Raw genomic sequence first — 57,671 nt, 5'->3', positions numbered from 1 at the left:
GACGGCGCCATCCGCATGGCCCCGAAATGATCGACTGACGCCCTCGCCGAGGATGCCCACCCCGAGGAATTCCTCGCCGAGGATCGCCTGACCGTCAGAGCCGCCCGTTTCCGCAGTCGCCGACGGGCGGCTCTGTCGCCTGATGGGAGGCTCAGCGGTGTGCGTTGACGAGCAGCGCCAGCTGCACCCGCGAGGTCACCTCGAGCTTGTCGAAGATGCGCGCCAAGTGGGTCTTCACCGTCGCCGTCGAGACGAACAGTGACCGTGCCACCTGCGCGTTCGTCAAACCCTTAGCGACCGCCTCGGCGATCTCCCGTTCCCGGGTCGACAGCGATGCGAGCGGATCCTGACCCGCCGTCGAGGCGGCCGGCCGAGACGACATCAGCGTGGCCAGGGCGGTCGCCGACAGAGTCCGGGTGCCGTCGGCGGCTGCCCGGACGGCATTGATGAGCTCTTCCGGCGGGGTGTCCTTGAGGATGTAGCCTGCGGCCCCGGACTGCAGGGCGCGGTGGATGAAATCGTCGGTGCCGAAGGCGGTGAGCATGAGCACCTGCGGGTGTTCGGGACCGCTCAGCAACGTCTGTGCCGCCTCGAGCCCGTCGAGACGGGGCATCCGGATATCCATGAGGACGAGGTCGGGGCTCAGCCGGCGAGCGAGCTCGATGGCTTCGACTCCATCGACCGCCTCGGCGATGACGTCGATGTCGTCGGCAGCGCCGAGGAGGAGCTTGAGGCCCGAGCGCATGAGCGATTCGTCGTCGGCGATGAGGACGCGGATGCTCATGCCTTCTCCTGTTCGTCCGGGGAACCGACCGTGCCGCCAGTGCCCGCTGAGTCGTCTTCTGTGAGGATGGCGGCGTCGATGGGGATGCGGGCGCGCAGGGTGAACTCCGGGGTCGTCGTCACCGTGAGATCGCCGCCCATGGCCTCCATTCTCTCCCGCAGTCCGAGCAGTCCCAGCCCGGATCCGGTGACGAGCTGCTGCGCTCCGGCGCGGAACGCCGGGGCCAGCCCAGTGTGAGGATTGCTCGCGACGAGGTCGAGGTGGCCGTCCGCCTCGTCGAACCCGACCTTGATCGTCACTCTTTGGCCCGGGGCGTGCTTGACTGCATTCGTGATCGCCTCCTGGACGAAACGGTAGATCGTCGTCTGCTCGAGTGCCCCGCACCGGTGGAGGACTTCGGCGGTCACCGGTTCGAGGTAGCGCAGCTCGGCGGTGTCGCCCCTGGCCGCGACGAGGCGGTCGATATCGGGGTCGATGACCGTGCCCTCGTCATCGCTGCGCAGCATCGTCAGCACCTCTCGGAGTTCGACACCGGAGCGGCGGGCCGCATCGGCGATGAGGCGGGCGCTTTCGCGGACCTCATCGGGGTCGAGATCCTGCCGCACGGACAGGGCGCCGGAGTACATGGCGATGACGGACAGGTGATGGGACAGGGAATCGTGCATGTCACGGGCGATGCCGCGGCGCACCTCAGCGATGGCGCGGTCCTGCCGAGAGCGTTCGCGCAGCAGGGTCTGCGCGGCGGAGTCGATGAACCCCTGCTCGCGGGCGCCGCGGATGACGCCGACGATGACGATGACGGCGTACATCGTGCCGCCGAAGACGAACACGGGAAGATCGAAGGCTCCCGCCGCCTGCGGGGTGAGGACGTAGGTCGCCGAGAAGGCTGCCAGTGTGGCGGCGAGTGCGACGAAGTCGAGGGCCCAACTGCGACGGGCCGACAGCGAGATGAGGATGATCGAAGCGGCGAAGGCGCCGAGGATGCTGACCGTGCCCAGGAGGAGTCCGATGATCCCGACGGTGACGGGAACCCAGCCGCCCGGACGGCGCTGGAGAGACTCGACGGATCCGTCGGAGGCGAGGAACTCATCACCGCCGTGGCCGGAGACAGTGAGGAACTCGCGCAGCTTCTCCGCGGCCAGCACCTTCGGACGCAGCTGTTTGCGCGGAACCCGGCGTCCGTCGAAGACGAGGACGATAGGCAGACAGACGAAGGAAACGAGCCCGAAAACGATGTGTACGAAGATCTCTGCACTGAGAGCATCCGCCTCGGCACCGGTGGACTCTGGGTTCGGCCATTTGTCTCCGATGACGATGAAGAGCAGGAGCACGCCGACGACCGCGGAGATGCCGGTCCAGAGGAGGGCATGCGCGAGCGGGCGGCGGGCGGGGCGAGGTGTCACTCTTCGACCCTACCGGTGCGAGGGCCGAAGGAGTGTCGTCCGAAAGGATGAGATCTGGATGGTCGCGCGGAGACCGTCGCCCGGCCAGAGGCCGTCTGACGTGCGCATTCACCCGTTCGGATGACATGAATCATGCCCTTGGCCGATGGTCAGCGGCCACGGTGTCCGAAAGGGTGGAGACATGAGAAATCAACTCCACTTTCCCGCCTCCGCCGAGTCGCCTCGGGGCTATCACCGTCAGTTCGCCGCATTGCCGGGCAACCGGTGGTACAAACCGATCCTCGTGGTCGTCCTGGCCGCGGTGTTCTACCTGGTTGGGATGATCGCCCAATTCGTGGGCTTCTTCATCTGGGCCCTGTTCGCCCTCGGCGGCGACGGCGACTTCAACGCCTGGTCGGAACGTCTCATCGATATGAACACCATCACAGGGATCCTCTTCGGACTCGTCAACGTCATCCTCATGTGGCCGGCCGTCGAGCTCGCGAGCCTCTGCGTCTATCGGCGCTGGTTCACCACGATGATCTCGCTTCGCGGCGGACTGCGCCTGCGTCGGCTCGGGCGGTACATGCTGTACGGGTCGGCCGTGTGGGTGGTCTGCGCGATCGTCATGGTCCTGTTCTCCGACGGGTCGATGGGCGATCTGACCTCGGGAATCGTGTGGAACCAGCACGTGCTCGCCATGCTCATCGCGTTCGTCCTCCTCGTCCCGTTCCAGGCGACGGCCGAAGAGATCGTCTTCCGCGGCCTGGCCATGAACGTCATCGGCGCCTGGCTGCGCCACCCCGCGTGGGCCGTGCTCATCCCCGTGCCGTTGTTCGTCTTCGGCCATGTCTACGACCTGCCGGGACTCATCGACGTCGGCATCTTCGCCGTCATCGTCGGCACCTTGACCATCATCACCGGCGGCCTCGAAGCGGGGATCGCGTTCCACATCATCAACAATCTCTTCGCGTTCGTCCTCGGTGTGCTCTCCGGAGCCGACCTCAATGCGACGAGCTCACCGACGATCGAGGTCGTCATGTCGATCGCGGCTCCGATCATCTTCGGCATCATCGTCCTCCTCGATCATCGCCGCCGAGGTGGATCGACCTTTCGCCGAGGCGGCCCGACCGACCGCGAACCGCTGCGTCCCCGCGGGGACGGACCCGAGACTGCGGGAGCCGACGAGGACCGCGAGGCAATCACCGACACCGAATCGAAAGCGAGCCTCTGATGAGCTACTTCAGCGAATTGGCCCAGAACCTGCGTCGGCGCGGATGTGAGGAAGACCAGGCGGCATCATCGCGCTCATCGTCCTGCTCATCATCGGTGCCTTCGTAGCAGGGTTCATCGACACTCGCCTGCCGAGGGGGTTCGAGGCTCCGCGGTCAGAAGTCGATCGATGAGCTCGTCGGCAGTGAGGCCCTCGGCTCGGGCGGCGGCCTCGAGGCGGTCAAGACTCGAGGGTGACAGCGTCGAAGCAGGCGGGGTCGCACGAGGCCGCGTCGACCCGGCTGACGTCTCATGCTCGTCCGCAGCCCCAGCGCTGCCTGCGCCCGCAGGCTTCGCCCCGGCCTTGAGCAGCAGCGACGTCAGGGGTACGACGACCACGCCGAGCGCGGCGAGGATCCACACGATGCCGTTGAGGCGGGTCAGCCAGTCGTGCTCCCACGCTCCGTCCATCCAGATCGTGACGAGAACCAGGCATGAGCCGAGCGCGAGGAGGCAGAGCGTGATCGGCAACCCGATCCGCACCACCCGAGACCGGGGCACCAGCAGCAGAATGAGCGAACTGACCGAAGCGACGGCGGTGACGAGCACGATCGACGCGAGCACCTGGTAGAGGATGTCGCCGATGGTCAGGCCGGTGGAGCCGGGGATGGGGTCATCCCACATGTACGGATCGCCCCAGATGAACAGAATACTCACCAGCAGGGTGATGAACGCCAGCAGGATCGTGGCGCTGCCGAACCATTGGGCTCGCCGCCCGATGAGCGTCGCCCCGCAGAAGGCGGCGACGCTGCAGGCGCCGGTCACCGCCGTCGTGGCGATGACCTGGAACGTCGGTTCGGACTCGATATCGCCGAGCATGACGATGATCCCGCCGATCGCCGCCACGCTGAAGGCCACGACGATGATGACGGCGATCGTGCGCCGCAGGTCCCGGACGAACCGGGACTGCTCTCGCGCCGCGGGTTCGGGCGCCGGCGTCGAGGGGTCAGCTGGCGTCGATGGGGATGAGTGGTTCACTGTTTCTGCACCTTTCGGAGGGGATTTCAGACAGCAGGGATCCCTGATCGATTATGTCATCGATCCGCTCGCACTCAGTCCGTCGGCAGCGACGCTCTGACCTCGAAACCGCGGCGCTCGGTCGGCCCCACCTGCAGGTTCCCGCCCAATGCTTCGACACGTTCGCGCATTCCCCTGATGCCGAAACCCCCGCCGAGGTGGCTGTGCCCGCCCGCATCCGACCCGTCGGGCTCGCCGTTGAGAACGGAGATCTCGAGTCGGGTCCCGATTGCTGTGACGGTGACCGCCACCGGGGCGCCTGCGGCATGCCGCAGTGCATTCGACAGGCTCTCCTGCACCACGCGGAACGCCGTGAGGCTCGTCGTCGGCGGCAGCGACAGAGGCTCGGCGGGGAAGTCGAGATCGACGACGGCACCGGAGCCGCGCGTGACATCGACGAGAGCGGGAATGTCCTCGACGGTCGGCTGCGGAGCCAGGTCCGCGTCCCGGCCCCCGCGAAGGATCGCGAGCAGTCCGCGCATCTCCGTCAAGGCCTGCCTGGCCGATGAGGCCATCGAATCGAACTCACCGAGGCTGCGCTCATCGAGTCCGGGCAGCCGATACTTCGCTGTGGTCGCCTGCACGCTGATGACCGACATGCTGTGGGCGACGACATCATGGAGTTCCTGAGCGATCCGGTTGCGCTCTTCCAGCTCCTGCCGCTTCGCCAGTTCCGCGGCACTGAGTTCGCGTTCGGATTCGAGCTGCCGGCGACCTCTGATGAGCAGGTTGCCGATGACACCGATGGCTCCGGCACCGGCGGCGACGGCTGCGGTGGTGATGACATTCGCGAAGGCACCGGCTGGCCCGCCGGCATGCGGCAGGACCAGGGCGAGCACGCCGATGAGCGCACTGCCCGCCCACAGCGCGACGAGGTGGACCCAACTGTGACGCAGACCGATGATGAGGTGGAGGAACACGAGAGCCAGCAGCGAGGTGACCGTGAACGGTCGGACTGCTCCCGAGACGTCCGCGGTGAGCAGAATGCTCGCCACCTGAGCGACGAGTCCGAGGCCGATCGCTGGGATCGGCCAGCGCACGGCAAGGACGAGGGCGGCACTCAGAGCGAGGGAGATGAGCATCGCGAAGACCGTCGGGACGTCGTAGAGGACCGTCGTGACCGGCCACGAGATCGCCGACAGCGCGACTCCGACGAATACGGAGATCAGCCAGAGCCACCCTTCGCCGCCGGCGATCTGCGAGAGGGTCGTCGGATTCGGTGAGGCCGCGGGATTCGCCGACGGCGCGGTTTCCGCGCCGGTCGGTCGTGATGGCGAATCGGGTACCGGCAGTGCGGTGGCCGGAGAGTTTCTGCGATCGACCGGAGTCTGCGCAGCTCCTGCTCTCTCGACGTCGTGGGACAGGGCAGCGCGGATCGCGACGATCTCGAGCAGCGCCATGGCGTGGAGGACAAAAGGGAACGTCAGCAGCAGGATGATCCCGAGGATGAATTGGAAGGTCGCCTCGGCGGCGAACCCGAGATCGGTGACCGGGGAGTTCGTCACCCACGCGACGACCCAGTCGACGGTGTTTCCGCCTCCGTCCGGGACGAACGCGCCCCAGAAGAAGTGCGTGATCCCGCCCAGACCGCCTGCGACCCAGGCAACGGAGACTGAGAACGTGAGGAGCCGGACCGGCAGTGCGAATACGGTTTCGAAGAGCAGATCCAACCACGCCCGGGCATCGGACAGCGGAGCCAGCCACCAGTGGAGTCCGCGTCCACGGGGACGGGGAGCCGCCTCGGTGATGGGCACACCCCAGGCGCGGGCACGGGCCCGGGAGAGGTTGCCGAACGCGCGGGCGACGGTCAGCGTCAGCGGCAGGAGGAGCACACCGACCCAGACGATGACCGTGGCGATCGCGACGGAGAACAGGGTGATGAGCACCGGGAACGCGATGAGCGAGATGAGCAGGCTCGGGGCGACGAGACCGGAATCGCGGCCGAGATTGCGCCAAAGCCTGGCCCACCACGAACGCGGCGCGGTCGCGGCCGGAGAATCGGCGGTCGTCGCGGCGTTCGGGCCGATCTGCGGAGGCTCTGCTGGGCGGGGCACGTCTCCAGCGTACGTGTCGGCGGGTGCGGGGGAGGTGAGATCGGGGGAGTGGTTCACAGTGTGATTCCTTCTTGTGCTGTCTGCGAGGTGGCCACCGCCGAGGCGGTGTGGGCAGTGCCGCGAGATTCGAGGACCTTCGGGTGGAAGCGCGAGAGCATCCACACGCCGCCTATGCCGACGGCCGCGGAGACGAGCAGACCGATGGTCGCCGGCGGCGTCAGTCCCGTGTATTCGCCGAAGAACGCGGCACCGATGATGACGGCGACGATCGGGTCGATGACCGTGAGACCGGCCAGAACCGTCTCGGCGGGGCCGCAGGCATACGCGGTCTGGACGAGCCAGAACCCCGCCGCCGAGGCCAGACCGACCGCAGCCAGCAGCGCCCACCAGCGCAGACCGAATGTATCGAGTCCGGGCAGACCCGACATGACGACCGACCGAGCCAGGACGTGCGTGGCCGCGGCGACCGTGCCGAAGACGATCCCGGTCATGACGACCCGGGGGATGTGGCCGGCGGCGCTGAACGAGAACACCCCGGCGAAGAGGGTGAGGGCGATGAGCACGGCGAGCAGCCAGGTCACCGACTGTGCGTTCACGGAGATATCGTGGGCGAACCTCGCCGAGGTGGCCACGAAGGAGAAGATCCCGAAGAGCGTGACCGCGATGCTGATGAGCAGCGGTGCTCCGAGGCGGAGCCCGAAGTACCGCCGGCCGATGAGGACGGCGAAGACGAGGGAGACCGCGCCGATGGGTTGGACGATGGCGACCGGGCCGAGCCCGAGGGCGACGACGTTGAGCACCATGACCAGGCCCATGAGGCCGAGACCGGTGACCCAGATGGCCTTGCGGCGCAGGCCGGGAGCCACGGTGGCCACGGCATGCTGCTGGAAGTGGGTGCCCAGGGCCAGGCAGAACGCTGCGGCGATGGCGAGGATGACGGCTGTGGTGATCATGGCCGTCACGCTAAGGAGGAGGTCGGCCGGAGCACATCATACGAACGGGTGAACCTCCGTCCGCCGAGGTGATACCTGAGAGTGAATATCGCGGATCAGGGGGTATCGGCGGCATGTTCTCGGGGTTCTTCGCGGTTACCGACCGTGAACGTCGGGTAGCGTGGAGCCATGCCGGAAGCAGAAGGAACGGGTGGCGGGAATGGCGGCGCCTCCTCGGCGAGTGTGCCCCCACCGTCGTCGACGACGATTCGGGTGGCCATCGTCGACGATCAGGCGATGGTCCGGCAGGGGTTCGGAGCGCTGCTCGACGCGCAGACGGACATGCAGGTCGTCGGCAGCGCGGAGGACGGATCGGCCGTCGTCGACCTCGTGCGGCGGACGGACCCCGACGTCATCCTCATGGACATCCGGATGCCCAAGCTCAACGGCCTCGATGCCACCCGCGCGATCTTCAATATGCCCGGCGACCACCCTCGGGTCGTCATGCTCACCACGTTCGATGCCGATGAGTACGTGTTCTCGGCGCTGCGGGCAGGAGCCAGCGGATTCCTCCTCAAGGACGCCACCGCCGAGGACATGATCACCGCCGTGCGTGTCGTCGCCGGTGGGGAATCGCTGCTCGCACCATCGGTGACCAGGCGACTCATCGCCGAATACGTCGCGGGGCCCACCGTGGCCAAGGACACCGCGGTGCTCGGGCAGCTGACCGACCGTGAGATCGAGGTGATGACCCTGGTCGCGAAGGGCCACCCGAACTCCGAGGTCGCCGAGCAGCTCTTCCTCGCCGAGCAGACCGTGAAGACCCACGTCTCTCGAATCCTGTCGAAGCTCGGGCTGCGCGACCGCACCCAGATCGTGGTCGCCGCATACGAGTCCGGGCTGGTCGTCGCCGGGAGCTGAGGGCTCTCTGGCAGTGCGGGGGCGTGAGCGGGGCACACCTTCTCAGGTGGTACTGACGGCCAGACTCTGCAGAGCTGGTGCTCGTCGGAGAATGTCGCGCATACTTGAAGGATGGCGAAGACATGGCTGTCCATCGATGTGGAACTGCTCAGCGGCAAGGGAACCGCAGTGTGGCCGCGGCCGGGACGGACGTTTGCCGTGGGCCCGGCGCACACGTTCGCCGACTTCGCTGATGCCATCAACTCAGCCTTTGCTCGCTGGGACCTCGCACATCTCTCGGTCTTCACCCTGGCCGACGGGCGAGTCATCACTGATGAGTTCAGCGCTGAGGAATTCAGCACTTCTGAGTTCGGGCCGGTCCAGGAGACCCTCGATTTCACACGCGTGAAAGTCGTCCGCGAGACGAAGTCCGGTGATGAGTTCCGGTTCACCTTCGACCTCGGCGACAATTGGACTCATCGGTGTGTGGTCAGTGAGAGGAAGCTCGACCCGAATGCGATGTTCGACGACCCGCCCGACCGTCCAGTCGCAATCTGGGGCTGGGGTGAGATGCCCGATCAGTACGGCAGGCGGTGGGCGACCGATGATGGTACGGAACCGATTCCACCTGAACCGGACGCCGCCGACCCGATGGCCGACGGAAACTGGCCGAGCGAGGACGATCGGCCTTTCATCGATGCCAGAGAGATTCGAGCCGCCACCGTTGCGAAAGACGCCGACCGGCTCATCACAGCAGTTCTGGGGAGCCACATAGACGAGGCGCTCCAACTGCTCGGTGAGGGTCTGCTGATGGCGCTTCGGCAGGGCCGGGCGAAAGCTCAGCCGATCGTGCTCTCTGCCATCAACCGGTTGACCTTCCGCGGCTTCCCCGGTGATCGCGAACTGTCCGAGGCGCTGCTGGCTGGGCTTCGGAACGAGCCGGTGCCCGGCCTCGACTTGGCAGTCGACCTTGAAATGCTCTCAATTATCCACGAAGGATCGTTCGAAGAGTCGGACAGAGGCTATCTCGACCTTCAGACCGGCGACGTCTACGACGCCTGGGCGGCGGAATACGGCGATGAGAACATCGACTTCAACGACGACCCGGACCGGTGGGTGAGGTTCGACCGCGCTGACACCGAAGACGCCTGGAATGACATGCAGGCCTTCGTGTCAGGGTTGCGGAACCCGGAGATCCGAGACCGCGGTCTATCGGCGATCGAAGGGACGGGCGCCTTCCGCCGTTTCCGCCGATTCACCGACGATCATGACCTCGGTGACCGGTGGGTGCAGTTCTCCGAGGACCGGAAGTACGGACGAGCACGACTGATCCTCGCCGAAAACGGGATCAGAGTCGTCTGACCGGCAGATCCGCGGTGCGGTTTGTCGGCATGCCCGCTGACTACTTGCGGGCGAAGCGGGCGCCGAGGTCCTTGACGATCGTCTCGGCCGATCCGTCCTGGGCGCTGCGGTAACCGGTGCCTGCCCACAGGTGCAGTCCGTGCGGGTCGTCGGCCTTCTTCGCCGCGGCCCGGAACTCCTTCGTCAGGTGGTGCACCGCCGGGTAGGCATCCACGGCGATCCCGTCGAACTTCCGGACGAAGTCATTGACCAGCGCTCGTGCCGGCCGTCCCGTGAATGCCCTGGTCAGCTGGGTTTCCGTGAACTCTCTTGAAGCCAAAGCGGCACGGTGCGTGGGTGCGGTGCCCGCCTCGTCGGAGCGCAGCAGCAGGGTCCCGACGACGACGGCACTCGCCCCCGCGCCGAGGAGATCGCCCACCATGGCTTCACCGTCGACTCCGCCTCCGGCCGCCACGGGCAGGGCCACCTCGGCGAGGATGTCGCGGGCGAGGTCGACGGTGGCGCGGTCCTCGACGGTCCGCGTCGGATCGGCCGTGCCCGAATGTCCGCCGGCGCGCGGTCCCTGGACGATGAGCCCGTCGACCCCGATTTCGGCGGCCGCATGGGCCTCGGGCACCGAGGTGACGGTGGCGACGACCTGGGTGCCGACGGCGTGGAGACGGTCGACCGCCTCGGCGGTGGGCAGGTTGAACGTCATCGAGACCAGGGGGACGGGGTGCTCGGTGAGCCAATCGAGTTTGTCGTCGAAGTGGTCGTCGTCCTCGACCGGTTCCGGGTTGAGCGCAATACCGCGGGCGGCGGCGGTCGGTTCGAAGGCGGTGACGAAGTCGTCGAAGGCATCGCGGTCGACGGGGACGGGGTTCGGGGCGAAGAGGTTGACGCCGAAGTTCGAGCTCGTCTCACGCATGCGCTCGACGAGCGGAGCGAGGGCCTCAGCGGTGAGATAGCCGCCCGCGACGAAAGGGAATCCGCCGGCCCGGGCGACGGCCTCGGTGAGCTCGGGCGTCGTCGTCCCACCGGCCATGGGTGCGCCGATGATGGGCAGTGCGGTCTTCGCGAAGGCGATCGTCACGGTTCTCTCCTTTTATCGGCCGGGCCCGGACCGGTGCGAGCCGCCGAGCGGGACGGCTGCGTGGTCGGGCGTGCTCACCGCCATTCTCACACGGCGGGTGCGGTGAGTATGAGGCGATCGGTGTGCGGTATCCCTCGGAAGTATCGGGCGGCGGGGCAGAGGTCGGCTCTCCGGCGTGATGTGCCGAGGCAGAAGCGGTCCCTAACTTCGGTGTCATCGCACCTCGACGACCCGGAAAAGGGAACCGACATGACACTGACACTCAACGACCCGCTGCCGTCCGATGACCACTATGAGAAGACGCAGCTCGCTGCGAGAACCACCCCGAACGCAGCGCCCGCACCGCTTCGCAACCGAACGAAGTCCCACCGTGACCAGGCCATCGACCTCATCCGCTTCGGCTGCCTCGTCGTCGTGGTCATCCTCCACTCGATGATGAGCGCGGCGGTGCTCGGACCCGACGGTGCTGTGGAGCCGACCGTCGCACTGTCCGGCACTCAAGGATTCACCGCTGCGTCCTGGCTCTTCCAGATCATGCCCCTGTTCTTCATCATCGGCGGGTACGCGGGCATCACCGGCTGGCGTCGTATGCGTGCCCGAGGCGGCACCTGGGCCGACTATCTGCGAGCTCGACTGCGCCGGCTCGTCGGGCCCGTCACCGTGCTCATCGGCCTCGCCGGCCTCGGGCTGTCAGCGGCCGGTGAACTCGGGGTTTCGGCCGACCTCCTCGCCGAGGCCAGCCTGCGCATCGGCCAGCCGCTGTGGTTCCTCGCCGTCTACGTCGGCCTCACCGCTGTCGTGCCGGTTGCCGTGCATTTCCACGAAACCGCGCCGAGGCGGTCACTCGCAGCCCTCGCCGGTGCCGTCATCGTCGTCGACAGTCTGGTCGCGGTCACGGGCTTGACCGGGCTCGGCTGCCTGAACTTCCTGCTTGTGTGGCCCTTGGTCCAGCAGCTCGGGTTCTTCTACGCCGATGCGCTCGATCGTCCCGTGCGCAGGCCCATCACCTGGTCGGTGCTGGTGGTCGCGTTGCTGGCCCTGGTCGGGCTCGTCGCGACTGGTGTGTACAGCCCGAACATGCTCGTCAATCTCAATCCGCCGACAGGCGCTCTGGTCCTGCTCGGAGTGGTCCAGATGAGCGGATTGCGCCTCGGTCACGCTCGGCTGGGCCGAATGCTCAACGCCGCGCACGAGACCAAGAGCACCTCCACCGGCGAGGCGGCTCTCGATCCTCGAGTCCTCCGCGCGCAGATCTGGGGCCGGGTCATCGCCTGGGGCAATCGGTACGGGATGCATGTCTACCTGTGGCATATGAGCATCGTCATCGTCCTCATCGGCGGGCTGGGCACGCTCGCTCAGGCGGTGTCCCTCGTGCCGGGTGCCTCCGAGCTCGTCCTCCCGGAGATCGAATCGTCATGGTGGTGGGCCACGCGTCTGCCCTGGTTGATTGTCGTGATGGTGCTGTCCGGCCTGGTGGCCATGGCTGCCGAGCGAGTTCCGTTTCCGTCGGAACAGCGGCTTGCCTCGGTCGGGCGAACGATCGCCGAGCTCGCTCGTGAGATGCGTGGGCAGGGTTCGGCTGCCTCCCGTGCAGGAGCCGACGACGTCACCCCGACTGTCGACCGCCCCCAGCTGCGGGCTGCCATCGCCGTCGGCGCCGCCACTGCCGGCATCGCCGTTGCACTGCTTGTCGGGATCGCCCCGTTGATCTGGACGTTTGTCGCGTTCGGTATGCTCATCGTCTCGCTCACCGTTTCCGCCGGGCTGACCTCGCAGGGCTGATTCTGCAAATGGCCGGGCCCGCGTGAGGGGCCGGGCACAGCTGGGCCACGGGGCGCACGAGTCACTCAACCGAAGCGGCCAATTGGTCGGTGACGGTTCCCCACCCGCCGAAGAACCCGAGTTCTTCGTGGCGGGCCCGCTGTTCGGGGCTGCCGTGCCGGACGATGGCTTGGTAGTCGGTGCCGTCGGGATGGTCGCCGAGGATGATCTCCGTGGTCATCGCCACCGGGTCGGGCAGAGCCGGGTGCCAGGAGCTGTTGACGGCATTCGTGAACACGAGCCGGCTGCCCTCCTCGATGACGAGGAACACCGCGTCGACATGCGGATGCCATTCGGTGCCGTCATCGCTCATCCGGGTGACGAAGGCACCGCCGGGCGTGAGCTCGAGCGAATCCACGCGCAGGCTCAGCGGTGCCGGTATCCACCACTGAGCCAGCTGGTCCGGCGTGGTCCAGGCGTCCCAGATCGTCTGCGTCGGAGCGCGGATGATGCGGCGGATGCTCAGGTCGAGGTCCGGGTCCTGGTTCCGGGTGCGAGAGAGTGGAGTGGTCATGATTCCTCCTTGGTGACGAACTGTTCGAGTCGATCGGTGCTCTCTTCCCAGATCCGACGCTGTTCCTCCAGCCAGCCCGTGAGCAGGTGGAAGCGATTCTGAGCGAGCACGCAGGTGCGCACCCGCCCGGACTTCTCGGTCCGGATGAGGCCGCTCGATTCGAGGCTGCGCACATGTTTCATCAGCGATGGCAGCGAGATCGACAGCGGTCGGGCGAGCTCGCCGACGCTGGCTGGCCCCTGTCCGAGTCGAGCGATGACTCTGCGCCGCGTGGGGTCGGCCAATGCGGAGAACAGCGCATCGAGCTCATCCGAATACTTAACCATGCGGCTAAGTATTACACCCGCAAGCAGTCCGGGGGAAGAGGACGATGGCAGAGATCGAGACGAAAGATGACATTTCTCGGTGACATATGACGCGAAGTGACCGTGTGCGTCAGCAGGTTCGCGTGGGCCCTCCTGTTCCACTCACACTGAAGCACACCGCAGATGCAGCGGTGCCCATCAGTGAAGGAAGGATCCGCCGTGAGTTCACACATCTCAGAACCCACCACACCCGCCGGAATCTCGACCCGATCGGTGCACTCGGGAGCCATGCCCGAGGCGCACACCGGTTCGGTCGTGGCCCCGATCTTCCAGACCTCCACCTTTATGATGGACACCCCGGGTGAGACCCGCGCAGGATTCGACTATGCGCGCACGGGCACCCCGAACCGCAGCGACCTCGAACAGGCGCTGTGCGAATTGGAGGGTGCGTCTTTCGCGGCCGCGGTGAACTCGGGAACCTCGGCCGAGGCGGCGGTGTTCTCCGCGCTGCTGCGTCCCGGGGACGAGGTCATCCTGCCCCGCGACGTCTACGGCGGGACCTTCCGACTGCTGCAGAACGAGTACGTGCGCTGGGGCGTGGTCATCCGCACCGTCGACCTCACCGACTCAGCGGCGCTCGCCGCCGCCATCAATGACAACACCGCTATCGTCTGGGTCGAGACCCCGAGCAACCCCGGACTCGACATCATCGATATCGCCGAGGCGGCCCGCCTCGCCCATTCCGCGAACGCGCTCCTGGCCGTGGATTCGACCTTCGCGACCCCGGTGCTGCAGCGTCCGCTGGAGCTCGGGGCCGATATCGTCGTCCACTCGACGACGAAGTTCATCAACGGCCACTCCGATGTCATCGGCGGTGCCGTCCTCGCCGGTGATGGAACGAGCTGTCCGCGCGCCGCCGAGGTGGTCGACCGTCTGGAGGGCCACCTCGCGTCCGTCGGGCTGGGCATCTCCCCGTTCGACGCGTGGCTGACCAGGCGCGGGATCAAGACTCTGCCGGTGCGCATGAAGGCCCATTGTGAGAATGCGCAGACGGTGGCCGAATGGCTCGAGACCCGCGACGAGGTGGCCGACGTGATCTATCCGGGTCTGCCTTCGCACCCCGGGCATGAGGTCGCGAAGCGGCAGATGAGCGGGTTCGGGGGAGTGGTGTCCCTGCGTACCGACACCGAGGAGCGGGCGCTGGCGCTGGTGGCGAACACGAAGCTCATCACTCTGGCCGAGTCGCTCGGCGGAGTCGAGTCCCTCATCGACCACCCGGCGACGATGACGCATCTGTCCGTGGCCGGCAGCGAGGTCAGCGTCTCGGGCAGGTTCATCCGCCTGTCCGTCGGCATCGAGGACATCGACGACATCCTCGCCGACCTCGCCCAGGCCCTCGACGCCACGGCGGAGGGCGCTGGTTCGCCGCAGACTGACGAGACCCCAGTCCGTGTTGCGGCTTCGGGGCAGGCTGCTCCGGTCGGCGTGCCCGTATAGCCTCCACCGTCATCGACCACAACCAGCCCGCACCGGGAGCGGCACGTCCTACGCCGAGTGGCATGTCCTCGCGGTGCTTCGGCATCCCTCACCCCTAGCGGCAGAACACCGCGTTGCAGCGGAGCGAATTGCTGCTACGGGTGAGGGATGCTCTGAAACGTCGCAGGCAGCAGGATGGATGCTCGGGGTGTGCGGCCGAAGGCAGTCGGATGTAGAGGCGTTGTGCGACGCGTCTGGGGACGCAGCGGCGTGGTGCGCGTCTGTGGTTCCAGTCTCCACCGGAGATCCGGTGTCCGCGGTCACAGTGTGTCGGGAAAACCCGACGCGGAGTCGGAGGTCTTCGTGCTGTTGGCGAGCCCGCGGCTCCCGTAGCGTATCTGGTATGAGTGAGAAGACCCCCGAGAACCCGCAGGATCAGGAGCCCGACGGCACCGATCCGCTGGAGACTCAGACCCCCGAGGCTGAAACGTCGTCAGGCGAGTCCGCCGGAGCATCCCTGGCTGATTCGGCTTCCGACGAGTCGCCTGAATCAGCGCGCGAAGAGTCCATCAGCGCCGCAGCGATCGTCAACGCACCGCCGACCACCGAGGTCGACGCAGCAGCAGTCGACGAACCGACCGCCAGTCGTGCCGGAGAGTTCCGGACGAAGCCCCTTGACCTCGACGTGCCCTCTGCAACGGGCTCGACTCGGGTGATGGGAGTCGGCGACCCGACTCACCACTTGGACCACCCGCCGACGGGTCCGTCCCGTCCGGTCACCCACACTCGTCCCTCGGCTCAAGCCACACCACCCGGGTACGTGCCTTCGACCAACCCGAGCTATCCCGCTCCACCCGGCCACGCCCCTCAGCCCGGCTACGCCCCACATGCCGCCCCTCAGCCCGGCCACGCCCCTCAACCCGGCCCACCCCCGCAGTTCGGTCAGCAGATGCCGACCGCGCAGTACGCACCGACCACGCACCGGGCTCCACCCCCCGGGCCCCCGCGACCCGCCTCGAACGCACAGCCGGTGCCACGCCCGCGGCCGCCTCGGCGGATGAAGCCGCAACGCGAACCCCTGGCCTTCGCACCGGTCACCGGATCGCTGCCGCTGAGCCGAGACGACGTCACGGAGATCCCCGCGGACGGCCCCATCACCTGGCCCAAGCGCCCCACCGGAGTCATCGGCGTCGCGAACCTCGTGCTCTCCGCCGTCCTCGCCGTGATCTGGGCATGGATCCCGCTGGGGCTGCTGTTCACCGGCATCGGCGGAATCTTCGCCCTCGGCCTCGGCGTCCTCGCCCTCCTCGTCTGGGTCCTCGTCCAGCAGGTGGCGAACAACGCCGAACGCTATAGGGCCGAACTCATCTACTCCGATAAGATCCCCGTCCCGAAGATCGAAAGCAGCAACCGCGAACCCGGCCTCGGCCGTTTCCTCCACAACCGCTGGCTGCAGGTGAAATCCGGTGCCTTCTGGCGCTCGACGGCGCATCACTACATCAAGATGCTCCTCGGCGCGATCGTCGTCGCCGGCACCCTCGCCGGCATCTGCGGATCCATCTTCGGCATCTTCGCGGCCATCAACCCCCATGGAGTCAACACCTTCTTCGTCGGCGAATCCATCGACGGACCGGCCCGCATCGGTGTGGCCATCGGCTCCGTCATCGTCCTCGCCAGCTCCCTGGCCATCCTGTGGTTCGCCCCGCTGCTCGACCGCGCCCTCGATCGGGCTCTGCTCGCACCGGCTCGCACCGTCGCACTGCAGGCCGAAGTCACCGAACTCGACCGGGCCCGCATGGCCGGCCTCGAGGCGGCCGCCGCCGAACGTCTGCGCATCGAACGCGATCTCCACGACGGAGCCCAGCCCCGCCTCGTCGCACTGACCATGACCCTGGGAATGGCGAAGACGAAGATCGACTCCGATCCGGACCGGGCGAAGGAACTCGTCTCCGAGGCCCACACCGAAGCCAAGGGCATCGTCAACGAACTCCGCCAGCTCGCCCGCGGAATCCACCCCGCCGTCCTCACCGACCGCGGACTCGACGCCGCCGTCTCCGCCCTGGCAGGTCGTTCGACGATTCCCGTCGACGTCGATGTCCGGCTCGAGGGTCGGATCGGGCGCGAAGCCGAAGCCGTGTCCTACTTCGTCGTCGCCGAATGCCTGACGAACATCGCCAAGCACTCCGGCGCAACTCGCGCCAGCGTGTTCATCGCCCCGATCGAGACCGGTGTGCAGATCGTCGTCACCGACAACGGCCACGGCGGCGCACGCGTCGACCGCTCCGGCCGTCACACCGGCATCGCCGGTCTCATCGACCGGGTCGAAGCCGCTCGTGGCACACTGAACCTGACCAGCCCCGCAGGTGGGCCAACGACTGTAGTTGTGGAGGTGCCATGCGCATCGTAATCGCTGAAGACTCTGCCGTCCTGCGGGCCGGACTCGAAAGACTGCTCGCGGACGCCGGACACGAGGTCATCGCCGCCGTGCCCGACGCCAGCGAACTCCTGGCCGTCGTCCACAACGATCCGCCGGACCTCGCCGTCATCGATGTGCGCATGCCCCCGACGTTCACCGATGAAGGCATCCGCGCCGCCGTCCTCATCCGCAAGCAGAACCCGGATGTCAAGGTCCTCGTGTTCAGCCAGTATGTCGAAGAGCAGTACGCTTCCGAACTCATCGCCGAGAACACCGGCGGCTTCGGCTACCTGCTCAAAGACCGTGTCGCCGATGTCGAAGACTTCCTGACAGCGGTCGACGAGGTCGCAGGCGGCGGCACCGTCCTCGACCCGGAGGTCGTGTCTCAGATCCTCGTGCGCACGCGCAAGAAGGACGGACTGTCGACCCTGAGCCCACGCGAAATCGAAGTCCTCCAGCTCATGGCCGAAGGCAAATCCAATGCCGCGATCGCCCGCACCCTGTACCTCAGTGCCGGTGCCGTAGAAAAGCACATCTCCTCGGTGTTCACGAAGTTCGGCCTCACCGCCGACACCTCGGAGAACCGCCGAGTCCTCGCCGTCCTCACATTCCTCGGAGCCTAGAATGCCTGCCACAGTGCGCATCAGCGAATCCGCCCGCGTCGGTCTGCGCGCGGTCCTGATCATCCTCGCCGCCGTCGTCCTCCTCGTCCCCGTCATCGTCAGCACCGCCCATGGTGCCTCCCGCCTCGACTACGGGCGGATCGAATCGACCGAACCGCTGCCGAAGGCGATGAAGGAACTCAAGGTCGGTCTCGACTCCGGCGGGGCCGTCGACATCAAGACCGCCGACGTCGCGAAGGCGACCGTGAAGCTCACCGGCACCGGTCCCCGCGACAGCTCCGCGAACCTCGAGGTCGACAGCAGAGCCGATACCGCCGAGGTGGCCCTGAGCAACGCTCGGAACCTGGAGAACACACGGTTGACAGTCACCATCCCGACCAGCACGGCGAAGGATCTCACCCTCGACTTCGACGGCAACTACGGCCGGTTCGACGTCACCGGTGACTTCGCCGAGATCAGCGCCGACACCGGCGGCGGAGCCGTGAGCGTGACCGGCTCGGCTGACAAGGTGCGGACCTCGAGCGACTGGGGCGCCACCTACTTGGACGGAGACTTCGGAACGGTGTCGGCCAAGACCGGAGTCGGAGCCGTCGAAGGCGAGAACCTCACCGTCAGCGATCGCCTCGACGTGGTCAGCTCGACGGGAACCGTCGACCTCGACTTCACCAACCAGGCGATGCCCACCGGCGGAATCATCGCGAAGACCGAGGAAGGCTCGATCGATATGCGGGTGCCGAACCTCAAGCTCACCGGTGAAGAGCTGGGCAAGGACTTCTTCTACCGGATCAACGCGCAGTCCAATGACGGCACCGTCGACCTCGCCTCCGATCTGGAGAAGTTCGATGTGGCGAAGGACCCGAAGGAAGCCGACGACAAGATCCTCGTTCCGATCTCGGCCACAGCCGACACTGGTAGGGTCACGGTCAACCAGAACTGAGATACGACCGGCGCACGGGCGGGCTCGACTTCGGGCCCGCCCGCGTGGCGTCTGAGGGGCCGACGATCATGCAGATCACCGTCTATGGAGCCACCGGAACCTTCGGCAGGCAGCTGGTGCCCCAGCTGCGCGAACGCGGACACACGGTCATCGCCGCCCACCGCGGAAGCGGGGTCGACACGGTGACCGGGCAGGGAGTCGCCGAGGCGGCCGACGGCAGCGATGTCCTCGTCGACTGCGTCAACCAGCTGACGATCAACGCCCACAAGGCCATCGACTTCTTCTCCCGCAGCTCCCGCTCGATCGCCGAAGCCGCGGCCGACCAGCCCGGCACTTCCGTGGTCGTCCTGTCGATCGCCTTCCGTCCCGAGGCCGCCGAGTCGCGGCTGCAGGGCTATTACCAGGGAAAGGCGATGCAGGAGCGCATCTTTCGCCGGCTCACCCCGGATGAGCAGCTGCTGATTTTCCGGTCCGCCCAATGGTTCGAGCTCGTCGACACGATGACGATCAAGGCCGGTCCGCTGCGCTTCGTGCCGAAGATGCGCGTGCAGCCCCTGGCCGCCACCGAGGCGGCACGCATGATGGCCGAGGCCATCGACGCACGCGAGCGCGGCACCATCGAGGTCGCCGGTCCCGAGATCAGCGACTTCGCTGAGATCGCCCGCAGACTCGCCGCCACGCGAGCCGGGAAGGCTGGGATGAAGCCGCCGAAGGTCGTCGGAATTCCCCTGCTCGGTGCGATGGCCCGCGACGGTCTCATCCCACCGGTACCGAGGATGTCCGACGTGACCGTCGACGAATGGCTGCGCTCGGTCTGAGCCCTGAACTGCAGAGCCCCGAACTCGTGGCAGGCGTATCATCCGTTCCGGAGGTTCTCATGGATTGGATGGAATACGGGCTCAACGGGGTCGACGCGATCAGGATCGTCGTCTCGTGCGTGGCCTTCTACTTCGGGATCATTCTGCTCCTGCGCATCTTCGGCCAGCGCACACTGGCGAGCCTGTCGAGCTTCGACGTGGCCGCGATCATCGCCATGGGTGCGATCATCGGGCGGTCCATCCTCGGCGATACCCCGACCCTGGCAGCCGGCATCCTGGGTCTGGCCACCCTGCTGATCCTGCAGGCGCTGAGCGGAATCGGACGGCGCTTCGGATTCGTCCGCAGCGTCGTCAACTCCCCGGCGGTGGTACTCATGGCCGGTCGTGAGATCCTCACGGACAACCTCTCGAAGAGCCACGTCGACCATGATGAACTCGTCGCAAAGCTCCGCTCGGCCGGTATCCGCAACCGGGACGAGGTGGCGTGCGTGATCCTCGAATCGACCGGTCAGATCAGCGTCATCCGGCGCGGTGCCCCGATCTCCGAGGAGATGCTCACCGGTGTCGTCGGCGCCGACCGGGTGCCCCGCGACGGCTGAGACTCAGTCGAGACCGAGCACCCTCGCGCCGTTGGTCCACAGCACCGAGCGCATCCACTCATCGCCGAGGCCCAGGGCGGCCAGTCCGGAGATCTGGTCGACATACGGGTAGGGGATGTTCGGGAAATCCGAGCCGAGGATGATCTTGTCCTCCAGCCCGGCCAGGCGTTCGCGGTAGGCGGGGGCCACCTCGGCGGGGGAGGAGAAGTATCCGGAGGCGAACATCGTCGTATCGAGGAAGACGTTGTCGTATCTCTCGGCGAGGTCGGCGAATTCGTCGTATTCGGGCATGCCCATATGGGCGATGACGAACTTCAGCTGCGGGAACCGGGCGAGGACGTTCGCCACTGCCTGCGGGCCGGTGTACTTGCCGGTCAGGGGTGCGGATCCGGCGTGGATGACGATGGGCACCTGGGCCTCTTCGAGGGCCTTCCACGCGGGGTCGAGGACCCCGTCGTCGGGGGAGAACACGCCGACCTGGACGTGGACCTTGAACAGCTTCGCGCCGGCTGCGAGCGCCGCCGGCACGTAGTCGGCGCATTCGGGTTCGGCAAAGAGGGTGCCGCAGTGGATGACGTCGTCGTGGGCGGCGGCGAACTCGGCGTTCCACTTATTCAGCCACGCGGCCATCCCGGGTTTGTGCGGGTAGGTCAGGGCCGGGATCGCGCGCAGGCCGAGTTCGCGGACGATGTTCAGGCGGGTGTCATCGTCAAAGCGGTAGTTGATCGGCCAGTCGCGGCCGTAGTTCGCGGCGGCGTTGTCGAAGTACTCCCACACCTTGTCGAGCACGTTCTGCGGGAGGAAGTGGACGTGGATGTCGGCGAGGCCGGGCAGGCCGAGGGCGCGGACGTAGTCGGGGACTTCGGCGTCGGTGCGCGGGGGAGCGGTCATCGTGTCGGGGACCTCGACGACGCGACCGATCGTCGTCTCCGGGGCGGGGTTCGCTTGCGGGATCGGCGCATCGTGTGAGGCCGGGGCCGCGTGAGTGGCTGCATCATCGGAGTCGTTCATGGCCCCACTCTATGACCTCGCCGCCGGGGCTTCCGCGGGTGGTCCGGAGTCCGGCTCACTGGTCGCACAGCACGGCTGCGCGGATGCCGGCCCCGTCCTCAGCGCTCGTCCATGCCCGGCGCATAGACTGCCCGCATGAGCCTGCGCGATCCGTTTACGATCCCCACTCCGCCCCAGGACAGAGCCGTGGGGCAGGCGCCGTTCTGGGATCCGGGGCAGACCGTGACCTGGACGTTCCGGCGTTTCGACTTCGACCGGGACCTCGCCGAGGCGGCCCGACCGATGCGTGTCATCGCCGACGGTCCCGATGGCGCCGTCCTGTGGTTGGCCGGGGGCACGCCGACGCAGGAGACCCGCATCGTCGGGTGGGAGGAGACGAATGCGCACGATGTGCCGTTGAAGGCACGGTTCCGTCCTCTCGCCGAGGCGCCGACCAGGATCAATGTCGACGGCACCTGGCGAGGGCGCGGAGTGCTCAAGATCGTCCCGCCCGAGGTTCCGTTCTCCGTGTGGGTGCTGCTCAAGGACGACGAGGCGGCTGCTCCCGATGACACTGTTTCCGGCGACGCCGTTGACGCGCCGGGCCGGGTTCGTGCCGAGTGGTACATCAATCTCGAGGCCACGCATGCGCGAACCGATGACGCACTGTTCACCAGCGACCACATCCTCGACATCACCTTCCCGCTTGCCTCGCTGCCGCTGCACACCGGTGACAGTCGGCTCGATCCTGCCGGTGCCGTGTTCAAGGACGTCGACGAACTCGCCGCGGCCGCGAACTTCGGGGCGTGGCCGGCCGAGTGGTCGGAGCTCATCCGCGCCAACGGCACGGAGCTGCTCGACCGCCTCGGCGATTTCCGTTGGGCCTTCGATCCGGAATGGGAGACCGTTGCCCGCAGGCTCGCGGGCGAATCGGCGGGCTCGGTCGGCGACGATGATGCCACGGTCGGAGCGGATGGGCGGGTGAGAGCGGAACTCGGGGCCGCCTCGGCGAGAGAAAAATCGTTCGATCAGGAACATCGATCGATCCCGAACGGTTGCTATGACAGACAGTTCCGATGACACGGACGTGTCGATGACACGGACCATCCGATGAAAGGAAACAGCCAGATGACGACCAACCACCGGATTCGCCTGAACTCGCGCCCCGTGGGCGCTCCCACTGCGGAGAACTACCTGCTTGATGAGGTGCCCGTTCCCACCCCGGGTGAGGGTCAGGTGCTGCTGCGCACTCTGTACCTCTCGCTCGACCCGTACATGCGGGGGCGGATGTCGGACGCGAAGTCCTATGCCAAGCCCGTCGAGGTCGGCGATGTCATGGTCGGTGCGACCGTCGCCGAGGTGGTCGAATCGAATTCTGACGACTTCGCTGTCGGCGACATCGTCCTCGGCTACGGAGGGTGGCAGGAATACTCGGTGGAGAACACCGGGCACCTGCGCAAGATCGACCCGGAGCTCGCACCGATCTCCACCCACCTCGGCGTGCTCGGCATGCCCGGGTTCACCGCGTATGCGGGACTGCTCGAGATCGGCCAGCCCAAGGAGGGCGAGACCGTGGCCGTGGCCGCAGCAACCGGGCCCGTCGGCTCTGTCGTCGGCCAGATCGCGAAGATCAAGGGTGCGACCGCGGTCGGCATCGCCGGCGGGCCCGACAAGGTCGCTCACCTGAAGGAGCTCGGCTTCGATGTTGCCCTCGACCACCGGACGGGGAACCTGCGGCAGGAGCTGAAAGAGGCTGTCCCGCAGGGAATCGACGTCTATTACGAGAACGTCGGCGGGGACGTGTTCAACGCCGTGCTGCCACGGCTGAACACCTTCGGACGCGTTCCGGTCTGCGGCCTCGTCGCCAATTACAACCTCACATCGCTGCCGGAGGGCCCGGATCGTTCGGGTGCGCTGATGGGACAGATCCTGACGAAGTCGCTGCTGGTCCGCGGCTTCATCCAGACCGAGTTCGCCGAACGGCTCACCGGTCAGTTCCTCGAGGACATGAGCGGCTGGCTCAAGGACGGCAAGGTCCGTTTCCGCGAGGACATCCGTCCCGGTCTCGAGAAGGCGCCTGAGTACTTCAACGATCTGCTCACCGGCGGAAACTTCGGCAAGATGGTTGTCGCCGTGGGCGCAGAGAGCTGAACTCTCAGGCAATAGGTGACGCCGGATGAGGAGGAGGCGCTGACCAGAACTGGTCAGCGCCGCCTCCTCTGAGCGATTCAGTCCGGCAGGTACGCGGTGACGGGGAACGAGTTCTTCACGACCTGACGCAGATCGTCCAACCTGCTGGTCGGATCGACCTGTCCGGCGGCCCGCGCCTGAATGAGCAGATTGCCGATCGCCGTGGCCTCGACGGGACCGGCGAGCACTCTCCGGCCGGAGCGATTCGCGGTGAGCTGACACAACAGTGTGTTCTGCGAACCGCCCCCGACGATGTGGACCGTCTCGACGATCCTCCCGGTCAGCTGCTCGGCCGTCGCAATGGTCTCGGCATAAGCGCCTGCGAGTGATTCGAGGATGGACCGGACCACCTCAGCGCGGGAGTGGGGTGGTTCGACGCCGTGTTCAATGCACCAATCGCGGATCCGGGTAGGCATATCCCCGGGCGGGGTGAACCGGTTATCGGACGGGTCGAACACGGCGACGGGAGCCTCGATCGCCGCCGCCTCGGCGAGCAGGGTCTCGAGATCCGAACTGCGCTGAGCGTCGGTGGCGTCGTGTTCCCACTGCCGCATCGATTCGCTCAGCAGCCACAGACCCGAGACGTTCTTGAGGAACCGAATCGTCCCGTCGACTCCGCCCTCGTTTGTGAAGTTCGCCAGGCGCGCTTCCTCGGTCACGACCGGCTCGTCGATCTCGAGCCCGACCAAGGACCAGGTTCCGCTGGAGATATATGCGCAGTTCTGCCCTTCCATCGGCACGGCCACCACCGCCGAGGCGGTGTCATGGCTGCCCACGGCCGTGACCTGGATCGGGTCGGCCGCTCCGAGACGCTGAGTGACCGGTGCGCTGAGTTCCCCGATGCGTTCGCCGGGGGAGACGAGTTCAGGCAGCATATCGCTCGGCAGTCCGAGTCGCTCCATGAGGACGACGTCCCAGCCTCCATCGTTGATCGACAGCAGCCCGGTCGTCGAGGCATTCGTCAGTTCGGTGCGCATCTGCCCGGTGAGCCAGAAGGCGATGAGGTCGGGGATGAGCAGCGCACTGTCGGCCAGGTGGAGGAACCCGGACTCGGATTCGACCGCGAACTGAAAGACGGTGTTGAAGTCGAGGTGCTGCAGACCATTGCGGGCGTAGAGCTCATCCGGGGCGACGCGTTCGTGGACGAGTTCGACACCGCGCAGATTCCGTCCGTCCCGGTAATGATGGGGGATGCCGAGCAACGCTCCGTCCAGCAGCAGCCCGTAATCGACTGCCCACGAATCGATGCCGATGCTGGTCAGGTTCGGGCTCATTCCGATCGCGTCCCGAAGGCCGTCACTCACCGCGGCGAACAGCGACTGGATGTTCCAGTGAAGGTCTTCACTCAGGTGCTGCGGGACGTTGGGGAACCGAGCAACATGCTTCATCTGCAGCACGCCGCTGGCCACCCCGCCGAGGATGACGCGTCCGCTCGTGGCGCCGAGGTCCACGGCCGCGAGCGTGAGGTCGGTGGTGTTCCTGGTGGTCATCGTTGCTGTGGTCTCCTGCCCGGCCGAGGTCACCGCAGGAAGGCCGCCGCGACGCCCGCGTCGACGGGCACATGCAGACCGGTCGTGTGTGAAAAGTCGGAAGTGCACAGTGCGTAGACGGCGTTGGCCACATTCTCCGGAACGACCTCACGGCCGAGGATGGTCCGCTGAGCGTAGAACTTGCCCAGATCCTTCTCCTCCACCCCGTAGGTCTTCGCTCGTTGAGCACCCCAACCGCCGGCGAAGATGCCCGAACCGCGCACGACGCCGTCCGGGTTGATGCCGTTGACGCGGATACCGTATTCGCCGAGTTCGGCGGCGAGCAGACGGACCTGGTGGGCCTGATCGGCCTTCGTCGCCGAGTAGGCGATGTTGTTCGGTCCCGCGAAGACGGAGTTCTTCGAGGAGATGTAGATGATGTCTCCGCCGATGCCCTGGTCGACAAGGATGCGGGCGGCATTCTTCGACACGAGGAACGACCCCTTGGCCATGACGTTGTGCTGGAGGTCCCAATCGGCCTCGGTCGTGTCGAACAGCGACTTCGACAGTGACAGTCCGGCGTTGTTGACGATGAGATCGAGACCGCCGAAAGCGAGCACCGCCTCGTTCAGGGCCGCCTGCACCTCGTCCTCATCGGAGACATCGGCAGAGACGCCGACGGCGACATCGGGCGAACCGAGTTCGGCCGCGACCGACTGCGCCTTCTCCCGATCGAGGTCGGCGATGACGACGCATGCGCCTTCGGCCACGAGCCGGGTGGCGATGGCTTTGCCGATGCCCGAGGCGGCACCGGTGACGAAGGCGATGCGCGAGGCAAGCGGCTTCGGTGCGGGCTTGCGTTTGAGCTTCGCCTCCTCGAGCGCCCAGTACTCGATGCGGAACTTCTCCGACTCGGAGATGGGCGCGTAGGTCGACAGTGCCTCGGCGCCGCGCATGACGTTGATGGCGTTGACATAGAACTCGCCGGCTACGCGCGCCGTCTGCTTGTCTGCGCCGTAGGAGAACATGCCCACTCCCGGGATGAGGATGATCGCCGGATCCGCACCGCGCATAGCGGGCGAGTCGGCATCGGCATGCCGGTCGTAATAGGCCGCGTAGTCGGTCCGGTACGTCTCGTGCAGCGTCGGGAGTGTGGCGATGATGTCCTCGACCGAGGTGGCCGCCGGCAGGTCGATGACCAGCGGCTTGACCTTCGTGCGCAGGAAATGGTCGGGGCAGCTCGTGCCGAGTTCGGCCAGAGCATTGAGTTTCTCTCCGGCAAGGAACTCGAGCACCGCGTCGTTGTCGGTGAAGTGACCGACCATCGCCTTGTCGGTTGAGGCGAGGCCGCGCAGGTGCGGGGCCAGGGCCGCGGCCTTGGCCCGGCGCTGATCCGCGGACAGGGCAGAGTAGTCGGCGCGTGCCGGGCCGAAGGGCTCGGGGCGGCCGTGCTCGTCGATGTAGCTGGCCGCGGTGTCGATGATCCATCGGGAGTTGGCTTCGGATTCCGCCGAGGTGGTTCCCCACGCGGTGATCCCGTGTCCTCCGAGGACGGTGCCGACGGCCTGTGGGTTCTTCCGTCGGATGGCGGCGATGTCGAGGCCGAGTTGGAAGCCTGGTCGACGCCACGGTACCCAGACGACCTTGTCGCCGAAGATCGTCTGCGTCAGCGTCTCACCGTCGGCTGCAGTAGCGATGGCGATGCCCGAATCGGGATGGAGATGGTCGACGTGAGCGGCGTCGACGAGCCCGTGCATGGCAGTGTCGATCGACGGTGCGGCTCCGCCCTTGCCGTGCAGGGTGTAGTCGAAGGCTGCGACCATCTGATCTTCGCGTTCGACGCCCGGATAGGTGTTCTCCATCGCCCGCAGACGGTCGAGACGGAGCACGGCGAGTCCCTCGGCAGTGAGTGTGCCGAGGTCCCCTCCGGAGCCCTTCACCCACATGAGTTCGACTTCTTCCCCGGTCACCGGGTCGATATCGGTGCCTTTGGTCGAGGTGTTGCCGCCGGCATAGTTCGTATTGCGACGGTCGGCCCCCAGCGAATTCGAGCGGGAGATGAGCTCGTTCACTGTCGGATTGGTCGATGTCATGGTTCTCCTCTGTGGGTGGTGCGAGTGACGAAGTGGGCGGGGTCGGTGTCTGAGCTTCAGGCGCCCCAGCCGGCTTGGGTGCCGCCGACGCGTTCATCGGCGATCTGCTCCTGGTAGCCGGATTCGCGGAAGGCGCGGATGGGGTCGGCCGGCAGTCCGCGGGAGACCCGCCACTCGGCCAGATCGCCGCGCACATCGGTGTAGAACGCATCCATGAAGATGTCGTTGGCGGTGATGACATCGCCTGACCGCTGGGCTTCGGTGAGTGTGTCTGAGTCGATGAGGAGGGCGCGCGCGGTCATCTCCTGAACATTGAGCACCGAACGAATCTGACCTTCGATCTTGTTCTCCACGTTGTGGCACTGATCGAGCATGAACGCAATATCCGGACTGTTGAGACCGCCTCCGCGGATCACCTCGTGGAGGATGCGGAAGAGCTGGAACGGGTCGGCGGCGCCGACCATGAGGTCGTCATCGGCGTAGAACCGTGAGTTGAAGTCGAAGGATCCGAGCTTGCCCAGCCGCAGCAGCTGCATGACGATGAACTCGATGTTCGTTCCCGGCGCGTGATGCCCGGTGTCGAGGCAGACCATCGCCTTGTCGCCCAGTGCTGCGACCTGCGTGTAGCTCGTGCCCCAGTCGGGGACGTCCGTGTGGTAGAACGAGGGCTCGAAGAACTTGTATTCGAGCACCATCCGCTGCTCCTCGCCGAGGCGGTCGTAGATGCGGCTGAGCGAATCGTGGAGGCGGTCCTGACGGCCCCGCATATCCGCCTGACCTGGGTAGTTCGACCCTTCGGCCAGCCAGATCTTGAGGTCCCTCGACCCCGTGCGATCCATGACGTCGATGCATTGGAAATGGGCGTCGACGGCCTTGTTGCGGATGCGCTCGTCCTCGTGAGTCAGCGCACCGAATTTATAGTCGTCGTCTTGGAACGTGTTCGAGTTGACGGTGCCCAAGCGCACTCCGAGGTCCGCAGCATGGGTAGCCAACTTATCGAAATCGCAGAGGTCCCACGGAATGTGCAGTGCCACCTGCGGGGCGAGCCCGGTGAGTTCGTGGACCTTAGCCGCATCGCCGATCTTCTCGAACGGGTCACGCGGAGTGCCCGGGGTGCCGAAGACCTTGAAGCGGGTGCCGGAGTTGCCGAATGCCCAGGACGGCAGTTCGATCTCCTGTGCGGCGAGTTGGTCGGAGATGTCGGCGAAGCTGGGCTGAGTGCTCATGAGAGTGGCTGTTCCTTACTGTTGCTGTGGTGCTGAGTCAGACATGGTGGCGTGCTGCGGATAGGGCTGTGGTGAGCGCCGGAGTCATCCAGGTCCGTCGGCTGCTCGGACGGCGGCGAGCTGGTCTTCGAGGTGGAAGACCTCCCGCAGCCGTTCGGGGCCGGCGTCGAAGGAGCCCCCGGCGGCGAAGAGCGGTGACATCGATTCCTGCCAGGCCGCATTGATCTCGGTCAGCTCCATTCCGTTCTGTGCGGCCTCGTAGTCCTCGGTCTCGAGATAGCCGATGACCATGCCCGCAGGATCGGCGAACAGAGAGTAGTTGCGCCACCCTGTCTCTTCGAGGGCCTCGAGCATCTGCGGCCACACCGCACGGTGGGCGGCGATGTATTCGTCGAGACGGGCCGGGTCGACCTGCATGCGAAAGCACACGCGCTCCACTTCAGGACTCCCGGTCGGGAGTGGTGCCCGCGGTGTCGACTGCAGGGGAACCGTCGACGCGCAGGTTGCCGACGGCCACTTCGGTGGAGTGATCGGCGTCGAGGAGACGTCCGTAGCGTTCGATCTCGATCTCCTCGAGTGTCTTGTTCTGCGTCTTCGGGGCCCAGATCATGCCGATGAGCAGGGCTGCGACGAGGAGCCCGAGGATGAGGAATCCGACTCCGTGGATGCCGGTCTTCTCGAGCATGAGCGGGAACCATAGGGAGAGGACGCCGACCATGACGCGCACGATCATGAACATGAAGCCCTGCGCAGATGCGCGGTAGCGGGTGGCGAAGAGCTCGGCCGCCCACAGGCCGTAGAACGCCTGCGCTCCGATGCCCGAGGAGATGCCCCAGCCGATGGCGAAGGTCAGCAGTGAGAACCAGCCGGCCGGTCCGTAGATGAGCACGGCCCATGCGATGACGCCGAGGCCGGCACCTGAACCGTAGAGCCACCTGCGGGAAACCTTGTCGCCATAGCGCATGAAGCCGAAGAAGGTGGCGGCGCTGGTCAGGCCCCAGACGAGGACCTGCAGCAGGTACTGGGAGCGGGCGTCGGTGAGTCCGGTGGCTTCGTAGATGCGGGGCTGGAAGATTCCGGCCTGCCCGGCCACGGTGTTCCAGAGTCCGTAGACGCCGATGAGGAAGAGGAGCGCGGTGATGTTCTTCTTCTTGGTGAACATCTCGAAGATGCCGCGGTAGGTGCCGACGGTGTTCGGGTTTGCCTGCTTCTCGGTCCAGCGGCGTGATTCGCTCAGTCCGCGGCGGACCCACCAGGTGATGAAGGCGATGACGAAGAGGTGGGCGAAGATGATCCTCGAGCCGAGCAGACCCATCGGTTCGAGCAGAGCCGCCAGCAGGAAGCCGATCATCGGGCCGATCGACCAGGCCAGCTGGGCGACTCCGACATGGCCGGCCCGGCGACCGTCGGGGGCCTCCTCCGCGATGTAGGTCCAGGCAGCGGTGACGCCGGCACCGACGGCGATGCCGGTGAGGACGAAGCCGATGAGCAGCGATCCGAAGTTGAACGCGAAGATTGCGAAAAGCGTGCCGAACATGTACAGCAGCAGGTCGTAGGTGTAGATGAACTTGCGGCCGTAGCGGTCGCAGAGCGGGCCGCCGATAGCGGCTCCGATCGCGGCACCGAAAGCGTTGGCACTCAGAGCGCTGAGCAGACCGACGGCCATGCTGTCGAGGCCGAACTCGGTCTGCCACAGGCTGATGCTCGTGGCGATCGCGATGATCGAACCGGCCTCGATGTAGTTCGACATGGCCACGGCGACCGTGGCCTTCCATTTGGACGACGTCGTTGTGTCCTGCATAGATTCCTCCGGGATGGATCATTGGCCGCGGCTCCGCGACTGCGATAGTAGATTGAAACGTTTCAATATTGTTGCTGGGAACACTAGCATGTCATCGAGGTCACATCAAGACAGTTCTGGATTGCGCACCATTCGACGCCGGCCTGAGCGGACCGAGCCGATCTGCGTCAGGCACAATGAGACATGCCCCCGGCCGCGGCGGCGGTGGGCTCGGACTGCAGATCACAGAGGGAGACTCATGGCCAAGGTGAGCATGCGCGAGGTCGCCGACCGTGCCGGAGTCTCGGTCGGAACCGTGTCTCATGTCGTCAACGGATCGTCGAAGGTCGCCGACGCGACCGCGCAGAAGGTCAATGCCGCCATCGAGGAGCTCGGCTTCGTCCGCAATGCCGCGGCCAGACAGCTGCGTTCCGGTCACAGCAGCAGTCTCGGACTCGTCGTGCTCGATACCTCGAACCCGTTCTTCGCCTCGGTCGCCCACGGTGCCAGACAGGCCTGCGATGAGGCGGGGCTGGCGCTGCTCATCGGGGATTCGGGAACTGATGAGGTACGAGAGTCGAAATATGTCGACCTCTTCGCCGAACAGCGGGTCAACGGTCTGCTCGTGACCCCTGCAGGGGCGGATCTGTCCCAACTCGAATCCATCGCCGGTCGGGGAACGCCTGTCATGCTCGTCGACCGCGCCTCGAACGGCTACGCCCTGTCCTCGGTGACGGTGGACAATATCGCCGGGGGACGGATGGCGCTGGATCACATCATTGCCGGAGGCTGCAGGCGTCCGGCTTTCATCGGGGGACCGCAGTCGCTGCCGCAGGTGGCCGATCGGCTCGCCGGAGCACGGGAGCGGGTCGCGGAGTCAGGGCTTGCACTGCCGGTGTTCGGCACCGAAGAGCTGACGATCCTGGCCGGACGCGATGCAGGCGAGAAGGTCGTCGATCTGCCTGCCGACCAGCGACCCGATGCGGTCTTCTGTGCCAACGACCTGCTCGCCGTCGGATTCATGCAGGCGGTGATCATGTTCAGCGACCTGAGGATCCCCGAAGACATTGCGATCGTCGGCTACGACGACATCGACTATGCGTTCTCGACGATCGTGCCGCTGACCTCGATTCGCCAGCCGGCCGCCCTGCTCGGGCGCACCGCGGTGGAAACGCTTCTGCAGGAGAATGCCTCGGCCTCGGACGATCATCACGATCGTCGGTTCACACCCGAACTCGTGGTGCGCGGATCCACTCGGCGGGCGTGAGTGGTGTCAGCGGTGTGAGCCGGGGCTGCTCGAAGTGAGCGTCGCAGGTTTGGGCTATGAGAAGTGAGCGAACACCTCGGCTGGGGAGAGCCCGAAGCTCAGCGTCAGGGTGAGCACGATACGGGCCTTGCGGGCGTCGAGGATCCCGGCGGGGATGAGCCCGGCCTCGAGCAGGCCGATCTCCCCACCCGGATAGCCGTAGGTGCGGCGCAGGCTCACGCCGGCTCCTGTGCGCGAGGCGAGGACCACCGGCATGGCATCTGCCAGGCGGGTCACCGCGGGCACGAGGTCCTCGGGGACGTGCCCTCCGCCGACTCCGGAGATCACGGCGCCGTCGAATCCGGACCCGGCGATGAGATCAAAGGTCTCTTCCGGTTCACCCAGCCCCACCTCGGCGAGGGCGATCTTGCTCAGCCGAGACGGACGGGACAGCCCGGCAAAGGGCGACTTCGGGGTGCGCGGTGCGTGCGGGAGGTGGAGGTCGTCCTCGCTCAGCCACCCGATCGCACCGAGGACGGGACCGGAGGAGAACGCGGCCGTCGAGGTCGCGTGCGACTTCCTCACGAACCTCGGATCGTGGACTTCGTCATCGAACACAAGAGACGCCGGCAGGTCGCTGACCTGGTCGGACAGAGTAGTGAGCGCGGCGGCGCGGACGTTGGCCGGTCCGTCGGCACCCGGCAGGGTCGGGTTGCGCATAGCCCCGGTGGCGGCGATGTGAGTGCCCGAGTCATTGAGCAGCCAGAGCCCGAACGCGGACTCCTCGAGGGTGTCGGTGCCTTGGGTGAGGACGATGCCGTCGGCATCCGACGTGCGGGCGAGCTCGACGACGTCGAAGAGCATCTCCAAGGTGACATTCGCGCTCGAGACCTGAGCGACCTGAGTGAAATCGGCCTGCAGATTCGGCCAGACCTGATCGAGGCCAGCGGCCGCAGCGATCTCGGCGCCCGAGAGTGCAGGGGCCACTCCACCGGAGGCATCTGCCGTCGAAGCGATGGTCCCGCCGAGGGCGGCGAGCAGCAGGTGAGGAGCAGCGCGTGGTGGGGTCTCAGGCATGATTCGAGTCTATCGTCAGTCCTGGAGTCAGTGCCCTTTGCTACTCTCCACGCATGGACCCCGACACCGTGCTCCGCCTGGCCCACGACCAGGCCATGCAGTACCCCTCGGTCGAACTCGACTACCCGTTCGGGCCGGACAATGCCGTATACAAGGTGCGCGGGAAGATGTTCATGATGTCCTATGAGCTGCGTGGGACACCCAGCCTCAATCTCAAGGTCGATCCTCTCGACGGTGAGGTGCTGCGTGACGCCTACGCGGAGATCTCTCCCGGCTATCACATGAACAAGAAGCACTGGGTCACCGTCACCGTCACCGTCGCCGGTGAGGGGGAGGCGGTCGGCGACGACGGCGATGGGTCGGATACTGATGAGAGCGGGCCAGACCCTGGCGCGGAAGCGGCTGGCGATCGCCTCGATGCCGACCTGCTCCACGATCTCGTTCTCGAGTCCTACTGTCTTGTCGTGGCCAAGATGCCCAAGAAGAACCGACCTGTCGACCCGGAGAACTTCGGCGGGCGTGGCGATGACTGAGCGCGTGCAGGAGGCGGCAGCGACCCAGCCGCCGTTGCGCCGTCACCAGGGCGAAGCGCTCTCGACTCTGCGCCAGGGGACCGCTGTCGATGAGCGCCGGTCCTGGATCGTCCTGCCGCCAGGCGCAGGAAAGACTCGGGTCGGCATCGAATACGCGGCTCACCTGCTCGATCGGAATCTCGTCGAACGCGTTGTGGCCCTCGGGCCGAATACGGCGATCCAAGCACAATGGGCCGAGGAATGGAACCGCCTCGGCGAGGGACGTCCTCCGGCCGGAAGCACACGTGATCTCACCCAGACCTTCACCGCCCTGACGTACCAGTCCCTGGCCGTCTTCGACACGGACGGGGAACCGGAAGACGAGAGTGCTGCCTCGAATCAGCACAGTCTGCTCGCCTCCCTGGCCCCCGGTGGCCGGGCCCTCGTCGACAACCTCCTCGCAGCCGGCCCGATGCTGCTCATCCTCGACGAATGCCATCACCTGCTCGAAGTCTGGGGACGACTGCTGTCGGACCTGCTCGCATTGCTGCCCGACATCTGGGTGCTCGGACTCACCGCCACACCACCGGCGACGATGTCGAACCGGCAGCGCGAACTCGTCACCGACCTCTTTTCCGCCATCCGCTACTCCGCGTCCATCCCCGCGCTCGTCAAAGAAGGCGATCTCGTCCCCTTTGCCGACCTCGTCTGGGTCACTGAACCCACCCGAGACGAACAGGACTGGCTGTCAGCGCAGGCAGAACGGCACTCCGAGTTCATCACCGGCGTCCTCGACCCCGACCAGGGCACGATCGGTCTGCTCGAATGGGTGGACCGACGGTTCCTCGGCGACCGTGCCGAATCGGTGAGTTGGCAGACCATGAGCCGGCAGCATCCCGAACTCTGCGATGCGGCACTGCGCCTCCACCATGCCGATCTGCTGCGCCTGCCGCCCGGAGCCCGACCCGGTGAACAGCACCGTCGCGACCCCGATCCGGACGATTGGGCCCGACTCATCGAAGACTGGATGCGCCACCACCTGCTCGTCTCCGAAACCCCATCAGACCAGGACCTCGCCGAGGAGATCCGACGCAGGCTGCCCGCGATCGGTCACCGCTGGACCCGCCACGGAATCATCGCCGGCCGGTCCCCGACCGATCGGGTCCTGTCTCATTCGGCGTCGAAGCCGCTCGCCTGCGTCGATATCGTCTCCGCTGAAGCCGCAGCCCTGGGAGACCACCTGCGGATGCTCGTCCTCTGCGACTTCGAGTCCGCGACCGCGACCTTGGCCGCCGACGTCCGCGACGTCCTCGACGAACGGTCCGGATCCGCACTCCTGACCCTGGAGACCTTGGCCGCCGACTCCCGGACGGCACGTCTGAACCCGCTGCTCGTCTCCGGGCGCACCGTCGCGGGACCACCGGACGTACTGCACGCGCTGATCGAACACATCGCCGTCGACGACGCGGGCCTCGCCGCCCGCCTGAGCGTCACCGATCCCATCGCCGGGGTCAGCCGCGTCGACGGGCGCTGGACGAGCCGTGACTGGGTGCCGTACGTGACCTCGTTCTTCGCCTCCGGGTCAGCGCAGGTGCTCATCGGCACCCGAGCGCTTCTCGGGGAGGGATGGGACGCCCCGGCCGTGACCGGACTCATCGACCTCACAAGCGCGACCACCCCGACCGCCGTGACGCAGACCCGCGGCCGGGCGCTTCGCGAGGACCCGAAGTGGGCGGACAAGGTCGCATTGAACTGGACCGTCGTGTGCATCAGCCCGGACCACCCGCGCGGAGGCCAGGACTGGAGCCGCGTCGTACGCAAACACGACGGCTTCTTCGGCACTGACTCAAGCGGTGAGATCGTCGACGGCGTCGCCCATATCGATCCCGCATTCTCGCCGTTCTACCCGCCCGAGGACGATATCGACGCCATCAATGCGCGGATGACCCGACGGTCCCGATCCCGCGCCGAGGTGGCCGAACGGTGGCATGTCGGCGCAGACTACCGCGACGAGGAGCTGCGATCGGTGCGCATCGTCGCCGACACCGCTCGTGCCGTGCCCGAGGCCGCCGGCACCGAGAGGGCCCCCGACATCGCCCGCACCGAAGGCGCCGCCGACGCCGAGGGCATCATCCCGATGCCGAGGCACAGCGACGGCGACCCGGGCACGATCCTTCCTTTCGCTCTCCGCGCGCCGGTCGTCATCGTCTGGGCAGCGGTGGGGTTCCTCATGGTCACAGCGGCAGCGCTGAGCGGCGGAGCCGCTGCTTGGGCCCTCGGCCTCATCGCCGCCGGTCTGCTGCTCAGTCTGCCGGTTCTCCTCACCGTTGCCGGCGGCCGCAGACAACGCGTCTACGGGGCCACCCCGACCGTCGCACAGATCGCCGGTGCCACCGCCGAGGCGCTTCACACCCTCGGACTGAGCAGCGCCGGTGCCGACGCCGTACGGTTGACGATCGACTCACACGGCGACCTGCGGTGCCACCTCGATGCGGATCCCGCCTCGGCGGAGGCTTTCGCCCTCGCTCTCGACGAAGCGGTGTCGCCGATCGGCGATCCGCGGTACCTGCTGCCGTGCTGGCAGCTGCCGCCCCTCGACCATGGGCTGCGCGGGTGGTGGACGCGAATGCGGCGGGGGATCGGTGCCCCCCGGGAAGCTGAGCCGATCTGGGTGGGCGTGCCCACCGTGCTGGGGACGAAGAAGGACCGTGCGGCGGCCTTCGCCGCAGCCTGGGACGCATGGATCGGGGGAGGCCATCCCGTCTACACTCGCAATCCCGATGGGGCCGGTATCCTCGCGGCTGTGCGTGGAGGCGACCCCTGGGGACTGACCTCGGTGCTGCGCATGCGCTGGCGTTGAACGCGGAATTGGCGCGCACCCGCCCGGGCGTTGAGAATAGTCCCTATGTCCGCCTTGTCATCCGCGCTCGCCTATCGAAGACTCATCGAGTCCGACGCGACTCTGCGCATGCTCCGGGCAGACAACCTCGCCGTCATGGCCGGCACGCTCGATGCCCACCTGGGCCGCCCCGGCACCCGGATGAATACGGAAGACCTGCACGAGAGCATCGACGCCGACCTCGAAGAGCTGCGCGACCACTTCGACCTCTCACTGCGCACGGCGAAAGCCTACTGCGACGACTGGCGACGTGCGGAGATCCTCGTCCGCAGGCCCGCCACCGGGGCGAGGGGTGAGACCTACGAACTCTCCGCAGCCGGGTTCGACGCCATCCGGATGCTCGAACAGCTGCGCACCCCACCGCAGACAGCCACCGAATCCCGGCTGGTCAGCCTCGCCCAATCCGTACGCCAGCTGGCCATCGACACCGACCCGGACAGCTCCCGGAGGCTGGCTTCTCTGCGCGCCGAACGCGACCGCATCGACGCCGAGATCGCCCGTGTCCGTCGCGGCGACCCCCGCTCGGTCGTCCTCGACCGTCGGCGGGCGAACGAACGAGTGGGCGACATCCTCCAACAGGCACAGGGTCTGCCTGCCGACTTCGCCCGTGTGCGGGCCCGCTTCGAGGAGCTCAATCAGGAGCTGAGGGTCTCGATCCTCGCCGCCGAGGACTCTCAGTCCCAAGTCCTCGACGAGGTCTTCCGCGGCGTCGACCTCATCGAATCCTCCGATGAAGGCCGTACTTTCTCCGCTTTCGCCGCTCTCGTCCGTGACCCCGAACAGTCCGCGGCCTTCGACGACGACATCGCGGCCATTCTCGACCGTGACTTCTCGGCCACTCTGTCGCTGGCCACGCGTCGGTCCCTGCGCACCCTGATGCGGCAGATGAAGGACGGCTCCCACGAGGTCTCGGACATCCTCACCGAATTCGCCCGCGGCCTGCGCCGCTACGTCCACTCCCACGAATTCCAACGCGACCGCGTCATGCGCACTCTGCTGCAGGAAGGATTGGCCGCGGCCGCTCCCGTGTCGCAGGAGCTCAAGCCCTACGACGAGGTCGGCATCGACCTCGAACTCTCGAGCGTGTCGCTGGGCAGCGTCGGCGAGGTCATCCTCCACGACCCCGAGGAGTTCAACGCCGGGGACGAGCTCGGAGAGGCCACCGACTCCGAGATCGACTTCGCCGAACTCATCGCCGTCGCCCGCGAATCCGAAATCGACTTCGCCGAACTCACCGAGAACATCAACTCCGTCGTCACCTCCTCCCATGAGGCCTCCGTCGCCGAGGTGCTCGAGACCTTCCCCGCAACCCAGGGCCTGGCCAGCGTCGTCGGCCTCCTGTCCCTGGCCAGCACGTACGGCCACGTTGACCACGACAACCGCGAAATCCTCACCTGGGCCGGCGTCGACGGCATCGCCCGCACCGCCGCCATCCGCCGTCACTACTTCACCGAAGGCATCACCCTATGAGCTCCATCGGCCACACCGATCCCGTCCCCGAGGCGACCCCGGACGAAGTCAGCCACAACCCCAGTGGTCTGTGGTCCGGTGACACCGGAACGCTGGGAGAGCGAACCCGCCGAGTGCTGCTCGAACTGCTCAAGGGACCGTACGTGTCGGGGACGCAGAGCCCGCAGCTGTGGGCCGCCCTCGTCGCCGACGAAGGCCTCGTCCGTTCCCGACTGCATGATCTGTTCCTCGACCTCGTCTTCGACCGGGTCGACGAGTTCGCGTTCACCCGCAAGATCGTCACCGACGAGATCGACGCCCCCGCCGCAGTGCGCAGCGAACGCCTCACCTTCCTCGACACCGCCATGCTGCTGGTGCTGCGGCAGCTGCTCTTGGCCGCGCCGGGGGAGAAACGCGTCATCGTCGATCGGGAAGAGGTCTACGAGAGACTCGCGATCTACCGCACCGGCGACGAATCGACGTTCCAGCGCAACCTCAACGGAGCATGGTCGCGGATGAGCAACCGCCTGCGCGTGCTCCACAAAGCAGGGGAAGACCGGTTCGAGGTCTCTCCGATGGTGAAGTTCCTCATCGACGAGGACCGGGTGCGTGAGCTCATCGACGTCTACGAACGCATCGCCTCAGGTGAGAGCGATACTGGTGAGACCAATAACGGCGAGTCTGATGATGGTGAGGACTCCATCGCCGAGGCGGTCGTGGACAACACCGACACCGACGCACCCGATGTCGATACCGACATCGACGCCGACACCGAGGAGGACGAAGCGTGACAGAGGCACTCTTCCCGCTCGACGCGGCGTTCGTCGCGGACCAGGCGCGTGCTCGCGGGGCGAACCGACCCGACGTCGGCAGCCAGTGGCGGCTGAGCGAGATCCAGATCGCGAACTGGGGCACCTTCGACGCCGACATCCACCGAATCCCCGTCTCCCACAAAGGCCACCTCATCACCGGACCTTCCGGTTCGGGCAAGTCCTCCCTGCTCGACGGAATCGCCGCAGTGCTCACCCCGGACAAGTGGCTGCGCTTCAACGTCGCCGCTCAGACCGCGGGCGCTCGCCTCGATCAGCGCAGCCTCGTCAGCTACGTCCGCGGGGCCTGGACTCGCACCGCGGATTCCGAAGAGGACCGGGTCGTCAGCAAGTACCTGCGTCCGCGCGCCACCTGGAGCGGAATCATCCTCCGCTACGACAACGGCAGCGACAAGTCCCTGTCGTTGGCCCGACTCTTCTTCATCAAGGGTTCGGGCACGAAGGCGACGGAGCTCTCCGACGCCTGCGTTCTGGAGCGCGCGGACCTCGACCTCTCCGACCTCCAGCACTATGCGCGCTCCGGACTCGAGACCCGCAAACTCAAGGCCGACCACCCGGATGCGGTGGTCACTTCGAACGGCCACCACGGGAAGTTCTATGCACGGATGCGCAAGACCTTCGGCATGGCCGACGAGTCCGCACTCCAGCTGCTGCACAAGACACAGTCGGCGAAGAGCCTGGACAGCCTCGACCGGCTCTTCCGAGACCATATGCTCGAAAGTCCGGTGACCTTCGACCTCGCCGAGACTGCCGTCGCCCAGTTCGGTGACCTCAAGGACGCTCATGACCATGTCGTCGAACTGCGCAAACAGCGCGATCATCTGCTACAGCTGCGCGAAGCCGCCTCCCGTTTCGAGACCGCCAACGACATCGCCGCGAAGTCGATCGCGCTCAGCGAAGCTCTGCTGCCGTACCAGAAGCGGCGCGAGCTCGATATCCTCCGCGCCGACCTTTCGGCGCTGACCAGACAGATCGTCGAACTCGAAGTCACCTCCGACCGCGCCAAACGCGACTTCGACGCCGCCGTCGACGAATACGACTTGGCCCGACGGGCCACTTTGGAGCTCGGTGGTTCCGAGGCCGAACACCTTCAGCAGCGCATCGACACCGCCGAAACCGAACGCCGCGCCATCGCCGACCGTTGGTCTGGGCTGGCTCGTCAGCTTGAGCAGGCCGGCATCGAGCACGCCCCGACCACTGCCGCCGAATTCGCCGAACTGCAGGCTCAGATCGCCTCCAGCCTCGACGACGACACGCAGGTCGCCGGACCCAGCCACGCCGATCACGACCGGTTCTCCCAGGCGAGGGCGAAGGTCCGCGAACTCGAAAAGGAGATCGAATCGCTGCGGCGGTCCGGTTCGACCGTGCCGAACAACCTCATGGCGATCCGGTCCGAGCTCGCCGCCGGCACCGGGCTGAGCGAGAAGGCTCTGCCGTTCGCGGCCGAACTCATCGAAGTCGACCCCGACGAGGCCCGGTGGACCGGTGCCATCGAGCGGGTGCTGCGCCCCATGGCACTGACCGTCCTCGTCCGTTCGGAGAACCTCTCGGCCATGCGCACCTGGGTGGATTCCCATCGCATCCGCGGACGCCTCGTCTTCGAGGAGATCCCGCACTCAGTGCCGAGCCCCCGCCCCGTGGGCAGTGAGAAGTCGCTGGTCAACAAGGTGCATGTGTCTGACACCGGCTTCGGCGACTGGGTCCGGACCACCTTGTCCGAACGCTTCGACTTCGCCTGTGTCGACCACCCGGACGAACTCGACGACCATCCGCGCGCCGTCACCGTCAAGGGCCAGGTCAAGACCTCACGCACCCGGTACGAGAAGGACGACCGGCGGGCCATCGACGATCGCAGCCAATGGGTCCTCGGCGACCGCGAAGCGAAACTCGAAGCCCTCGTCGAATCCCTCAAGGAGGCTCAGTCGGAACTGGCCGCGGCCGAACAGGTGGTCGCGGCGGCTGATGCCGAAACCGCACAGGCTCACCGCCGTCGCGGCATCCTCGCCGGTATTCGCGAACAGTCCTGGCGCGACGTCGACCGAGACGGAGCGGCCGAGAAGGTCGCGACTCTCGAGCGGCAGCTGGCCGAGCTCGAAGATGCCGACGGTGACCTGCAGCAGGCGATCGGCGCCGAACGTGAGGCGAAAGCAGTCAAGGACGCGGCCGAGAAGGCGAAGAACGAGGCCGACTACGCCCTGCGCCGGGCGAACGAGGAATCGACGGGTCTGCGCTCGAACATCAGCCGGATCGAAGACGACGTCAACTCCGGTCGGGTGGCGGAAGTCGAGGGCCTCCTCGGCGAACAATTGGACGAACGGTTCCGGAAGATCCAGCGCAGCATCAAGCGGGAGAACCTCGCCGAGGTGGGCCAGCAGGTCTCGCAGGTGCTGCAGGAGGAGAAGGACCACGCACAAGCCGATGCAAGTCGGTCGGGGCAGTCCTTGACCCGGCTGGCCGCCGAGTTCAAAGCCGCATGGCCGTCAGTATCGTCCCAGCTCACAGCCGAAGTCGATGATCGTCGCGCCTACCTGTCGATGCTCGATGAGATCCTCGCGCACGGCTTGCCCGATCATGAGAACCGGTTCCGGGATCTGCTGCAGCAGCGGTCCCGGGATCTCATCGGCGAACTCCTCAACGAGATCCATGCGGCTCCCCGGGAGATCGAGGACCGGGTCGCGCCGATCAACTCCTCCTTGCTGCGCTCGCAGTTCGACGAGGACCGGTACCTGCGGCTGAAGGTCAAGACCCGCCGGTCCGAGACCGTCAACGCCTTCATCGCCGATCTCCGCCTCGTGGCGAGCGGCAGCTGGGGTGAGGACGATATGGAGACTGCGGAGAGGAAGTACGACACCCTCGCCGAGGTGATGCGCCGATTCGCGTCCAGCGAGCACGTCGACAAGGTCTGGAAGAACCAATGTCTGGACACACGCCTGCACGTGAGCTTCCTCGCCGAGGAGATCGACGATCATGGTCGTGCACATGCCACCTACGATTCGGGTGCGGCGATGTCCGGTGGTCAGCAGCAGAAGCTCGTGATCTTCTGCCTGGCGGCAGCGTTGCGCTATCAGCTGGCGGACCCGGATGAGGCGATCTCGAAGTACGGCACGATCATCCTCGACGAGGCCTTCGACAAGGCCGACACCCGCTATACCCGGATGGCTCTCGACATCTTCATCGAGTTCGGGTTCCACATGGTGCTGGCGACTCCGCAGAAGCTGCTGCAGACGATCGAACCCTATGTGGGTGCGGCGACCTCGATCGAGAATCCGAGCAGGCAGAAGACCCTGACCTCGACGATGGTGTGGGATGAGTCGGAGCGCGGGGAGGCTTCTGGAGCGGAGTCGGACTCGGAGTCAGTATCGGCCGATGGCGCGGGCGAGGAGCCGGCTGGACCTGATGGGATAGGTGATTCCAAGGGGTCGGACAGTTCCGAGAGTGTCCGTGTGGTCGGTGAAGTCGAGCTTGAGATTGAGGATTCGGACGCCCAATGACGATGCTCTCTGTCGCCGAGGCTCGGACGAAGGCACGTACTCGCCTGAGTTCGTCCATGGCCTTGTGGGCGGCGGAGGCAACTGGTGAGGTGCGTGTTGAGATCGCCCTCAAACCACCGACGGAGAAGCAGGTGCTCTCCGATCAGACTGCTGCCGCCGACTGGGCTGGCAGTTGGCGGGCGGTCGAGGGCAAGGCAGGAGACGCCTCGCGGCTCGAGATCGATTGGGAGGACCGCACCTGGGCCCGAGTCGGTCGCCAACGTGTTCCTATCCGACTGCGTCTGCTCACGCCCGACGAAGTCGCCGGCTTCGTCGGTGGCGACGCCGCCCGCGATTGGCGCAAGCTGCGTGACCGAGCCCAGCTGATCCGAGAACGGTTCAGGGCTGAGTCGAACGACACTGCGTCGATCGGCGACGAAGATGCGGAGGACACCGAGGACGGGAGCTCCCTGGCAGCGGCGATCCGGTCCCAGTCGAAGCGGATCCTCTCTTTGTCCGACGCCGCGTTCGTCACCGCCGTCGACGTCGTCGACTGGCTGCGCACCCACAGGCTCGGGTCGCTGCGGCCCAGGCAGCTGCCCATCCGCGGTGTCGACTCGAAATGGTTCGAAACGCACCGCAGTCTCGTCACTGCTCTGCTCGGCGGAACCGGGCAGGTCGACGCCGTGTCCGTCCTCGACGCCGAACCGAGACTGCGCCTGCGCATCCTCGATTCAACACTCATCGACACGCATCTCGATGACATCACCGCACCGATCTCCCAACTCAGTCGCCTGCCCCTTTCGCCGAGGGTGGTCTTCGTCTTCGAGAACCTCGAATCCGTGCTCGCGATGCCTGAATGGCAGGGAGCCGTCGCCGTCCACGGCTCCGGATACGCCGTCGACGGGACAGCTCGCCTGCAGTGGATCGCCGGAGCGCACATCATCTATTGGGGAGATTTGGATTCCCACGGATTCGCGATCCTCAATCGACTGCGCAGCCACCTGCCCGCCGTCGACTCCGTGCTCATGGACGAAGCGACACTGCTGACCCACCGCGATCTGTGGGTGCCGGAACCGAAGCCGAGCACCGGCGTCTTAGCACATCTCACCGGCACCGAGGCGCGGGCCCTCGACCGACTCCGCGCCGAAGGCGATGTCCGGCTCGAACAGGAACGCATCCCATGGGATATGGCACTGAACCGGCTGCGGACCGCGGCCGGCGAGTCATCTGTGCCACATGACTCGTGAATGTCCAGTTACTGATTGGAGATCAATGGAAGCCGTATTTGAGGAAGAATGATGCTCAACTGAATACGGAGCACTCAGGAGCGCACGGTGAAGTCGACAGTTGCAGCCTCGTTAAAAGAAGCATTGAGAAGCACAGCTTTCACGATGAGACAGTTGCCACCTGTTTACTGGCTGACCGCAATTTTTCACCTCCTTGTCACAGTGATGATGTGGTGGGGTTTGTACCTACGAATCTTTGAAGATGGGTTGATTGGGGGCTTCTGGGAAGGAGTCGCCAATACGTATCTGGCTTTTGGCATACTGCTTTTCCCCCTCGCAGACTACTGGTCAGCTGGTTCTTCTCGCCTCCTTTATCGGAAGGCCGGGTCCGACTTTGCATCAGTTTGGGACGGGAGGCGTCGCCTGAGCGACAATCTGCTGGCTGTATTCATCGTAAAGATCGTTCGGCTAGCACTCTGGTTCGTCAGGGGATCACTTTCACTCATTCTGTGGCCTCTCTTCTGCGGCATCTCGAGGTTCCAGATGGCCCGGCACATGCGACAACTTCGACTTGTATGGACGCTGCCTACACGGATGTTCCGCGGTCATCTTCCGACAGACGAGGAGGTCGAACTTTGGAACTCGCTCTATCAACTCAAGATTCGCAACCTTTGGGCGATTATCAAGAGAATAGATTCGGGAAGGGGCCTTGACCCTGAACAGGCTGGCTGGGCATCTCGTTTCGAACTGTACGCGGCGTACGAAAACGCACGTTGACTCCCGACGACTGCGACGGTCTCAGTGACGACGTCACCGATGACGACCGATAAGCCGCGCGGGGGACTGGCTGCGCTGTGCGTGGCCGAACTTGTCTGCTGGGGACTGCTCTACTACTCCCTGCCGGTGGCGGTCACCCCGATCTCTGACGATATGGGCTGGAGCCACACGACGGTGACGGCGGCGCTGACGGTCGGACTCATCGTCTCAGCCCTCATGGGCCCCAGCGTCGGGCGGATGCTCGACAGGCACGGCCCGCAGCTGATCATGGGCGCGGGCACGGCCATCGGGGTCCTCGCACTCGGGCTCGTCGCGATCGCGCCGAACCTCGCCGTGTTCTTCGCAGCTTGGGTCCTCGCCGGATTCGCCCAGGCAGCGACGCTCTATCCGCCGGCTTTTGCTGTCATCACGCGCTGGTACGGGGCGGAGCGGACGAAGCCGCTGACGACGATCACGCTCGTCGGCGGGCTCGCCTCGACGGTCTTCGCTCCGATTATCGCCTGGCTCATCGACAGCCTCGGCTGGCGGGGAACCTACGGTGTGCTCGCCGGACTGCTCGCCGTCCTCGCACTGCCGATGCACCTGTTCTTCCTCAACCGCACCTGGACCGACGAGGCGGCCGCATCCACGGTGAAGCCGAGCCGGGCCGAACTGCGCCAAGTCACTCGACACCCGCGCTTCATCACCCTGCAGATCGCCGTTGCGATCGCCACGTTCACCCTCTTCGCCGTGACGATCAACATCATCCCGCTCATCATCGAACGCGGTGCCGACTACAGTCTGGCCGCCATCGCCCTCGGGCTCGTCGGCTTCGGACAGGTGGCCGGACGATTCGGCTACCCGAGTCTGGAACGGCACTCGTCGACACGGTCGCGGACAGTCATCCTCTTCGCCTCGGGCGCGGCCGGCCTGTGGCTGCTCGCCCTGGTTCCCGGCCCGATCTGGCTGCTCATCGGCATTGCCATGCTCGGCGGCGGAGTGCGCGGCTGCATGACTCTGCTCCAGGCCACGGCGGTCTCCGACCGGTGGGGGACGACGAACTACGGGGCCATCAACGGGGTCTTCGTCGCCCCGATCACCGCCGGTACGGCCCTGGCCCCGGTCGCCGGTCCCGCGCTGGCCGGGGTGCTCGGCGGGTACCCGATGATGGCTGTGGCCATGGCCGGGCTGCTCACTCTCGCAACGGTGCTGTCGGCGCGGACGTGATCGTTCGCATCGTTGGGATCAGGCAGGTCGAGATAGAACTTTCAGCAGTCGCGAGTTGATGAAGAGACGGTCTCTGCCCGCTTTGACGGTGTCCAACATCGACTGAGACACGAGCTCATTCAGCCATTTGGAAGCCGTGGGTCGAGAGACCTCACTGCGTTCGATGACATCAACGATTCGGCAATAGGGGCGCTCGAACAGAAGGTCGAGCATGTCGGAGTCGGCGCCGATCGCCGTCTTCGCTTTCATTTCCGAGCGGAAGTCTTCCTGAAGTGCTTGGACCTTGTCGATGAGATCAAGTGTCAGGTTTGCTGTCTGTCGGACTCCTTCGAGCATGAAGAGAATCCACTCTGCCCACGCCGAGTCTCTCGTGACCTCGAGCAGAAGTCGGTAGTACTCATTCTTGTTTTCGATGATGTATCGGGAGAGATACAGCACCGGTTCCCGCAGAAGTTCGGATTCGATCAGCATGAGGATGTTGAGAATTCGTCCGGTCCGACCGTTCCCATCCGGGAATGGGTGAATGGCTTCGAAGTGATAGTGAGCTGCCGCCATGACTACCAGGGGGTCGAGCTTGTGTTCTCCGTGCACAAAGCGTTCCCAGTCGTCGAGTTTGTCGGCGATGACGCTGGGACCGTCCGGTGGAGTGTACCGAACGGTGTGTGCGATCGGGTCTCCAATGAATGCTGCGGGAAGATCGCGGATGCGCATATCTCGGCCGCTGACGCTCGAACAGACCTGTGTCGCAGTAATAGTGGATAAGGGGAGAGAGTCCAGTGCGGCGATCCCTGTGTAGAGTGCAGACCTGTAGCGAAGAGTCTCACGTGTTGCAGGGTTGGCATGGGTGCTCTCGACCGAGGCAAGCTGGAACAGCTCGTCTGTAGTTGTCACGATGTTCTCGATTTCCGAGCTCGCCTGTGCTTCAAGCAGCGTGACCGCGTTGAGCAGTATCGACGGATTAGGTAGGCGGTGCACCGCCTGATCGAGCGCGGCTAGCGCGGCCCGTGCCTCTGTTGTCGCTTTGAGGACCTCTCGGGATTCCAGTTTCTCAACCGGTGGTTCTCGCAGTTCATTGTATGGCTCAGCCGGTGTCCACATGTGACAAGTCTATTGCCATGTTTATGAAACGTGTAAAAAATTGACCGAATTGTTTACACGTTTCGGAGACATGGAAAATCGCTTGTCATGTTCTTCGGCACTGATCAAGTGCAGTTGCGGACGTTCCGATGGGCCACCTCGGCGAGGATGCTCCCTGCGCATTCCCGCAGTCAAGGGTGAGGAATCGGACAGCCTCGGCGGCGGAGTCCGGGGCTAGACTGAAAGTGCGGTCAAGGTCCCGAGAGCGGGGCCGCCCCATGCCGGGGCTGTGAATGCACCCCGGTGCCATGGTTCAACGGAAGGAAGTCAATGCCCACCGTCGCCAGAAACATCGTCGATACCCTCGTGGCCAGCGGAGTCAAACGCGTCTACGGCATCCCGGGAGACTCGCTCAACGGATTCACCGATGCCCTCCGCGTCAACCCTCAGCTCGAATGGGTGCATGTCCGCCATGAGGAGGCTGCTTCCTTCGCTGCCAGCGGTGAGGCCGCCCTGACCGGTGAGCTCGCGGTCTGTGCCGGCAGCTGCGGGCCCGGCAACCTCCACCTCATCAACGGGCTCTTCGATGCCCAGCGCTCGCGGGTTCCCGTGCTGGCCATCGCCGCGCAGATCCCCAGCGACGAGATCGGCTCGAACTACTTCCAGGAGACCCACCCGACCGAGCTGTTCCGCGATTGCAGCGTCTACGTCGAGAACGTCTCCTCGGCCGAGCAGATGCCCCGCCTGCTGCGCATCGCCATGCGTGAAGCCATCGAGAAGCGCGGCGTGGCCGTCCTCGTCATCCCCGGTGACGTCGGCCTGACCGATATCGATGCCGCCGCCGAGGTGGTCAAGGCCTATCCGTCGCACATGATCCCGGCGGATTCCCAGGTCGAGGCCGCGGCGAAGGCGCTCAACAAGGGCAAGAAGACGACGATCCTCGCCGGCGCCGGCACGGAGGGTGCCCATGATGAGCTGCTCGCCATCGCCGAGAAGCTCCAGGCCCCGATCGTCCACTCGATCCGAGGCAAGGAGTTCGTCGAATACGACAACCCCTATGACGTGGGCATGACCGGCCTGCTCGGATTCTCCTCCGGCTATGCCGCGCTCAAGGACTGCGACACCCTGCTCATGCTCGGCACCGACCTGCCCTACCAGCAGTTCTACCCCGAGGATGCCACCGTCATCCAGGTCGATGTGCGCGGATCCCAGATCGGCAGGCGCACGAAAGTCGACATTCCGCTCGTCGGAACGGTCGCTGACACCGTCGAAGCGCTGCTGCCGAAGATCAAGGCCAACCGCAGCAGCACGCATCTGCAGTCCCTGACCAAGCACTATCAGAAGACCCGCAAGGACCTCGACGAACTGGCCACACCGTCGAAGCGGACGATCCACCCGCAGTATCTGACCCGACTCATCGACGAGATGGCCGATGACGACGCCGTCTTCGTCCCCGACGTCGGTTCACCGGTCGTATGGGCGGCCCGCTACCTGACGATGAATGGCAAGCGCCGCCTCATCGGCTCCTTCAGCCACGGCTCGATGGCCAATGCCCTGTCCCAGAGCGTCGGCGTGCAGTCGGCGTTCGAGGACCGGCAGACTATTGCGCTCGCCGGAGACGGCGGACTGGCCATGCTGCTCGGTGAGCTCATCACGCTCACGCAGAACAAGCTGCCGGTCAAGACGGTCGTCTACAACAACTCCTCGCTCAACTTCGTCGAGCTCGAGATGAAGGCGGCCGGTTTCGTCACGTTCGGCACGGGCCTCGACAACCCCGACTTCTCCACCATCGCCGAGGCGGTCGGGATCAAGGGCTTCCGCGTCGAGAAGTCCAAGGACCTGCCGAAAGTCGTGCGTGAGTTCCTCGCCTATGACGGGCCTGCGGTCCTCGACGTCGTCACCGAACGCCAGGAGCTGTCGATGCCGCCGTCGATCACCGTCGAGCAGGCCAAGGGCTTCGCGCTCTACGCCATCCGCACGGTGCTCTCGGGCAAGGGCGACGAACTCATCGACCTCGCTCGGACGAACATCCGCCAGCTCTTCTGACGCTGGAGCGCGGGGGCCAGCCGACTCGAGAAACGGCAGAGCCCAAAAGGTGGTCGCAATCGGACAGTTGAGGCCAAACAGAGGTCGCAAACGGATACTTTCGGAGCCGAGAAGTATCCGTTTGCGACCACTGTTTGTGAGGAAGCGCGCTCAGCCGCTCAGCCCGTAAGGCGCGAGGGCCCGGGCGGTGACGAGGGCGGCGGTCATCGCCTCATGCCCCTTGTCCTCCTGAGAGCCTTCGAGCCCGGCACGGTCGATGCCCTGCTGCTCGGTGTCGCAGGTCAGCACGCCGAAGCCCACGGGCTTGCCGGAGTCGATGGCCACCTGATTGAGACCGTCGGTGGCGGCTTGGCAGACATAGTCGAAGTGCGGAGTGCCGCCGCGGATGACCACGCCGAGGGCGACGACCGCGTCGAAATGCGGTGCCAGGCGCGCGGCGGCGACGGGCAGTTCGAAGCTGCCGGGCACGCGCACGAGCGTGGCGTCGGCTCCGGCCTCGGCGGCTGCGCGCTGGGCTCCGTCGACGAGACCGTCCATGATCTGCGTGTGCCAGGAGGCGGCGACGACGGCGACGCGCAGGTCAGCTGCGTCGACGGTGAGTTCTGGTGCTCCGGAGTGAGCCATGAGTGAGTCCTTTGTTCGGGGCTCCGCAGAGCCAGGTTCGTGTCGTAAATGGATTCGTCGGTGAAGCAGGGCGCGCTCGCCGAGGCAGCTGACGCACCCGAGGGGCTGTTCGGTTCCAGCCTGGCCGGGTGCAGCCGGGGTTCAGCGGAGCCGGGTGCGCCCGGGTTTCAGTGGGGCCTGGCGTGTCCGGAATTCAGCTGGCGACGGCTCCGGCGGTGCCCGCGCCAGTGCCGGCGGTGCCCGCGCCGGTGCCGGCCGTACCCGTGACCTCCGGGAGCGAGAGCACATGGTGCATGCGTTCGCGCTTCGTAGCCAGGTAATGCGTGTTCTCCGGCCGCGCTGCGACCTCGAGCGGAACCACCGAATCGACAGTGATGCCCAGCTCCTCGAGAGCGGAGGTCTTCGCCGGATTGTTTGTGAGCAGGCGGACACGGGTCAGCCCGAGCGAACGCAGGATCGTCGCCGCGGCATGGTAGTCGCGGGCATCATCGGTGAAGCCGAGGTCTCGATTCGCATCCACGGTGTCCCGTCCCTGATCCTGCAGAGCGTAGGCGCGCAGCTTGTTGCTCAGCCCGATTCCGCGCCCTTCGTGGCCGGTCAGGTAGAGCACCGCCCCACCGTATTCGGCGATGAGGTCGAGCGCCAGGTCGAGCTGCTCACCGCAGTCACACCGGTGCGAACCGAAGACGTCCCCGGTCAGGCACTCCGAATGCAGCCGCACGAGAGGCGCCGGACCGTCGGCGTCGGAATCCGGGGATCCTGCAAATACGCCGAGGTGGTCATGGCCGTTGATCGTGAACGCGCGGGCTCGCAGGTGGCCGTGCTCCGTCGGCAGAGCCACTTCCGCGGTCGCTTCAACCGATCCGTCCTCACCGGGTGCACCGGCAACCGTCACCGAGGCGGACGCCTCGGCGCCGGAATCATCCGCGGTCGACGACGCGTCCGACGACGCGGCCGAGGGCACGGTCGCGTCGGTTCTGACCGACGCACCCGCCTCCCGTTCTTCGAGGTAGGCGGTGAGCTGCTCGATGGAGACCATGACGAGGTCGTTGGCGTCGGCGAAGTCGCGGACCGCGTCGAAGCGCATCATCGAACCGTCGTCGTGGACCACCTCGGCGATCATCGCCACCGGCTGCGCACCGGCCAGTCGTGCGAACTCGACCCCGGCCTCGGTGTGGCCGGGGCGTTCCCGCACCCCGCCGTCCTTCGCGATGAGCGGGAAGATGTGCCCGGGCCGCGAGATCGTCGCCGGATCCGGGTCTGAGGCGGCCAGCACACGACCGGTTTCGGCGCGTTCGGCGGCGCTGATTCCGGTGGTCACACCCACCGCGTCGCAGCTGATCGTGTAGGCGGTGCCCTTCGGGTCCTCGTTGTCGACGACCATCGGCGGCAGGCGAAGTTCGGCGGCGCGGTCGGCGGTCATGGGTGCGCAGATGACGCCCGAGGTGTGCCGGACGAAGAAGCCCACCGTTACGGCATCGGCGAACTCGGCGGCCATGATGAGGTCGCCCTCGTTCTCCCGGTCCTCGTCATCGACGACGAGGATGGGCCGGCCTGCGGCGACGGCGGAGATGGCCGCATCGATGGGATCGAGGCGGCTGGCGTGAGCGACTGAATCAGTCATGATCGACTCCTTGCTGGGTGCTGTTCGAAAAGGGTGACCCCGCCGGGGTGGGGCTCGAGTCTGCGGGGACCGCGTCGGCGGTGGCAGCGTCGTCACCGACGGCGGTGCGGAAGGACAGGAGGCGGGCGGTGTACTTCGCGAGCACATCGACCTCGATGTTCACGGCCGCGCCGACCGGCATCTCGCCGAAGGTCGTGTGCGTGAGAGTGGCCGGAATGAGGCCGACCTCCACCCACGCCGAGGGTTCGCTCGGTTCGGACACGGCCGTCAGGGTCAGCGACACCCCGTTGAGGGCGATCGAGCCTTTGATCGCGGTCAACGGGGCGAGTTCGTTCGGGATCCCGATGCGCAGGGTCGACCAGTCGGCGCGGTCGATGCGGTCGCGGAGTTCGCCGCGCCCGTCGACATGTCCCTGGACGACGTGGCCGTCGAGGCGCCCCGAGGCGGGAGTGCAGCGCTCCAGGTTGACCCGGTCGCCCGTGGCCAGGGTGCCGAGCCCGGTCAGGCGCAGGGTCTCACCCATGACCTCGGCGGTGAAGAGTCCCGGCCGCTGCGCGGCGGGACGGCGCGTCGAGGTCAGGCAGACTCCGTTGACAGCCAGCGAGCCGCCGAGGTCGAGGTCAGCGACGAGCTGGCCGGCGTCGATGGTGATCGCGGCCGAATCGTTGGCGTATTCGATGGACTCGACGGTGCCGAGTCCTTCGATGATTCCGGTGAACATGTGCCTCCAAGATTTCTGGGCGTGGACGATGCTGCTTGCTGGGGGAGTGCGGCGTGTGTCGCAGTGAGAACTGGATTCAGGTCCCTGGCGGCGCAGACCCACCGGGGCCCTCGGATGCGTCTGGTTCCAGATCCGCTGTCTCGAAGTGCAGTAAGAAGTCCGGGCCGAGCTGCGACATCGCCGGTGTCTCCGTGTCATCGGGGACCAGCCGCAGGGCCTCCCCGAGGGTGCCGATGTCCAAGCCTTCGACACTGCTGCGTCCGGGGCCGATGAGGATCGGGGCCTGGTAGCAGAAGACTTCGTCAACGACTCCGGCGGCGAAGAACGCGCCTGACACCGTCGGCCCACCCTCGACGAGAAGGTGGCGCACCCCTGCCTCGTGCAGCCGATCCAGCGCCTCCCGGACATCGTGGGTGCGCAGATGGAGAGTGTTCGGGTTGAGGGCGAGAAACGACGTGACCGGCAGGTCGGAGGTGCCGAGCACAACGGGCCGCGGCTGATCGTCGAGCGCGATTCCGTCACGCCCCCGGGCATTGAGGCGCGGGTCGTCGGCCACGGCGGTGCCGGTTCCGACGAGGATGGCGTCGACGCGGGACCGGACCTCGTGCGCATGCATCCGCGACTGCTCCGAGGTGATCCATCGGCTGGTGCCGTCGGCGGCGGCGACGGTCCCGTCGAGGCTCTGTGCGATCTTCACCGTGACGAACGGGCGGGTCTCGGCCATGGCCCGGAGCCAGCGGGCATTGAGTGTGCGGGAGTCCTCCCGGTGCAGTCCCGAGCGGACCGTGAGCCCCGCCTCGGCGAGGGTGTTCCCGCCGCCGGCGGCCAGCGGATTCGGGTCGGCAGCGGCGAAGACGACGGAGGTGATTCCGGCGGAGATGATCGCCTCGGTGCAGGGTCCGGTCCGGCCGTGGTGGGCGCAGGGCTCGAGCGTGACGAACAGCGTCGAGGTGGTCAGATCGATGTCGAGGTCGTGGGCGGTGGTGATGGCGTCCACCTCGGCGTGGGGCGTTCCCGCACCTCCGTGGTGACCGGTCACGATCTGGCCGTCGGCGGTCAGGATTGCCGCCCCCACCAGCGGATTCGCGCCACGAAAACCTTCGCGGGCGGCGCCTAGGGCGGCGGTCATCGCCGCGGATTCGAGTTCGGTGAACTCCGCCGCGTCACTGAGCTGCGCGCTCATGAAAAAACCTCCCGAGCCTTCGCCGGGAGGGAGGATATTGCGGGTGCAACCATCAGGGCGTCTCAGATGCGTGCGACGGTGCGGTCGAATGCACCGAAACACAGCGGCCGAGGCCACCATGCTCCTCCCATCCAGACTCTGACTGTCGGTTTCGGAATCTCACCGAATCAACCGCCTGCACGAATGCGAGCGGGTCGCGGACTATGACCGCCGGTACGGAATTTCACCGTCCCCGGAACATGTGAGGCCAGGTTAGCACGACCATCGCCCAGGTGTCTGTGAAGTCTGTCACACAGTGACATCTCCGCGACGTGGGGCGAGGGGCGGCTCTGCGGGTGCGCCGGGGAGGCGTTGGGAAATGCGCTCGATTTGCCGAGATGCATAACCTGGGTATATAAATAAGTTATGGATGATGTGGATTCGGCTGAACTCGTGTCGCGGCTCGTTGTCGTCTCGTCACGCCTGACACGGGCGTTTCGGCGAGTGATCGGCAACGAGAACTCACTGGCGGCGCTGCGCGCGCTCGCCGTCGTCGAACAGTATCAGCCCGTCCGGGTCGGTCATTTTGCGCAAGGGTATCTGAGTTCTCAGCCTGCGGCGACGAAGCTCCTCGCCAAGCTCGAGGAGGCCGGACTCGTCGTGCGCGAACCCAGCCCGACGGATGGCCGTGCGTCGCAGTTCTCGCTCACCGATGCCGGTCGGCAGCGATTGGCGGAGAACCGATCGATCATGATCGAGCAGATGCAGCCGTACTTCGAGTCGCTGAGCATCGAGGAGCGGCAGAGCGTCGACCGCGCGCTCGGACTGGTCTCGGACTTCCTCAAGGACCGCCACCCGGTCGACTCTGCCGAAGAACCCGTCGACGAGCCCGTGGAGGCGTCGGAAACGGACACGGACACGCCGTAGACGCGGAGCCTGCCACGGCTTTCACCAGAGATCTCAGAATAGAACGCACCACAGGAAAGGGGACGCGACCAGCAGATGAGAGCGTCAGCAGACAACGAAACCACAGGGGACGAAGAACCCGGCGATACCGGGGCGGGGGCGTCCATCCTTCGTCAGCCACGTGCCGTCTGGGCCGTCGCGTTCGCCGCGGTCATCGCCTTCATGGGCATCGGCCTGGTCGACCCGATCCTGCCGGCCATCTCGGCTGAACTCGACGCCACTCCCGCCCAGTCGATGCTGCTGTTCACCAGCTATCTGTTCATCACCGGCGGCATGATGTTCTTCACGAGCTTCCTGTCCTCGCGCATCGGTGCGAAGATCACGCTGCTCATCGGGCTCGTCCTCATCGTCGCGTTCGCGGCTCTGGCCGGATTCTCCGGTTCCGTCGACCAGATCATCGGCTTCCGTGCCGGTTGGGGTCTGGGCAACGCGCTGTTCATCTCCACTGCTCTGTCGACGATCGTCGGCGCCGCTTCCGGTGGCGCCGAAAAGGCGATCATCCTCTACGAGGCTGCTCTCGGCGTCGGCATCGCCACCGGCCCACTGCTCGGCGGCCTTCTCGGCGGCATCTCCTGGCGCGGCCCGTTCTTCGGCACTGCCGTCCTCATGGCCATCGGCTTCATCGCGATCATCGTGCTGCTGCCGTCGGGCACGAGTTCGAACGGACCTTCGGCAGAGCCGATCAGGCTCAGCGCCACGTTCCGGGCGCTGGCCCGTCCGGGTGTGGCCGTGCTCGGCGTCTCCGCTCTGCTGTACAACTTCGGCTTCTTCATCCTGCTGGCCTACAGCCCGTTCCCCGTCGAGGCGGCCGCCGCGAAGTTGGGCATGGAGGACTTCGGGGCCATGGGCCTCGGCTACGTCTTCTTCGGGTGGGGCATCTGCGTGGCGATCACCTCGGTGTTCGGGGCGCCGGTGCTGACCAAGCGGATGGGACGTCGCCGCAGCCTCATCGTCACCCTGATCGCACTCGCCGTGCTGCTGGGTGTGATGTCCTTCCTCGTCGAGTCATTCATCGGCATCATCGTCTGCATCATCGTCGCGGGCATGCTTCTGGGCGTGCTCAACACCGTCTTCACCGAATCGGCGATGGAGGTCAGCGACCTGCCCCGTCCCGTCGCCTCGGGCACCTACTCGGGTGTGCGCTTTGTCGGCGGTGCGATCGCTCCGATCGTCGCGGGTTCGGTGTCCGAATCGATCAGTGCAGGCTCGCCCTACCTATTCGGGGCCGGGGCCGTGCTGCTGTCGGTCGTCGTCATCTCTGTGGGGTGGAAGGCGCTGCGCCGCGTCGACGGTCACATCGACGAGTCGTCGGTCGACGAAGCTTATGCACTGACCGGAGGCGACGCCTGAATCCGTCGTTTCCTCGGCGCCCGGGAACTGTTTCTCGGGCGCCGCTGGCGTATCCGGACGGCGAACCCGCGCCGGTGTTGCAGATCTGATACCGGGTCGCCACATGATCGACGGGTGCAGTAGGGCAGAATGGTTATCGCTCTTCCTGACAGTCGGTTGCAGAAGCCCTGACGATCAGCGGAGGAGCGCCGCTGGAAATATCCTCTAACACTGAAGGTCACCATGTCCTACGACGCGAATGCAGCATACAACTCAGGGGCCGGAGCTCCCGGTCAAGGAATGCCAGGCGCCGGTGCCCCCGGGTACGGTGGGCCGGGCTATGGTGGGGCCCCTCGCGGTGCCACCAGCCCCGATGACCTCTCGCTCCCTCTCTACGGTGCGACCTTCGGTCAGGCCGTCAAGCGCTTCTTCAAGAACTACGTGAAGTTCTCGGGCCGGGCCTCGCGCAGCGAGTTCTGGTGGGCAACGCTGTTCTGTGCGCTCATTGGGCTCGTGCCTTATGTTCTCTTCATCATCGGAGCTGTCATGATGGCGGCCGCTGCTTCTGCTGATCCCTATGGGGGCGGAGCGCCTTCCGGCGGCGGCGTCGCGCTGATGGGCATGGGTGGAGTTCTCCTCGGCGTGATCTTCCTTGCCACGATCGTGCCGTCGATCGCTATCTCTTGGCGCCGCCTCCATGACGCGGGCTTCTCCGGGCTCTTCTACTTGCTCACCCTGACCTCGATCGGCGGAATCGTCGTACTTGTCATGGAGATTCTGCCGCCCAAGCCCGAGGGCCAGCGCTTCGACGCCTGACTTCGGCGCAAGCATCACGCCCCGCTGCTGACACCTCCTACAGCTGCGCGGCCATCACGCCCCGCCGGCGGCATCTCGCACCATTGCAATTGTGCGAGATGCCGCCGGCGGGGCGTTGTGCTGCCGACGCGACCCGGTCGGTCAGGGGCGGCGGAGGGTTCTGATAAATGACGAGACCATGGCGACGAAGACGATCGCCCAGATCGCGAGACCGACCCAGAACCAGTGCTGGCCGATCCACTCGATCACCGGCACATGATCCGAGCGGCCCAGGTAGATGCTCGCCACGGAGTACATGCCCAAGGGGAACACCATGCTCCACAGCCCGGCCGCATACGTCATCGGCAGCCGGTGGACGACGTGCTTCCAGATGCCTGCGGCGATGAGTGCGGGGATGAGCCACGTGGCGATCGCCCACACCAGCGCCGAGGATGCGCCGACCAGCATGCGAGTTGCTTCGAGCAGGGGAGTCCCTCCCAGATCGAGAATCCGCGAACCCGCGACGATCGTGATCGCCAGCGCCCCCATCGACACCCAATACGGAGCATCGAGGTCCTCTGGCCCGAATCGATGCTGGAGCACGCGCACACCGATCGCAATCATGCAGACTACATAGAGCGCCAGACCTACGGCCCACATGACGACTGCCGCGAGCGTCAGGTACGCGACCAGACCGGGATCGGCATACGGAGTGCTCGGAAGCTCGATCCCCAGGCTCGAAGCCACCACTGCCACGGACTGAGCGGCGACCACCCACACGAGCCAGGTGCCGTTCACCTCTGAGGACACCGGCCGCGTGCTCGAACCGAGGACCGCAGTGAAGGGGATCCCGTAACCGAGCACCAACCACAGGAGGCCGCCGAAGGCGAAGAGGGCGAGGGCGAGCGGGATCAGGCCCAGGCTGACGAAGCCTGTCGCCAACACATTCGTTCCGGCCACGGCGGTGAAGAAGCCGAATGCCCGGGACGGATCATGCAGGTCGGCGCGAACGGCGTCGCGATACCGGAGGATCCGCACCACGGTGAGCACGGTGAAGAATACGTAGAGGACGACGGCAAGCCAGAACAGAGCGATGGACAGCAGATGCAGCCCTTTGAGCTCCGCACCGATCGACACGATCCCGGTCGCCATCACCGAGGCGAAGCATCCGGGTGCCAGTGTCGACGGGCTCAACCCCCACCGTCTGTGCAGTCCGGTGAGGTTGCGATCGGCCGTGCTCATCCGCTCCTCGTTCTCGTCGTCGGGTGTCGAGGGAGATCGACGCCTTCGATATTACGTCCCCGCCCCCAGAAACCGCGCCGCGACCCCACTCGAGAGGCGGCCCGACCGCCTCGCCGCAGAAAACCGATGTGCGTTTCGTGACATCTGGGTTCTCCCAATTCACTCTTGAGTCGGTTTCATGGGAGAATTCACTAGTGTTACCAATGGGTAACTTCACGTGGAGTCGCCCGCTCCACACTCTCGCGCGCTGTGGTGACGTAGTCTGCAGTCACCTGCGCGGTGCAGAAATCTCCGGCACGGACGGGATCGACGCGGGCACAGACGACTGGGAGCGATGGCTATGGAGAGCACAACGGACACTCTCGCCGAGGACGCCGACATCGACGCGCCAGCGGTCTCGCTGCGCGGTTGGACTCTGTCCGGAAAACAAGGCGGCGTCTTCACCGATATCGACCTCGAGGTGCCGACCGGTGCCGTCGCCGTCGTCCGCGGCCCCGCCGGCAGCGGCAAGACCTCCTTCCTTCTGTCCCTGGCCGGAAGGATGCGGGTCTCGGCAGGGGAGGGCCGCCTCGGCGATGTCGATATCCGCAAGCAGGCCCGCACCGTGCGCGGGCAGGTCGCGGTCGGACATATCGGTGGGCTGACGGATCTCGAGGGCGATTTCACGGTCGCGCAGCACGTCGCCGAACGGCAGATCATGCTGCAGCCCTGGTATAAGCCGTGGGCGTCGAAGTCGACATTGCGCGAGGTCATCGGCCTGTTCCGGGATGCTTTCACCATGGCCACGGAGATCATCGACGAACTCCCGCCGGGGACGTTTTCGAAGCAGGATGCCCAGCGCGCGGATTTCCTCATCGACGATGACGGAGAGGTGTTCGTCTCCGAGCTGAGCGAGCTGCAGAAATTCTTCCTCGAGTTCGGACTTGCGAGCCTCAGCCGCCCACCCGTCGTCGTCATCGACAACATCGACTACCTGCGCGAATCCGCCGACCGGGCCCGTGCCTGGGCCGGGATCCTCATCTACCAGCAGCTGCGCAGAACGCGGGATGCCGAAGAACCGCTCACAGTCGTCGTCTCCTGCGAAGACTCGAGCGAACTCGACATCGCCACCAGCTCGCTCGGCTCCCGCGCGGAGCCGTCGGTGGTCGAACTCGAGCTGCCGCCCCATCCTCCCGCTCATCGCGGGTCCAAGCACTGAACTTCCAGCCCCACGAAGTCGAATCCGAGGAGATTCCCGAATGTTCTCCCTCCCTTGGTTAGAACTCTCACGATTCAAACGCCACACGATCACGCGACTGGCGATGATCGTCATCGTCGTCATCCCGTCGATCTACGGCGGCCTTTACCTGGCCTCGAAC

The 57,671-nt window shown here is 66.0% G+C and carries 49 protein-coding genes and 1 riboswitch (2 of these 50 only partly in view); of the genes, 28 read left to right on the top strand and 21 right to left on the bottom strand.

From position 1 onward, the window contains the following. Positions 1-30: the final stretch of a 3-hydroxyacyl-CoA dehydrogenase gene (locus tag FHG09_RS07680; protein ID WP_152347052.1), read on the top strand. The gene continues 732 nt to the left of window position 1, outside the view; 30 of the gene's 762 nt are visible here — the last part of the coding sequence; the start codon falls outside the window, past its left edge; its stop codon occupies positions 28-30. Between the two features lie 121 nt (positions 31-151). On the opposite strand, the gene FHG09_RS07675 is transcribed toward FHG09_RS07680, so the two are convergent. Further along, positions 152-784: a response regulator gene (locus FHG09_RS07675; RefSeq protein WP_152347051.1), complete on the bottom strand. Its 633-nt coding sequence runs from the start codon at positions 782-784 to the stop codon at positions 152-154. Then, positions 781-2,187, bottom strand: coding sequence for a sensor histidine kinase (locus FHG09_RS07670; RefSeq protein ID WP_152347050.1), 1,407 nt, complete (start codon positions 2,185-2,187; stop codon positions 781-783). Before FHG09_RS07670 ends, FHG09_RS07675 begins: the two co-directional genes overlap by 4 nt. A gap of 181 nt (positions 2,188-2,368) precedes the next feature. Between FHG09_RS07670 and FHG09_RS07665 the strand changes: the two genes are divergently transcribed. After that, entirely contained in the window at positions 2,369-3,400 is a 1,032-nt protein-coding gene (locus FHG09_RS07665) for a CPBP family intramembrane glutamic endopeptidase (RefSeq protein ID WP_193627310.1), read from the top strand. Between the two features lie 113 nt (positions 3,401-3,513). Here FHG09_RS07665 and FHG09_RS07660 read toward each other — a convergent pair whose 3' ends face one another. From FHG09_RS07660 to FHG09_RS07650, 3 genes are all read right to left on the bottom strand, one after another. Further along, the gene (locus FHG09_RS07660; RefSeq protein ID WP_152347048.1) at positions 3,514-4,416 is read right to left on the bottom strand and encodes a hypothetical protein; all 903 of its coding nucleotides are present in this window, start codon (positions 4,414-4,416) and stop codon (positions 3,514-3,516) included. A gap of 74 nt (positions 4,417-4,490) precedes the next feature. Continuing rightward, positions 4,491-6,566: a sensor histidine kinase gene (locus tag FHG09_RS07655; RefSeq protein WP_152347047.1), complete on the bottom strand. Its 2,076-nt coding sequence runs from the start codon at positions 6,564-6,566 to the stop codon at positions 4,491-4,493. Continuing rightward, complete coding sequence (locus FHG09_RS07650; protein WP_152347046.1) at positions 6,563-7,462, bottom strand: hypothetical protein; 900 nt, start codon at positions 7,460-7,462, stop codon at positions 6,563-6,565. The genes FHG09_RS07655 and FHG09_RS07650 overlap by 4 nt, the downstream gene beginning before the upstream one ends. A gap of 168 nt (positions 7,463-7,630) precedes the next feature. Between FHG09_RS07650 and FHG09_RS07645 the strand changes: the two genes are divergently transcribed. Further along, positions 7,631-8,362 carry a response regulator gene (locus tag FHG09_RS07645; RefSeq protein WP_152347045.1) on the top strand — a complete coding sequence of 244 codons (732 nt, stop codon included), beginning with the start codon at positions 7,631-7,633 and terminating at the stop codon, positions 8,360-8,362. Between the two features lie 111 nt (positions 8,363-8,473). Further along, positions 8,474-9,703 (top strand): UPF0158 family protein, encoded by a 1,230-nt coding sequence (locus FHG09_RS07640; protein ID WP_152347044.1) that lies wholly within the window; start codon positions 8,474-8,476, stop codon positions 9,701-9,703. A gap of 40 nt (positions 9,704-9,743) precedes the next feature. Here FHG09_RS07640 and FHG09_RS07635 read toward each other — a convergent pair whose 3' ends face one another. Then, on the bottom strand, positions 9,744-10,775 hold the full coding sequence (locus FHG09_RS07635) for an NAD(P)H-dependent flavin oxidoreductase (RefSeq protein WP_152347043.1): 1,032 nt from the start codon (positions 10,773-10,775) through the stop codon (positions 9,744-9,746). A 249-nt stretch (positions 10,776-11,024) separates the two neighbouring features. Between FHG09_RS07635 and FHG09_RS07630 the strand changes: the two genes are divergently transcribed. Then, positions 11,025-12,557 carry an acyltransferase family protein gene (locus tag FHG09_RS07630; protein ID WP_193627309.1) on the top strand — a complete coding sequence of 511 codons (1,533 nt, stop codon included), beginning with the start codon at positions 11,025-11,027 and terminating at the stop codon, positions 12,555-12,557. A 61-nt stretch (positions 12,558-12,618) separates the two neighbouring features. Here FHG09_RS07630 and FHG09_RS07625 read toward each other — a convergent pair whose 3' ends face one another. Beyond that, positions 12,619-13,110 carry an SRPBCC domain-containing protein gene (locus FHG09_RS07625; RefSeq protein ID WP_152347041.1) on the bottom strand — a complete coding sequence of 164 codons (492 nt, stop codon included), beginning with the start codon at positions 13,108-13,110 and terminating at the stop codon, positions 12,619-12,621. Then, the gene (locus FHG09_RS07620) at positions 13,107-13,436 is read right to left on the bottom strand and encodes an ArsR/SmtB family transcription factor (RefSeq protein WP_152347040.1); all 330 of its coding nucleotides are present in this window, start codon (positions 13,434-13,436) and stop codon (positions 13,107-13,109) included. The genes FHG09_RS07625 and FHG09_RS07620 overlap by 4 nt, the downstream gene beginning before the upstream one ends. A 198-nt stretch (positions 13,437-13,634) precedes the next feature. Here FHG09_RS07620 and FHG09_RS07615 point away from each other — a divergent pair, with 198 nt between their 5' ends. The 6 genes from FHG09_RS07615 to FHG09_RS07590 all read left to right on the top strand — a co-directional run bounded on the left by FHG09_RS07615 (position 13,635) and on the right by FHG09_RS07590 (position 20,284). After that, a complete protein-coding gene (locus tag FHG09_RS07615) occupies positions 13,635-14,912 on the top strand; it encodes a trans-sulfuration enzyme family protein (RefSeq protein ID WP_227492622.1) in 1,278 nt (425 codons plus the stop codon). A gap of 382 nt (positions 14,913-15,294) precedes the next feature. Further along, complete coding sequence (locus tag FHG09_RS07610; RefSeq protein ID WP_152347038.1) at positions 15,295-17,298, top strand: sensor histidine kinase; 2,004 nt, start codon at positions 15,295-15,297, stop codon at positions 17,296-17,298. Continuing rightward, positions 17,286-17,930, top strand: coding sequence for a response regulator transcription factor (locus FHG09_RS07605; protein WP_152347037.1), 645 nt, complete (start codon positions 17,286-17,288; stop codon positions 17,928-17,930). Before FHG09_RS07610 ends, FHG09_RS07605 begins: the two co-directional genes overlap by 13 nt. A gap of 1 nt (position 17,931) precedes the next feature. Continuing rightward, positions 17,932-18,867: a hypothetical protein gene (locus FHG09_RS07600; RefSeq protein WP_152347036.1), complete on the top strand. Its 936-nt coding sequence runs from the start codon at positions 17,932-17,934 to the stop codon at positions 18,865-18,867. Between the two features lie 68 nt (positions 18,868-18,935). After that, positions 18,936-19,685, top strand: a complete 750-nt coding sequence (locus FHG09_RS07595) for an SDR family oxidoreductase (RefSeq protein ID WP_152347035.1) — start codon at positions 18,936-18,938, stop codon at positions 19,683-19,685. Beyond that, a complete protein-coding gene (locus FHG09_RS07590) occupies positions 19,667-20,284 on the top strand; it encodes a DUF421 domain-containing protein (protein WP_227492621.1) in 618 nt (205 codons plus the stop codon). Before FHG09_RS07595 ends, FHG09_RS07590 begins: the two co-directional genes overlap by 19 nt. A gap of 3 nt (positions 20,285-20,287) precedes the next feature. On the opposite strand, the gene FHG09_RS07585 is transcribed toward FHG09_RS07590, so the two are convergent. Next, positions 20,288-21,295 carry an amidohydrolase family protein gene (locus FHG09_RS07585; RefSeq protein ID WP_319803250.1) on the bottom strand — a complete coding sequence of 336 codons (1,008 nt, stop codon included), beginning with the start codon at positions 21,293-21,295 and terminating at the stop codon, positions 20,288-20,290. Between the two features lie 135 nt (positions 21,296-21,430). On the opposite strand from FHG09_RS07585, the gene FHG09_RS07580 reads away from it, so the two are divergent. Beyond that, on the top strand, positions 21,431-22,354 hold the full coding sequence (locus FHG09_RS07580; protein WP_193627308.1) for a DUF402 domain-containing protein: 924 nt from the start codon (positions 21,431-21,433) through the stop codon (positions 22,352-22,354). 48 nt (positions 22,355-22,402) lie between these two features. Continuing rightward, a complete protein-coding gene (locus tag FHG09_RS07575) occupies positions 22,403-23,425 on the top strand; it encodes an NADP-dependent oxidoreductase (protein WP_152347034.1) in 1,023 nt (340 codons plus the stop codon). Positions 23,426-23,502: 77 nt separating this feature from the next. Here the strand turns inward: FHG09_RS07575 and FHG09_RS07570 are convergent, their stop codons facing one another. The 5 genes from FHG09_RS07570 to FHG09_RS07550 form a co-directional block, all read right to left on the bottom strand. Then, positions 23,503-24,954 carry a rhamnulokinase gene (locus FHG09_RS07570; protein WP_152347033.1) on the bottom strand — a complete coding sequence of 484 codons (1,452 nt, stop codon included), beginning with the start codon at positions 24,952-24,954 and terminating at the stop codon, positions 23,503-23,505. Positions 24,955-24,983: 29 nt separating this feature from the next. Next, on the bottom strand, positions 24,984-27,026 hold the full coding sequence (locus FHG09_RS07565) for a bifunctional aldolase/short-chain dehydrogenase (protein WP_152347032.1): 2,043 nt from the start codon (positions 27,024-27,026) through the stop codon (positions 24,984-24,986). Positions 27,027-27,082: 56 nt separating this feature from the next. Then, positions 27,083-28,252: an L-rhamnose isomerase gene (rhaI, locus tag FHG09_RS07560; protein ID WP_152347031.1), complete on the bottom strand. Its 1,170-nt coding sequence runs from the start codon at positions 28,250-28,252 to the stop codon at positions 27,083-27,085. Positions 28,253-28,336: 84 nt separating this feature from the next. Next, positions 28,337-28,681 carry an L-rhamnose mutarotase gene (locus FHG09_RS07555; RefSeq protein ID WP_319803249.1) on the bottom strand — a complete coding sequence of 115 codons (345 nt, stop codon included), beginning with the start codon at positions 28,679-28,681 and terminating at the stop codon, positions 28,337-28,339. Positions 28,682-28,691: 10 nt separating this feature from the next. Continuing rightward, positions 28,692-30,053 (bottom strand): MFS transporter, encoded by a 1,362-nt coding sequence (locus tag FHG09_RS07550; RefSeq protein WP_227492620.1) that lies wholly within the window; start codon positions 30,051-30,053, stop codon positions 28,692-28,694. A 238-nt stretch (positions 30,054-30,291) separates the two neighbouring features. Here FHG09_RS07550 and FHG09_RS07545 point away from each other — a divergent pair, with 238 nt between their 5' ends. After that, positions 30,292-31,299, top strand: a complete 1,008-nt coding sequence (locus FHG09_RS07545) for a LacI family DNA-binding transcriptional regulator (protein WP_152347029.1) — start codon at positions 30,292-30,294, stop codon at positions 31,297-31,299. 54 nt (positions 31,300-31,353) lie between these two features. On the opposite strand, the gene FHG09_RS07540 is transcribed toward FHG09_RS07545, so the two are convergent. Beyond that, positions 31,354-32,355 (bottom strand): asparaginase, encoded by a 1,002-nt coding sequence (locus FHG09_RS07540; protein ID WP_152347028.1) that lies wholly within the window; start codon positions 32,353-32,355, stop codon positions 31,354-31,356. Positions 32,356-32,408: 53 nt separating this feature from the next. Between FHG09_RS07540 and FHG09_RS07535 the strand changes: the two genes are divergently transcribed. The 8 genes from FHG09_RS07535 to FHG09_RS07500 all read left to right on the top strand — a co-directional run bounded on the left by FHG09_RS07535 (position 32,409) and on the right by FHG09_RS07500 (position 44,727). Continuing rightward, positions 32,409-32,888 carry an MmcQ/YjbR family DNA-binding protein gene (locus FHG09_RS07535; protein ID WP_152347027.1) on the top strand — a complete coding sequence of 160 codons (480 nt, stop codon included), beginning with the start codon at positions 32,409-32,411 and terminating at the stop codon, positions 32,886-32,888. Beyond that, the gene (locus tag FHG09_RS07530) at positions 32,881-35,727 is read left to right on the top strand and encodes a DEAD/DEAH box helicase family protein (protein WP_193627307.1); all 2,847 of its coding nucleotides are present in this window, start codon (positions 32,881-32,883) and stop codon (positions 35,725-35,727) included. Before FHG09_RS07535 ends, FHG09_RS07530 begins: the two co-directional genes overlap by 8 nt. A gap of 45 nt (positions 35,728-35,772) precedes the next feature. Further along, positions 35,773-37,236, top strand: a complete 1,464-nt coding sequence (locus tag FHG09_RS07525; protein ID WP_152347025.1) for a DUF3375 domain-containing protein — start codon at positions 35,773-35,775, stop codon at positions 37,234-37,236. Further along, on the top strand, positions 37,233-38,006 hold the full coding sequence (locus FHG09_RS07520) for a DUF4194 domain-containing protein (RefSeq protein WP_152347024.1): 774 nt from the start codon (positions 37,233-37,235) through the stop codon (positions 38,004-38,006). The genes FHG09_RS07525 and FHG09_RS07520 overlap by 4 nt, the downstream gene beginning before the upstream one ends. Further along, entirely contained in the window at positions 38,003-41,536 is a 3,534-nt protein-coding gene (locus tag FHG09_RS07515) for an ATP-binding protein (protein ID WP_152347023.1), read from the top strand. The genes FHG09_RS07520 and FHG09_RS07515 overlap by 4 nt, the downstream gene beginning before the upstream one ends. Beyond that, positions 41,533-42,765, top strand: coding sequence for a Wadjet anti-phage system protein JetD domain-containing protein (locus FHG09_RS07510; protein ID WP_152347022.1), 1,233 nt, complete (start codon positions 41,533-41,535; stop codon positions 42,763-42,765). The genes FHG09_RS07515 and FHG09_RS07510 overlap by 4 nt, the downstream gene beginning before the upstream one ends. A gap of 87 nt (positions 42,766-42,852) precedes the next feature. Beyond that, positions 42,853-43,521 carry a hypothetical protein gene (locus FHG09_RS07505; protein WP_152347021.1) on the top strand — a complete coding sequence of 223 codons (669 nt, stop codon included), beginning with the start codon at positions 42,853-42,855 and terminating at the stop codon, positions 43,519-43,521. A 39-nt stretch (positions 43,522-43,560) separates the two neighbouring features. After that, a complete protein-coding gene (locus tag FHG09_RS07500) occupies positions 43,561-44,727 on the top strand; it encodes an MFS transporter (protein ID WP_152347020.1) in 1,167 nt (388 codons plus the stop codon). An 18-nt stretch (positions 44,728-44,745) separates the two neighbouring features. Here the strand turns inward: FHG09_RS07500 and FHG09_RS07495 are convergent, their stop codons facing one another. Further along, positions 44,746-45,825: a Fic family protein gene (locus tag FHG09_RS07495; RefSeq protein WP_152347019.1), complete on the bottom strand. Its 1,080-nt coding sequence runs from the start codon at positions 45,823-45,825 to the stop codon at positions 44,746-44,748. A 309-nt stretch (positions 45,826-46,134) separates the two neighbouring features. Between FHG09_RS07495 and poxB the strand changes: the two genes are divergently transcribed. Next, positions 46,135-47,850, top strand: a complete 1,716-nt coding sequence (gene poxB, locus FHG09_RS07490) for a ubiquinone-dependent pyruvate dehydrogenase (RefSeq protein ID WP_152347018.1) — start codon at positions 46,135-46,137, stop codon at positions 47,848-47,850. A gap of 150 nt (positions 47,851-48,000) precedes the next feature. Here poxB and ribH read toward each other — a convergent pair whose 3' ends face one another. From ribH to ribD, 4 genes are all read right to left on the bottom strand, one after another. Beyond that, positions 48,001-48,474 carry a 6,7-dimethyl-8-ribityllumazine synthase gene (gene ribH, locus FHG09_RS07485; protein ID WP_152347017.1) on the bottom strand — a complete coding sequence of 158 codons (474 nt, stop codon included), beginning with the start codon at positions 48,472-48,474 and terminating at the stop codon, positions 48,001-48,003. Between the two features lie 193 nt (positions 48,475-48,667). Then, complete coding sequence (gene ribA / locus FHG09_RS07480; RefSeq protein ID WP_152347016.1) at positions 48,668-50,098, bottom strand: GTP cyclohydrolase II; 1,431 nt, start codon at positions 50,096-50,098, stop codon at positions 48,668-48,670. Further along, positions 50,091-50,819, bottom strand: coding sequence for a riboflavin synthase (locus FHG09_RS07475; RefSeq protein ID WP_152347015.1), 729 nt, complete (start codon positions 50,817-50,819; stop codon positions 50,091-50,093). Before FHG09_RS07475 ends, ribA begins: the two co-directional genes overlap by 8 nt. A gap of 76 nt (positions 50,820-50,895) precedes the next feature. Continuing rightward, positions 50,896-52,002 carry a bifunctional diaminohydroxyphosphoribosylaminopyrimidine deaminase/5-amino-6-(5-phosphoribosylamino)uracil reductase RibD gene (ribD, locus tag FHG09_RS07470; RefSeq protein WP_227492619.1) on the bottom strand — a complete coding sequence of 369 codons (1,107 nt, stop codon included), beginning with the start codon at positions 52,000-52,002 and terminating at the stop codon, positions 50,896-50,898. 115 nt (positions 52,003-52,117) lie between these two features. Beyond that, a riboswitch (FMN riboswitch) is annotated at positions 52,118-52,246 on the bottom strand. Between the two features lie 161 nt (positions 52,247-52,407). Here ribD and FHG09_RS07465 point away from each other — a divergent pair. The 3 genes from FHG09_RS07465 (at position 52,408) to FHG09_RS07455 (ending at position 55,092) form a co-directional block, all read left to right on the top strand. Beyond that, a complete protein-coding gene (locus tag FHG09_RS07465; RefSeq protein ID WP_152347014.1) occupies positions 52,408-52,908 on the top strand; it encodes a MarR family winged helix-turn-helix transcriptional regulator in 501 nt (166 codons plus the stop codon). A 75-nt stretch (positions 52,909-52,983) separates the two neighbouring features. Beyond that, positions 52,984-54,297 carry an MFS transporter gene (locus FHG09_RS07460; protein ID WP_152347013.1) on the top strand — a complete coding sequence of 438 codons (1,314 nt, stop codon included), beginning with the start codon at positions 52,984-52,986 and terminating at the stop codon, positions 54,295-54,297. Between the two features lie 222 nt (positions 54,298-54,519). Then, positions 54,520-55,092, top strand: coding sequence for a DUF805 domain-containing protein (locus FHG09_RS07455; protein ID WP_152347012.1), 573 nt, complete (start codon positions 54,520-54,522; stop codon positions 55,090-55,092). 141 nt (positions 55,093-55,233) lie between these two features. On the opposite strand, the gene FHG09_RS07450 is transcribed toward FHG09_RS07455, so the two are convergent. Beyond that, a complete protein-coding gene (locus tag FHG09_RS07450; RefSeq protein WP_152347011.1) occupies positions 55,234-56,313 on the bottom strand; it encodes a tellurite resistance/C4-dicarboxylate transporter family protein in 1,080 nt (359 codons plus the stop codon). Between the two features lie 340 nt (positions 56,314-56,653). Between FHG09_RS07450 and FHG09_RS07445 the strand changes: the two genes are divergently transcribed. Beyond that, complete coding sequence (locus FHG09_RS07445; RefSeq protein WP_152347010.1) at positions 56,654-57,511, top strand: ATP-binding cassette domain-containing protein; 858 nt, start codon at positions 56,654-56,656, stop codon at positions 57,509-57,511. Positions 57,512-57,551: 40 nt separating this feature from the next. Beyond that, positions 57,552-57,671 carry the 5' portion of a YhgE/Pip domain-containing protein gene (locus FHG09_RS07440; protein ID WP_152347009.1) on the top strand. The gene runs 2,058 nt beyond the window's last position, so 120 of the gene's 2,178 nt are visible here — the first part of the coding sequence; it begins with the start codon at positions 57,552-57,554; its stop codon lies off the right edge, out of view.

It is taken from the genome of Brevibacterium sp. CFH 10365 (assembly GCF_009299785.1).
GTDB lineage: Bacteria > Actinomycetota > Actinomycetes > Actinomycetales > Brevibacteriaceae > Brevibacterium > Brevibacterium limosum.
This window is presented reverse-complemented; position numbering and strand designations above follow the sequence as displayed.

Coding starts and splice junctions, on each gene's coding strand:
- FHG09_RS07675 (WP_152347051.1), bottom strand. CDS start 784: ATGAGCATCCGCGTCCTCATCGCCGACGACGAATCGCTCATGCGCTCG.
- FHG09_RS07665 (WP_193627310.1), top strand. CDS start 2,369: ATGAGAAATCAACTCCACTTTCCCGCCTCCGCCGAGTCGCCTCGGGGC.
- FHG09_RS07650 (WP_152347046.1), bottom strand. CDS start 7,462: ATGATCACCACAGCCGTCATCCTCGCCATCGCCGCAGCGTTCTGCCTG.
- FHG09_RS07645 (WP_152347045.1), top strand. CDS start 7,631: ATGCCGGAAGCAGAAGGAACGGGTGGCGGGAATGGCGGCGCCTCCTCG.
- FHG09_RS07640 (WP_152347044.1), top strand. CDS start 8,474: ATGGCGAAGACATGGCTGTCCATCGATGTGGAACTGCTCAGCGGCAAG.
- FHG09_RS07630 (WP_193627309.1), top strand. CDS start 11,025: ATGACACTGACACTCAACGACCCGCTGCCGTCCGATGACCACTATGAG.
- FHG09_RS07625 (WP_152347041.1), bottom strand. CDS start 13,110: ATGACCACTCCACTCTCTCGCACCCGGAACCAGGACCCGGACCTCGAC.
- FHG09_RS07620 (WP_152347040.1), bottom strand. CDS start 13,436: ATGGTTAAGTATTCGGATGAGCTCGATGCGCTGTTCTCCGCATTGGCC.
- FHG09_RS07610 (WP_152347038.1), top strand. CDS start 15,295: ATGAGTGAGAAGACCCCCGAGAACCCGCAGGATCAGGAGCCCGACGGC.
- FHG09_RS07605 (WP_152347037.1), top strand. CDS start 17,286: ATGCGCATCGTAATCGCTGAAGACTCTGCCGTCCTGCGGGCCGGACTC.
- FHG09_RS07600 (WP_152347036.1), top strand. CDS start 17,932: ATGCCTGCCACAGTGCGCATCAGCGAATCCGCCCGCGTCGGTCTGCGC.
- FHG09_RS07595 (WP_152347035.1), top strand. CDS start 18,936: ATGCAGATCACCGTCTATGGAGCCACCGGAACCTTCGGCAGGCAGCTG.
- FHG09_RS07590 (WP_227492621.1), top strand. CDS start 19,667: ATGGCTGCGCTCGGTCTGAGCCCTGAACTGCAGAGCCCCGAACTCGTG.
- FHG09_RS07585 (WP_319803250.1), bottom strand. CDS start 21,295: ATGAACGACTCCGATGATGCAGCCACTCACGCGGCCCCGGCCTCACAC.
- FHG09_RS07580 (WP_193627308.1), top strand. CDS start 21,431: ATGAGCCTGCGCGATCCGTTTACGATCCCCACTCCGCCCCAGGACAGA.
- FHG09_RS07575 (WP_152347034.1), top strand. CDS start 22,403: ATGACGACCAACCACCGGATTCGCCTGAACTCGCGCCCCGTGGGCGCT.
- FHG09_RS07570 (WP_152347033.1), bottom strand. CDS start 24,954: ATGACCACCAGGAACACCACCGACCTCACGCTCGCGGCCGTGGACCTC.
- FHG09_RS07565 (WP_152347032.1), bottom strand. CDS start 27,026: ATGACATCGACCAATCCGACAGTGAACGAGCTCATCTCCCGCTCGAAT.
- rhaI (WP_152347031.1), bottom strand. CDS start 28,252: ATGAGCACTCAGCCCAGCTTCGCCGACATCTCCGACCAACTCGCCGCA.
- FHG09_RS07550 (WP_227492620.1), bottom strand. CDS start 30,053: ATGCAGGACACAACGACGTCGTCCAAATGGAAGGCCACGGTCGCCGTG.
- FHG09_RS07545 (WP_152347029.1), top strand. CDS start 30,292: ATGGCCAAGGTGAGCATGCGCGAGGTCGCCGACCGTGCCGGAGTCTCG.
- FHG09_RS07540 (WP_152347028.1), bottom strand. CDS start 32,355: ATGCCTGAGACCCCACCACGCGCTGCTCCTCACCTGCTGCTCGCCGCC.
- FHG09_RS07535 (WP_152347027.1), top strand. CDS start 32,409: ATGGACCCCGACACCGTGCTCCGCCTGGCCCACGACCAGGCCATGCAG.
- FHG09_RS07530 (WP_193627307.1), top strand. CDS start 32,881: ATGACTGAGCGCGTGCAGGAGGCGGCAGCGACCCAGCCGCCGTTGCGC.
- FHG09_RS07525 (WP_152347025.1), top strand. CDS start 35,773: ATGTCCGCCTTGTCATCCGCGCTCGCCTATCGAAGACTCATCGAGTCC.
- FHG09_RS07520 (WP_152347024.1), top strand. CDS start 37,233: ATGAGCTCCATCGGCCACACCGATCCCGTCCCCGAGGCGACCCCGGAC.
- FHG09_RS07510 (WP_152347022.1), top strand. CDS start 41,533: ATGACGATGCTCTCTGTCGCCGAGGCTCGGACGAAGGCACGTACTCGC.
- FHG09_RS07500 (WP_152347020.1), top strand. CDS start 43,561: ATGACGACCGATAAGCCGCGCGGGGGACTGGCTGCGCTGTGCGTGGCC.
- FHG09_RS07495 (WP_152347019.1), bottom strand. CDS start 45,825: ATGTGGACACCGGCTGAGCCATACAATGAACTGCGAGAACCACCGGTT.
- poxB (WP_152347018.1), top strand. CDS start 46,135: ATGCCCACCGTCGCCAGAAACATCGTCGATACCCTCGTGGCCAGCGGA.
- ribH (WP_152347017.1), bottom strand. CDS start 48,474: ATGGCTCACTCCGGAGCACCAGAACTCACCGTCGACGCAGCTGACCTG.
- ribA (WP_152347016.1), bottom strand. CDS start 50,098: ATGACTGATTCAGTCGCTCACGCCAGCCGCCTCGATCCCATCGATGCG.
- FHG09_RS07475 (WP_152347015.1), bottom strand. CDS start 50,819: ATGTTCACCGGAATCATCGAAGGACTCGGCACCGTCGAGTCCATCGAA.
- ribD (WP_227492619.1), bottom strand. CDS start 52,002: ATGAGCGCGCAGCTCAGTGACGCGGCGGAGTTCACCGAACTCGAATCC.
- FHG09_RS07465 (WP_152347014.1), top strand. CDS start 52,408: ATGGATGATGTGGATTCGGCTGAACTCGTGTCGCGGCTCGTTGTCGTC.
- FHG09_RS07460 (WP_152347013.1), top strand. CDS start 52,984: ATGAGAGCGTCAGCAGACAACGAAACCACAGGGGACGAAGAACCCGGC.
- FHG09_RS07455 (WP_152347012.1), top strand. CDS start 54,520: ATGTCCTACGACGCGAATGCAGCATACAACTCAGGGGCCGGAGCTCCC.
- FHG09_RS07450 (WP_152347011.1), bottom strand. CDS start 56,313: ATGAGCACGGCCGATCGCAACCTCACCGGACTGCACAGACGGTGGGGG.
- FHG09_RS07445 (WP_152347010.1), top strand. CDS start 56,654: ATGGAGAGCACAACGGACACTCTCGCCGAGGACGCCGACATCGACGCG.